Below are 53,193 nucleotides of genomic sequence, written 5' to 3' on the forward strand. Positions count from 1 at the left end.
CCTCAAATATTATTCAAAAAAGATGACAGGCGGACTAACGGACTTTTTCATTTTTGGTCACTTTATCCGTCAAAACATGGACAACTTATACCAGCTGTTTTTGGTCATTATGCGGTAGCATTAACAGGAAATTGAAAATGGAGAGCAAATAATTGGTTATCAATACTTACATGGAACATCTGATGATGTCGGCGGATTTGGAATTAGTGGAAATATTCAAAGGATGAATATGGTAATTCAACTATTAATTTTGCTTACCAGTGGAATGATGAAATAGACCCCAATTTTCAATACAGCACTGATGTAGCAAAGAGTGAATTTGCAGAAAAAATACCTTTTGCATCACCAACGGATTACGTTATAAGGATTTATTGGACAGATACCTCTACATTGAGTAGCGATGGGGTATATACATCAGGTTGGTTGTCAAATAGCCAAATGAATCCATATAATGATGAAAATAATAGGCGATAGAAAGTAGGTTTGATAATGAAATTAAAGATGATTTTACACGTGGTAATTGTAATCATATTAGCAACAATATACTTGTTATCTGGATGCACTGAAAAAGAGATTGATACTAATAGTGATATCGATTTGTCAGGATTAGCAACTGTGAATAAACCTGTTATATCACCCTCAGCTAAATATCAGTTGAATATTAAAGAAGAAACCATTGAAAGTAAGACACAACAGGTTTTATATAACAAATGTTTCAAATGGTGCTACTGAACCATTAGCTATCTATACGTCAGAGGACGCTTACCGTACAAGAGATGCCCTTTTCTTCTTATGGGATAAAGACGACAGGGTATGGGTATACAGTGGTGATGTTGGAACCTTCTTTTGGGAACGGATAAATGATAACTATTGGGAAAAACATGTACGTTCTGAAAATAAAGATGTAGCTGTGCCAGATTTATTGAAAAAGTTAAGACCTAAATTTTTTGATAAGTAGGCCGATTTGAAAAAGGTTGGTTTATTGAAATCAATGAGACAGGTAAACAATTATCTCCTGGTTCATGCTTTTTGAAAGACTGAGTAGACACCAAGAAACTGCTAATATAACCTATTATCATAATAAACATTGTCTTCCAGTTTTAATGGTACAATATAACCGTTTCCAATGTAGCCTTTTCAAATATAAACATGAGTTATGCTGTTATAGATAAATAACACCAATCCCACAGCCGTAAAAATGGATGCGGGGCCAAAATATTTCGATGAACCCTGAAAACCTATCGCCAGTATGTCAAAATAGACTTTGAATTGTTGCTCGTAACAGCAAATCCGATGACTGGCGTTGAATAAGTATCTAACCATTTCGTGGTGGGATAGGGCTTCTTAGGCACTTTATTTATTGCATTCCCATTTTGCGTAGCATAATAGGATTTCTACGGTAAAAAGCAGTTCCATGTGAATAGAACCCCTGGGCAGGACGACAAACTATAACTACGACGCCGAAAACAACCTGGTTGCCGTAACAGATGCAAACAACCACACAACCACATACAATTACGATTTTCCCAACCGGTTAATATCAACCACCGATCCCAGCGGCAGCACAGAAACCTACACACTCGACGGCAACGGCAACCAGATTGCCAAAACAGACCGGAATGGACACACCACCACCTATACCTATGACGCTTTGAATCGAATAACCAATGTAACAGATGCGCTTGGCAACACAGAAGTTATAGAATACGATCCACTCGGCAACAAAACCAGCATGACCGACCGGCGCGGCAACACGGACACATTTACCTACGACCAGTGCGCCAGGCTGCTCACGGCAACCGACCCGGCAAACCACACAACCGCTTACACATATGACCTGGCCGGCAATCGACTTAGCCTCACCGACCCCCGCGGCGCCAGTTGGACATACACATATGACGACAACAACAGGCTGGTTGCAGTGACCGACCCACTCGGTCATATCAGCACGACCGAGTATGACAGTGTCGGCAACGCCGTCTACAGCACCGACGCCAACGGTGGGACCACAACCTTCGGCTATGACCCGTTAAACAGACTGGCCTCCGTAACCGATGCCCTGGGGCATACCACAAGCTACACCTACGACAATAACAGCAACATGACAACAGTCAACAACGCTAAAAATCAGACTTTTACCGCCGCCTACGACGCGCTGAACCGACTGGTGCGGGAAACCGACCCACTGGGCAACACCAGCCATAGAACTTACGACCCTGCCGGTAACCTGTCATCCATGACTAAGCCGGACGGATCTGAAATAAACTATACCTACAACACCAACAACCGCCTGACGAACATTACCTACCCGAATAACACCGGAATAAGTTATACTTACGACGCAAACGGCAACCGCACAACCATGGTCGACCCTGCAGGCACCACCGGCTACAGCTACGACAGCTTAAACCGGCTCACATCGGTAGCAAGAGACGTATACTCCGTAGACTACGAATACGACCAGGCCGGAAATATAACAGCGTTAACCTACCCCGGCGGCCTGCGGGTAAGCTACACATATAACAGCCTGAACCTGCCCGTATCGGTATCCGACTCGGTCTATTCGGCAAGCATATCCTACGACGAAGCAGGCAACAGGCTTCAGGAAATCTGCCCAATGGCATAATGGTAAACTACGGTTACGACCTTAGCGGTCGCCTGACAGTGCTGGAGCACGTTTACGGTCAGAGCGCCATCGCCAGGGCGGCCTATACACTGGACAACGTGGGTAACAGGCTGAGCGTGACCGACGAACAAGGCAACACCACCCAATACACCTATGAAGATCTTTATCAACTAACCAGGGTAGAATATCCCGACGACCAGACAGTGAATTACACATACGATCCGGCAGGCAACAGAACAAGCGCGAACGGTGTTACCTATACCTATGATAACGCCAACCGCCTGATCCAAGCAGGTGCCAATACCTATGGTTACGACCTTAACGGCAACCTGACATCAGTCAGTGATGCCACCTACAACAATTGCAGTTATAATTACGACTACGAAAACCGGCTGATCAACTTCTCCGACGGAACCCGAACCATCCAGTACACCTACGACGGCGACGGTAACCGTCTCAGTCAGAGCGTATCAGGTTCAGTCTACGGCTCAGACGAATATAGTTATATTTACGATATCAACACAGGAATACCGCGCCTGCTCGTAGAAAAGGATGATACGGGAAATACAAATAATTATACCTACGCTGGCAGGCTTCTGAGCAGGATTGACCCCGCAGGTATCGCATATTACCACCAGGATGGGCTAGGCAGCATTTCGGTAATAACCGATGTTTACGGCAACCCCCTCAACCGTTACACATACGATGCTTTCGGTAGTCCGCGTTCGGTTTCGGAGAGTGTTTACAACCCGTTCCGTTTCGCCGGGGAGCCTTACGATGCAAACGGTCTGATTTACTTACGTGCAAGATACTATGACCCGATAACCGGCAGGTTCTTAAGTCAAGATACGTTCAACGGGAATCTTAACGACCCGCTGTCGCAGAATAGGTATGTTTACTGTGGGAATAACCCGGTGCTGTATGTTGATCCCTCAGGGCGAGTTGTCGTATGTGTTGGTTTAGTGGCAGCTCCAGAAGCAACTGCTGCTGCGGCAGCTGTTGGCGCAGCGGCTGTGGCAGCTACTGTGGAGCTTGCAAATGAAGCCAAGGAAGCTTGGGACCGCTATTGGGCTGAAGAGGAAGTATTTAGGAATAAACTCAAAGATATAGAGAATAACCCTGAAAACTGGGAAGAGACAGGATATTCCAGTGAACCTGCAACAGGGTTAAGAAATAGAGGTGGTGAAAGTATCGAAGAAGAATTCACCAATAAGTATACGGGGGAAAAAGTTTGAAACGAACACCTAACGGAAGCGGATAATGGGCGCAAAAAAGTGCCGTAATCCAATTACGGTACATTGAAAAAGAAAATATAATCGGACTAAGAAGCGATAACGCCATCGGAATCTACGACCAGAAAGCCGTGACGTCGAACAAAAGCGACGGCCTGCTCAACGGTAAAAGCCCGGGTAGCAGGAATGGACACCACCTTTCTATAGAGATTGGGGTTGTAGGCTTCGGAATTTTTGAGGATGGCGTAGATCGCGGTCAACAACATCCTGCAAATGGCAATGATGGCTTTCTTGTGCCCACGACGCTTTTTGAGCGCAAGATAACGACTTTTGATTTCAGGGTGCTTGTCTGAATTGCAGACGGTAAGAGCGCACTGAACCAAAAGCGGCTTGATGTAAGCTCCGGCACGGCTGATACGGGTAGTCTTTTTCTTGCCGGCACTCTCGTTGTTTTGCGGTGTAAGTCCCGCCCAAGAGCAAAGGTGCTTGGCCGTAGGGAACACGGACATATCCACGCCGATTTCCGAAATAATAGCGATGGAGGAAAACAGTTGGATACCCGGTACGGTCATGACCAGCTCAAATTGAGAACGAAACTGCTCGGCAAGGGAGAGGATGGCAGATTCAAGATTGGCCTTGCAGAGCTAAAGACTATCCATGTGGGAATGGATAATCTTTAGCTTTTCAGCCTGCTCGGAGCACATCAAGCCGTCAACAGCAGCTTGGACCTTGTCCGGTGATGCTTTGCAGCGACGATGAATAAACGGAGCAACGTCAAAGTCCCCATCGGGATGCGCAAGCAACTGTTCAGTAATAGCGGAAGCACTTTTACCAAAAACATCAGAAAAGACATCATCCAATTTGATATTGGAAACGGTAAGGCAATTTTGAGCGCGGTTCTTCTCTCCGACAGAGAAGCTAGTCAACTTGACACGGTAGCGCATGAAGTCGCGGAGTTGCCGGATGGCAAAGGGTGGGATAAAGCTGCCGGAGACCAAATCGTGCTTGAAGATATCGGCGATCCATTTGGCATCTTTGGTGTCGGTTTTCTTGCCGCGGATGGCTTTGACGTATTTGGGATGAGCGAGAACCACCTTACAGGTGGATTCGAGCATGTTGTAGACGGGTATCCAGTATTTGCCCGTAGACTCCATACAAACATCCCGGCATCCGTGCTCCGCAAGCCATTGGGCAAGCAGGCGGAGGTCACCGGTGAAAGTAGAGAACCGGCGCCGTTGGTAAGTCGTAACGCCCTTGTCGTCGGTTGCCGCGATACAAGCTACGACGAAGGACTTGTGGACGTCGATGCCACAGCAGACTGGATAAACGATTTTGAGTGCCATATTCGACCTCCTCGTAAAAGAATACGAGGATACCGACAGGGACTGACCGCTCACACAAAAAACGAGTAGCGTCTTTACAAAGATAAGTTTACGGGCTCAATGTCCCACTTATTTGTGCTTCACTGAGCGGCCGGCACACATAATTATTCGGTCAGCGAAACGCTGGGCCCACTCCCCTCCACGTGCTCTGTAGTGTGCCGGCATCCTCGCTGATATTGTACAACAAACTTCGCGTGAGGGCCGACGGTTTCATTCCGTTTTGTGCCTTTCGCAGAAAGGAATGGTCATAATTATGGAAACATACTTTGAAAAATCGTAATGGTGAGATTATTGATCAACACTATCGCCCTTATCCAAAACAGTAGTAATAAAGGGAGAATATTAATTGGAAAAACAAATGAATTTGCGTCAGAGTATACTTGATGCATTAGTTGATGATTCAGAAAGCATAGTTCAAATTAAGAATTACTTAAAATACTATAGAGTATCGCATACAGATGAAGCTTTAAGAGAAACAATACTTGAACTCCTAAATGAATCAGTAATTAAAATAAAATACCCTCCTAATAGTAGTATAATTGATATCGTCAATGCTGATAGCCTTATAATTAGAGATTACTGGTTTAAATTAACTGAAAAAGGTTACGAGGAATGGAATAATATTCAACTCTAATATGAAACACAGGCCTATAATGAGTAGTGTTTTACGGGTGTCGCGGGGACGGTTATATTGACAGATCCAGACCGGACGCTCCAAAAGTTTACCGTACTCCGATGGTAAAACAATCCAATACGATACACCTACGACAAGCTTAGGAGAAAACTAACACATACCCGGTTAGGAAATACTACCGATTATACCTATCATAGCATATATTTTTTTGAGGAGTATTCTGCTTGAGCAGGATATTTCGGCTTACTGTAAAAAACTGGTAATGGTAAAATTTAATTAGTTAATTGTAGAGACATTTAATTATTTTAAATCTTCCACATATTGGTTTATATCCTTTGATCATAATATTGTATATTCCGACATCTTGTTCCATTAATCCTGCTATCAGTTAAATATTTAGACAGGCTGCTAGGGAGCCTGATGATTATTTCGTACATTACAGTCCAAGTGTAAAAGTAAAAGTCGTGCATTCATTTTCCACACTTGTGACATTTATTTTGCCGCCCAATCTGTCTATAATTGTCTTTGCAATTGACAACCCTAAACCATAACCGCCGGTTTCCTGCGTTCTGGAGGGATCGGCCCGGTAGAACCTGTCAAAAACTTTTGGCAAATCTTGTTTTGCTATTCCTTTTCCACTGTTCTTTATAGAATATATAATTTTGTTTTTTGCTTTTTTTAGTAATATATCAATTTGTCCGTTATTATTTGTATATTTTACAGCGTTATCAAATAAAATCGTGACAACTTGTTTAACTCTTTCCGGATCGCCTTTTATAATTATGTCTGGCTCTATCGCATGACGGAGCTTAATGCCTTTTTCTATCACCAAAGCTTCCATCGACAATATCACATCATTAATAGCGTTGCTAATATTAAACGGCCTTTTTTGTGCTTTTAAATTTACATCCTCTATTTTAGCTAAAGATAAAAGGTCGTTAATAAGTTTTGCCATCCTGTCACTGCCGATTCTTATATAATCAAGCCACTTTATTTGACTTTTAATGCTTTCATTCTGATTTGCCAAAAGCGCATCATAGTTGGCGTTGATAATTGTAAGCGGTGTTTTCAATTCGTGAGATGCGTCAGCAACAAATTGTTTCTGTTTTTCCCATGTTTCTGCTATCGGTTTAATTGCCCGGTTGGCAAAGTAAAGGCTAATGATAAAAATAACAAAAAGCATTATTAAGCCCACTAAAAGTAAAGTGGTCAGCAGTGCCAGCAACGTATTTTTTGATTCCGTGACATCTAAAAATGTAATCTGATACTTGCCTTCGATGGAGGTATATGGTTGTCCGCTGATAATAACATGCATGAGTATTGGGGTTATAGTATACTGCCATTGTTTCCCTTCCAGTGTTATTGTGGAATTGTTTTTTTTGTCGCTCCAGGCAGTCTCGGCAGCTTTATAATAAGCTTCGTCAGGCAAAGCAATAAAAGAGTTGATTCCCCAAATTCTGCCATCCGCGTCTACTTCAATATTAAATGAAAGAGAATCACCTAAAGAAAAATTTGCGAGGGTGGAGAAGGTTTCTTTTTCCTTATCAGCAGGCAAGCCGACTCCTGTTATTGCTATCGGCTTATCAGATGGTGATGCGTCCAATTTATTTTGTTCTTCCGAATGTATGGTTATTTGCTTGCCGGATGACAGTGAATTCAGTTTTTTCAGATTCTCCGAGTGTATGTTGTTATAGGTAATGAAATAAATGATTGCAAACGCGGCAACCATCACAACCGAAGTAATTGACATATTCAGTATGAGAAATTTGTTGCGCAGTTTTGTGAACATTCTATTTCCTATCCTTTTAACGTTTGTAAGACATATCCTGCGCCCCGTATGGTGCGAATGAAAACATCAGATTCCAAGTGTGTTAATTTCTTTCTTAAAAGGGATATATATGTTTCCACATGGTTATCCTCGGCGCTGGTATCAAAACCCCAAAGTTTTTCAATAATAATCTCTTTGGAAATAATAGTGCTATTTCTTTTTATAAGCAATTCCAGTAATTGGGATTCTTTTAGAGTCAGTATAATCTCCTTGTTTCCACAGCCAAGCAGCAAGGTAAGCGGATTCAGCTCAATATCTCCGTATTTAAGCTTGCCGTCATTGATTAGTTCTGTTTTTCTGCGCCCCAATGCGCGCAAACGAGCTAACAGCTCGTCAGTGTGGAATGGTTTTGCCAAATAATCATCAGCGCCGCTGTCAAGGCCGCGTACCTTGTCCTCGGTTTCACCTCTTGCCGTCAACAGAATAACAGGTGTTTCAATGCCGTTTCGACGCAATTCTTTGAGTACGCTTATGCCGTCCATTTTGGGAAGCATGATATCAAGGATGATGATATCATAAATATTGGAATTCCCGCAATCCAATCCGTATTCTCCATCATAGGCCAAGTCAACGCTGTAATGATTCTTCTTTAAGACTTGAGCGATGGCCTCAGCCATATACTTCTCATCTTCCACCATTAAAATCCTCATTTCTATCCCTACTTCGTCATTAAATTAAAATATAAAAATAAGATGCATCCGCAACATAGGAACTGATAACGGCTCCTATGCTGTGGATGCTTTTCCGTTTATTCTATGCAAAGCGACAGCATCCGTCGTTTTGCGCTGATTAGTTCCCGTAAAATTACCGATCAGTTAGCATTTTCAGACGTAACAACCTTCATCATTCTGACTTTGCCGCCTTCGGTCACTGTTGCGCCTTCAGGCACCTCTTCACTCCAGGTCTTGCCGCCGTCCGTGGAGAAGCTTCTAACGCCGTTTTCCACTTTGCACAGCAAGCTTTTCCCCTCAGCATCTTTCGGCGAAAGAGTCGGGAGGCCGTTAAAAACAGTAAATTTACCGTCTTCGGATTCGCTGACCGTTACACCGTCGGGAGCTTTTTTACTCCAGGTTTTGCCGCCGTCCGTGGAGAAGCTTCTAAGGCCGTTTTCCACTTTGCACAGCAAGCTTTTCCCCTCAGCATCTTTCGGCGAAAGGGTTGGGAGGCCGTTAAAGACAGTAAATTTACTGTCTTCGGATTCGCTGACCGTTACACCGTCGGGAGCTTTTTCACTCCAGGTTTTCCCATCGTCCGTGGAGTAGCTTGCAATACCGCCTTGAATTTTATACAGCATGGAAGTGTCAGGGTTTGCCGCTAAAGCCGCCCCGGCGCCTGCTGTGGTAATAAGCGCTCCGCAAAGAAGAGCAACGGCCGCTTTCTTTTTTGTTGCCTCCATGATTGATAAAATTTTGCTTTTCATAACGTAATACCTCCAAGAATTTTTTGTAAGCAGCTGCCTTACATTTACCATCATAAACCCATAACCTTTAGCGAACCTTTAATAAAAATTAAATTGAAAATTTTTATATCCGTATACTTCGTTTTCGAGTAAAAGTAATATTTTGTGAGTTCAGTTTCTAATATCTGGAGTTTAGTTCTAATATCTGCAAAAAATGGCTTTATCACAGTCGTATAACTTTAAGACGGAGTATCATAATACAAAGTAACCTGCTAATAAAGCGTATTTGTAAAATAATTTGAAAGAAATGGGGGTAATGGTAATCTTGCGGAAAAAAGCCCTGATACTTTTAATGGTCTTTGTATTAATTGCCGGTCTGCCGGCTGGTCAAATTGAGGGAGCGGCTTCCGGAGCCGTTGGAGTAGAAAAAACAGAATTGGAGGCTGCCGCGCCTGCCGTTCCGGAAACGACTGCCGTGGCGGCGGTGCTTTTGGAGCCTACGAGTAATAAGATTATTTATGAAAAAGAGCTGAATAAGCAGTTGCCGATGGCCAGTGTCACGAAACTAATGACGCTGCTGCTGGCGGTGGAAGCAGTGGAGCAGGGCAAGTTCAAGCTCGACGATAAAGTTGTCACCAGTGAAAACGCGTGGGAAATGGGCGGTTCGCAGGTCTATCTGGAACCCGGTGAGGAAATGAGCCTCTGGGAAATGCTCATGGCAATAGGCTTGCAGTCGGCGAATGACAGCAGTGTGGCTGTCGCGGAGCATATAGCCGGCAGTGAAGAGGCTTTTGTGCAGGCCATGAACGACAAAGCAAAAGAGCTGGGCTTGGTGAACACCAATTTTGTCAACTGTCATGGCCTGACTGCTGACAACCATTACACCAGCGCCTATGATATGGCTGTCATATTGAAGGAAGGATTGAAGTACCCGTTATTCCGGAAGATAACTTCCATGAAAGAATCGGAATTAAGGGGCGGGGCGTTCAAGCTTTGGAATACGAACAAGCTCTTATGGTGGTACGATGGAGCGGACGCCGGCAAAACCGGCTGGACGGAAGCGGCAAAGTACTGCTTGGCCTCGTCGGCCGAAAGGGACGGTTTACGGATAATCTGCGTAGTATTGGGCACGTCTGAGCCGGGAAGTCATTTCCGGGAGTCGACAAAACTGCTGGATTACGGTTTCGCCAGGTATAAAGCGGTAAATTTTGCCGAACAGGGCGCCAGTGTGGGCGCTATAAAAGTAGGCAAGGGGCAAGTGGACCGGGTGGAGGCTCAAACTGCTGAAAAGGTTAGCGTAGTGGCTCTAAAGGGAGAGGAAAAGGGCTTTGAATCACGGGTTGAACTGGCGGACCACCTGGACGCTCCCGTGCAAAAGGGACAGGTAGTGGGAGCTTATGTTGTTACCAAAGGCGGCCAGGAGGTCAAGCGGGTTAATCTGGTGGCTGGCGACGATGTTCTGAAAACAACCGTGTTCGAACAGGTGAAACGTGTTATCGATCACGTATTCTGATATAAAAAAAATAAATAGCGGAAATAATATGCATCTATTTGGCGCGGATTGACTCCGGGCCTTTTTTATCTGTTGACACGCCTTGCCTTTTTAAAATATATTTGGTAAGATTTAGCAGTAAGGCATATATTAATTGGGGGCTTGCGTCAAGTCGTAAATTTATAGAAAAGGTGGTGCCTGTACGCTTGGAGCTTGAGCAAATACAAGATACATTGATTGCCCGGCTGAGCGGGGATCTTGACCTGGGTGTGGCCGATCATTTGCGGAACACTTTAGATGAAGCCCTTGACAATCAACCGGTTAGAAACATTATTCTAAATCTGGCGGGAGCGTCATTTATTGATAGTTCGGTCTTGGGGGTGCTGCTGGGAAGGTATAAGCGGGTTAGCAGAATAGGCGGCAGGGTTTGTATTGTTGAGCCTCAGCCGCAAGTGCGCAGGATCCTGGAACTATCGGGTTTGCTCCGGATTATGGACGAATTCCCCGGCGAAGCCGCCGCGTTGGAGAATATCGGTTAGGGGGTATTGTTTTGCGCTTGATTAATCAAATGAAATTGGAATTTCTAAGCATTCCCGCCAATGTGGCTTTTGCCCGCGTGTCTGTCGCCGCTTTTGCTTCGCAAATCGAATGTACTCTGTCCGACCTGGAAGAAATCAAGGTAGCGGTGTCCGAAGCGGTAGAGAATTCCATTATCCACGGTTATGAAAATGCCGCGGACCGCTTGGTGAGGATATACGCCGCGTTAACGGCGGACACCGTTGAGATCAGGGTTGAGGATGACGGCAAGGGCATTGAAGATATCGACGATGCTCTGCAGCCTACTTTTTCCACCGACGCTGAACGTTTGGGGCTGGGTTTCGTATTTATCAATTCGTTTATGGATAATTTCAAGGTGGAATCAACTCCTGGTCACGGTACTGTGGTAACAATGAACAAAAGAGTTGGTTCCGGAGTGGCTCGGATAAGCCCGGAGCAATAGGCAGGAGATGAAGAAATGAGTGGCAGGCTGGTTGAAATGAACCTGCCCCGCTTTCCGTTGCTGAAAGATCAGGAAATGAAAGAGTTGCTTGGCAAGGCAAAGGCGGGTGACGGTTACGCCAGGGACAGGCTGATCAATTGCAACCTAAAGCTGGTATTTAACCTGGTCAAGCGTTTTCAGAACCGTGGCTACGAGCTGGAGGACCTCTTTCAAATCGGTTGCATCGGGTTGATTAAAGCGATAGATAAATTTGACCCCAGTTATGAGGTTAAATTTTCAACATATGCCGTACCGATGATTATCGGTGAGATCAGAAGATTCTTAAGGGATGACAATCCGGTTAAAGTCAGCCGTTCGGTAAAGGAAATCGCTTACAAGATCCAGCAAGTCAGGGACATCCTCACCGCGAAGCTGAGCCGCGAGCCGTCAGTGGGAGAAATAGCCGCGGACATGGGGTTGTCCAGGGAAGAAGTCGTCAACGCGCTTGAAGCGGCTCAAGCCCCGACGTCAATTTATGAGACTCTGCACCAGGATGACGGCGATCCGATCTATCTGCTGGACCAGCTAAAAGGCAAGGAAGACGGAGAAACGCCCTGGCTGGAAAGAATATCCATGAAAGAACTTTTAAACAACCTTCCTGAACGGGACAGGCAGATTATCGCCTGGCGGTTTTTTGAGGATAAAACTCAGTCGGATATCGCGCAAAAACTGGGATTATCGCAAGTGCAGGTGTCGCGCCTGGAAAGACAGGCCTTAAAGAAACTTAAAGAATTGATGGAAAAGAGTGGCTGAGCAAACGTATAAAAAATAGTATTGCTGGTATAATACAATTGCTTTGAAAAATTAAAGGAGGGATGATGGTTGCACGTCAAAGTGTCTGAAATAGTGGGTGAATCTCCCGATAGCTGGAAGGGCGCCGTGCAGTCAGCCATTACGGAGGCCTCGCGGTACGGGAAGAACATCGTAGGCGTGGAAGTTGTCAATTTTACTGCCAATGTGGAAAACGGGCAGTTGGTGGAATACAAAGCCAACGTGAAAATTGCCCATACCGACTAAAACAGCGGGTATATCGCAGTATCTCCGGGCTGCTGACTAGAAAGTCAGCAGCTTTTTTGTATAAGGAAGATTTGAGTTGGTAAATATAAATTACGGGGTGACAAAAATGCCGGATAATTCAATGCCACTAATCAAACAAAAACAACGCTACATGGAAATGGTTAAAGAAAGCACGCCGAAGCCCAGGGTTCTAAGAAATGTTTTTTGGGCTTTTGTGGTAGGCGGTTTGATTTGTTTGGTAGGTCAGTTCATTCTCAGCTTTTTCCTGGCCAGGGGGTTGAGCTTTAATGAGGCGGGCGCGGCAACTTCCACCACGTTGGTCTTTCTGGCGGCGTTTCTTACCGGTATAGGTCTGTACGACGAAGTCAGCAGGTTTGGCGGGGCCGGCGGCATTGTCCCAATTACAGGCTTCGCCAATTCAATGGTGGCTCCGGCGTTGGAGTACCGGGCGGAGGGGCTGGTTTTCGGCGTCGGGGCACGGCTTTTCACTATTGCCGGGCCGGTGCTGGTGTGGGGCATAGTTACAGCCTGGATAGCAGGACTGCTATATTATTTTTTTAGGTAGTCAGGAGTCAGGAGATAGAAGTCAGGAGTCAGGAGTTGGAAGACGAAAGTTGGAAAACGGAGCCTGGGAGCAGGGAGGCCAAGAGTCAGAAGACTGGAGCCAGGAATCAAGAGACGGAATGAAAGCATGTAACATTGGTATTTCTTGAGAGGTGAGAATTTGGCAGCGCCTAAAAAAAATGGAATGCAAACCGTTTATTTCGAAAAACCGCCCGTCATTATCGCGTCTGCGTCAATTGTCGGATATCTGGAAGGCGAGGGACCGCTGGGGAAAACATTCGACCAGGTGGTTAATGATACTTACTACGGCGAAAAAACCTGGGAAAAGGCCGAGCAGCGGATGATGCTGGAGACTATGCAAAAAGCCCTGGAAAAGGCCGGCTTGCAGGTGAAAGATATTGATTATATGCTGGCCGGCGATTTGCTGAATCAAATTATCACGGCAAATTTCACCGCGAGAGTATTGGGCATACCTTTCTTGGGATTGTACGGCGCCTGCTCTACCATGTATGAAGGCATGGCGCTGGGAGCCATGCTGATAGAAGGCGGTTTTGCCGAAAAAGTGCTGGTCGGTTCTTCCAGCCATTACAGCACCGCCGAGAGGCAGTACCGCTATCCCACCGAAATGGGGAACCAGCGTCCCATGACCGCTCAATGGACAGTGACCGGAGCGGGCGCGGCCGTGCTGGCCCGGGAAGGAAGCGGGCCGGTGATTACCCACGCCACCATCGGCAAGGTTGTCGACCTGGGGCAGGGGGATGCGCAGAATATGGGCGCCGCCATGGCGCCGGCGGCGGCGGATACGATAACTTGCCATTTAAAGGATACCGCGCGGCAGCCTGATTATTACGATCTGATCATCACCGGCGACCTTGGCTCTTACGGCAAGAAGCTTGCTGAACAGCTGGTAACGCAGGACGGATATGATATTTCCGATCGGTATACTGACTGCGGCATTTTAATTTACAGCGCCGCGCAGGATGTCCACGCCGGGGGAAGCGGCTGCGGCTGTTCGGCGGTAGTCACCTGCGGCTATCTTATGGAAAGCCTCAAAACGGGGAAATATAAACGCCTGCTTGGCATCGGCACCGGCGCGCTGTTGAGTCCGTGCAGTGTTCAGCAAGGGGAAACTGTGCCGGGGATCGGGCATGCCGTTGTAATCGAAATGAGATAGGAGGCTTGCGAGATGCAATTTTTTTGGGCTTTTGTGATCGGGGGCGCGCTCTGCGTAATCGGACAGTTGCTGATGGATTTGACCAGCTATAAGTTCACGCCTGCCCATGTGCTGGTGACTTTTGTCAGCGCGGGCGCGATCATCAGCGCTATCGGCCTGTACCAGCCTTTAGTGAATCTGGCCGGGGCGGGGGCGACTGTTCCCTTGACCGGTTTTGGCCACCTGCTGGCCCAAGGAGCGTTGAACGGGGTTAAACAGCACGGGTTGCTGGGCGTATTCAGCGGCGGAGTGACCGCGGCGGCGGCGGGTATTACCGCGGCAGTGGTTTTTGGCTACCTGGCGGCGCTTACTTTCCGGCCGAGAGGGTAGCGCCCAGGTGAAAGGAGAGCGAAGGCAATTGAAGGTTGGTATTCCCAGAGCGCTTCTATACTACTATTATTACCCGATGTGGCGGACTTTCTTTGAAGAGTTGGGCGCCGAAGTGGTGCTTTCATCGCCGTCAACCAGGGTGACATTGGCCCAGGGGCTAAAACATGCCGTGGATGAGGTCTGCCTGCCGGTCAAGCTGTTCTTTGGCCATGTGCTGGACCTGGCCGGGAAGGTTGATTATATTTTTTTGCCCAGAATGGTGAGTGTGGAACACCATAAATATATCTGTCCAAAGTTTCTCGGCTTGCCCGACATGATTCGCCGGCTGGAAGGCCTGCCTGACTTGATTGGCGTTGACGTCAACCTGTACAGAAAAGACAGGGATTTATACACGGTGATAAACAATGTGGGCAGTCTCTTTACCGGCAATAAGTTAAAGATATTTAGAGCTTATCGCAGTTCAATCAAAACCCTGCAGAAATATTACCGCTTGCTGCACCTCGGACTGATGCCTGCCGAGGCCTTAGCTGTCCTGGATAACAAGGTTGGTGATAAACCGCTGAATTATCCGTTTGAATTAAATGTGGCCGTAATCGGCCACCCGTATAACATCTATGATTCTTATATCAGCATGAATCTGACCGGACGGCTGAAAGAGATGGGCGCCGCTGTTTTTACCGCTGAGCACGTGCCGGAAAAAACCTTGAGGAGCAACGCGGCCCGGTTGCCGAAAAAATTATTCTGGAGTCTCGGTCAGCGGATGATCGGAGCCGCTTTTCACTACCTTGACCGCCCGGATATAAGCGGTTTGGTGCATGTGGCTGCTTTTGGGTGCGGGCCTGATTCCATGACCGGCGAGTTGATCGAGCGGCATGCGCGCGCCTTGCGCGCGCCTTTCTTGAATCTCACTCTTGATGAACATACCGGGGAAGCCGGTATTGTCACCAGGCTGGAAGCTTTTTTAGACATGGTGCGGTGGAAGAAAGCCGAAGCTGCCGGGATATGAAACGGAGGTAAACAATGCGCGCAACTTTTCCGCATATGGGCAACCTGTATATTCCTTTAAGGGCGATGCTGCAGTATCTGGACGTGGACGTGGTGGTGCCGCCGCCTTCCAGCAAAAGGACTTTAAACCTGGGGGTCAAGCACGGACCTGAATTTGCCTGCATGCCTTTAAAATTAAATTTGGGTAATTTTATCGAAGCCCGCGAAATGGGCGCCGACACTATTATTATGGCCGGCGGGTGCGGTCCGTGCCGCTTCGGATATTACGCCCAGATTGAGCACGCCATCTTGAAGGATATCGGATGTGACATGCAGTTAATTGTACTCGAACCGCCTGAAAAAAATATATCTGAATTAATTATTAAAATCAAGAAAATAACCGGGCGCCGGTCGTGGTGGCAGGTGATCCAGGCTATCCGGTTTGGCTACCAGAAAGCGCTGGCAGTGGACGAGCTGGAAAGAAAGGTGTTTCAGGTCCGGCCCAGGGAGGCAAGGGCGGGTGCCAGCGAGCGAGCTTTTAGTGAGGCATTAAAACTGATAGACAACGCCGCGTCGCCGGGTGAAATGGCAGAGGCCAGGAAAAAAGCCGGCGCGATCATGGCCGGAGTGGCGTGTAAACCCAGCGGACCGCTGGTCAGAATCGCTGTTATCGGTGAAATCTATACTTTGTTGGAGCCTTTTGCAAACAACCGGCTGGAACGGCACCTGGGACTGCTCGGAGCCGAAGTCGACCGTTCGCTCTATTTGAGTGAGTGGGTGAACGACCATCTGTTGTTCGGGCTGGTTAAGGGGCTTCGTTCCAGCAAAGAGACCTGCGCTTCAGCCAGCCCTTATCTGTGTCACTTTGTGGGCGGCCATGGCCAGGAGACGGTAGGCAGTGCCGTGAACTATGCCCGGGCCGGATACGACGGGATAATCCAGGTGTACCCTTTCACCTGCATGCCGGAAATAGTGGCCCAAAGCATCCTGCCCGGCGTGGGTTCGGATTACGACATACCGATACTGACTTTGATTATGGACGAGCACACGGGGGAGGCCGGCTTGCAGACCAGGCTGGAAGCTTTTATTGATCTACTGGCAAGGAGAAAGGAAACCAGGGAGGTTATCTGTAAATGAAGGGATATCTTGGCATAGATGTTGGATCTGTCAGCACTAATCTGGTTTTTCTGAATGAAGGCGGTATAGTCCGTGAAGCAATCTATCTCAGAACACAGGGACAGCCAATCGCCACGGTGCAGAAAGGGTTAAAAGAATTAAACGGACGCCTGCCTGACGGCGTGAAGGTAAGGGGCGCGGGGGTAACAGGCAGCGGCAGGCATCTTACCGGGGTGCTTGTCGGCGCCGACACGGTGAAAAACGAGATAACCGCCCACGCCGTCGCGTCATTGTTGCTGGTGCCGGGAGTGCAGACAATTTTGGAAATAGGCGGGCAGGATTCAAAAATCATTATATTGCGCAACGGTGTGGTGACTGACTTTGCCATGAACACCGTTTGCGCCGCGGGTACAGGATCTTTCCTGGACCAGCAGGCTGCGCGGCTGAATATACCGATAGAGCAATTCGGGGAAATTGCTTTGCAGGCGGAGTCGCCGGTGCGGATTGCCGGGCGGTGCGCTGTCTTCGCGGAGTCGGATATGATTCACAAGCAGCAAATGGGATGCGGCCTGCCGGATATCCTGGCCGGCTTGTGCGAAGCGCTGGTGCGCAATTATCTGAACAATGTCGGCAAGGGCAAGGAAATCCTGGCCCCGGTGGTTTTTCAGGGCGGCGTGGCGGCCAACGTGGGGATGGCCAAAGCTTTTGAAAAAGCGCTGGAATTACCCGTTACAGTTCCTGCGCACTTTGACGTAATGGGAGCGGTGGGCGCCGCCCTGCTGGCCCGTGAAGCGGTGGCGCGGACCGGTGTGAGCAGGTTCAAAGGCTTCAGTGTGGCGGACTCGTTATTTAAGACAGGCAGTTTTGAATGTTCCGGATGCCCCAATATGTGTGAAGTGGTGGAAGTAGCTGAGCAGGGGAGCGTTATTGCCCGCTGGGGCGACCGCTGCGGCAAATGGAGCGAAGACGTCGGCAAAAAAGAAAAGATAAGCTAAAAATGACGAATAATCTTGCATGGCGAAAAACATTGAGCTAAAATATTTGTAACTAATCAGGAGTCAGAAATCAGGAGTCAGAATGAGAAAATGATTTGTCTCTAAATGTGATGAATTTTGACTAATGAATTCTAAACACCTGAATGGTTTAGTTTTTGCATGTGTTGATTCTTAATAAACCAGAGGAGAGAGGAGTTCTTTAGAGGAGATGAGTGAAACTAAAATTCTGCTCAGCGAAAAAGAAATGCCGACAAAGTGGTACAACATCCAGGCGGACATGCCTAATTTGCCAAAACCTGCTTTGAATCCTATGACCAAGCAGCCTGCCGGACCGGAAGACTTGTCCCCTATTTTCCCAATGGAGTTAATTAAGCAAGAAGTAAGTGGGGAGCGCTGGATTGAAATACCGGAAGAGGTGCGGGAAATCTACCGGCTCTGGCGGCCGTCTCCACTTTGCCGGGCGCGGCGGCTGGAAAAGGCTCTGGATACGCCGGCAAAGATTTATTATAAATACGAAGGCGTAAGTCCGGCCGGCAGCCATAAGCTCAACACTGCCGTTGCCCAGGCTTATTACAATAAGGCGGAAGGAATCAAACGGCTTTCCACTGAAACAGGGGCCGGCCAGTGGGGTATTGCCCTGTCCCAGGCCTGCAACTTCTTCGGCTTGGAATGTACTGTTTATATGGTGAAGGTTAGCTATCAGCAGAAGCCTTACCGCCGTTCCGTGATGGAGATTTTCGGCGCTAATTGCATTGCCAGCCCCAGCAATCAAACCAATTGCGGCAGGCAGATTTTAGAGAAAGATCCCGAATCCCTGGGCAGCCTGGGGATGGCTATCAGTGAGGCTGTGGAAGATGCGGCCGGCCGTAGCGATACAAATTACTCCCTGGGCAGTGTCTTAAACCACGTTTGCCTGCACCAGTCCATTATCGGCCTGGAGGCCAGGGAGCAACTCGCCAAGGCGGACGCTTATCCCGACGTGGTCATCGCCTGCTGTGGCGGTGGTAGCAACTTCGCGGGCATCGCTTTCCCGTTTGCCCACGATAAGATTGTCAATGGCGCCAAGGTACGGCTTGTGGCCGTTGAGCCGAGCGCCTGCCCCACTCTGACACGCGGACACTATGGCTATGATTTTGGAGACGTGGCCGGGTTTACCCCGCTTTTGTGGATGTATACGCTTGGCAAAGACTTCATGCCGCCGGGAATCCACTCGGGCGGCTTAAGGTACCATGGCGCATCAACGCTGGTCAGCCAGTGCATCCATGACGGAATAGCCGAGGCGTTTGCCTACGGACAAACGGATACATTTAAATCCGCCGTTCTCTTTGCCAAATGTGAAGGTGTCGTGCCGGCTCCTGAATCTTCCCACGCTATTCACCATGCCGTGGTGGAAGCTGTTGCTGCGAAGGAAGCAGGCGAAGCCAGGACGATACTATTTAACTTGAGCGGCCACGGACTGCTGGATTTGCCCTCTTACGACACATACCTGGCTGGAAAACTGGAAGACTACCCGTTACCGGAGGAAAGCCTGAAAAAAGCTTTGGAAAAGTTGCCAGAAGTATAAATATCAAGAGATGGTAATAATTTATTTTTGAAAAAAAGCGGCCTTCCCGTATTTAACCAGGGCCGCTTTTTCTTTTAATTACAGCCGTTTGCCGCGCGTTCGGCAAGGGGAGGCAAAGCCGTATTTTACTCCGGTGCGTCCGCTTTAATATTATCCGTCATCCGGCGTACCGGCCTTTCGCCGTATTTGACGAGCCAGTCCAGGATTTGGCTGATATTGCCTATCGCCACGGCGATTGAAGTGTCGGCGGCCCCGTAATACAGCCGGAGTTCGCCGGTTTTTTCGTTTAGCGTGTAACCGCACGGGAAAACCACGTTATTAACGTCACCAACCAATTCATAAGAAGCCTTTGGCCCAAAGATCCATTCCTTGCTGCGGGAGATAATCCGTTTCGGATTTTCCAGGTCCAATAGGGCGACTCCGATGCGGTAGATGCATCCTGCCGCTGTATTGCGCACACCGTGATAGAAGAGCAGCCAACCCTCTTTAGTTTCTATGGGAGGTGTCGAAAGGCCGATCTTATTGGCATCCCACCATGAGCCCATGCGTGCTTTGATTAATGGAGTAGTCGAGGTCCATGTTTTTAGATTGTTGGAATATGATAGCCAGATGTGAGAGCCGGCGTAGATATCGATGGCGTGGGCAGTTTCCGGACGATGCACCAATAACCAGTTTCCGCCAATTCTGCGGGGAAAAATACACGCGTCTTTATCGTGCGGGAGAGTGATGTTGCCGATTTTTTCGAACGTGACAAAGTCTTTTGTCATGGCCATCGATACAAGCGGCCCGCTGGTGGAAAACGCCGTGTAAGTAATAGCGTATTGCTCCAGCTCAGGCACGTAAATTATCCTCGGGTCCTCAATTCCCCACATTTCTTCCGGGAAAATATCCGGTTCGGGAACCAGGGCGGGATTTGGGTCAATATGCCAGCCGGTCAACCCGTCATCACTGCGGATAACGTTTAAAAAAGAAACCCCGCGCCGGCTTTCCACCCTGGCCAGTAAAACTGTTTCGCCGCTCGGCAATTTGACGGCGCCCGGATTAAAAACCGAGTTGACCGGATAAGGCCAGTCATCCGCTGTAACGATCGGATTGCCGCTATACCTGTGAAATAATTCGCCGTTAATGAATTGTTCTTGTCTAGCCGTGATGATCTCCACCGTTCCTGTCTAATTTTGATTTTTTATTATTCCCCGTTTTTCCTTGTTGCCGATAGCCTTGCGTATTTTTGTTTCTTTTAAGGCGGTAACCGCGAGGGCGAAACTAATAACAGATTCAGCCCCGCTGTTGCTATTGCTGCCTGAGGCGTGCAGACCGTCAAGAGGATAATCATAATTGGCATTATAAACCGGCACTCCCAGACGGTTATTGCCGAAAAACCAATTGAAAGCTTTTGTTGCCAGCGTACGGTATTCTTCTTTACGGGTCAGACGCAAAGCTTCGCAATATGCTTCCACCAGATAGCCAATCTCAATTGGCTGCTGATCGAAACAAGCTCTTTTAGCTCCTTTATACAGCCAGCCCTTGTTGCCTATTAAATCAAAGCAAGTACCGTCATACTGGATGTTTGTGAGGAAATCCAAGGATTCCAAAGCTGTATCCAGGTATCTTTTATCTTTAAAAACATTATATGCCAGCATCAAAGAATAGGGCACTTTGGCGTTACCATAAGTGACGGCATGCTCAAACCAGTGCCAGTTCGTGCTCTTGTTGGTTTCGTAGAGTTCTATCAGATAATCCGCTCCGGACCGGAGCAAGCCTGCTGCTTTTAACGACTCCGGATATTTATGAAGATAACCGTATAAACCGCAGATAGCGTAAGCCAGTGCTTTAGGGAAGTCTGACAGCGGCCGGTCCGGCGGCAGGCGGTCTATGGCCCGGTCAAATATGTCTCTGGCAAACAAGGTGATCGACTGGTCGCCGCTCCAGGCAATGGCGCTGCCCAAGCCCGCAAGAACCCGGCCGAAGGTGTCTTCGCTGCCGACTTCATCCAGATACCTCCGGTCATAGCTGACAAAGTTGTGAAACCTGCCGTCTTCTATCTGAACGTAGTGAAGAAAAGATAGATACTTTTGGGCCAAACGATATTCACCGGAGAAGTTATTGTCAATATGATTGACGGCGCGAGCCCACCTTATTATTACTTCCAGCGCCCGGCCGGCGTCGTCGGCGGAATAACCGTGCTTTAAGTCCGGTATTCCATGCAAGGTAAATTGAAACATGCCGGTGTCGTCGGTGATGCGCTCAAACATATTCAGTATTTTATGGTTACCCAGGTTGTCCAGGCTGCCTTTGCGAATCGCGCTTACTCTTTTTATCACTTTCAGTGAATGTTCCTTGCACACTTCTCTGAATAAGGCGTGGTACTTTTCCGACACCCTGGACCAAATCATTTCACGTCCGTAAGCGTATGACGAAGAGCTCATTTCATTCAGGTATTCTCTTTTGGAGAGCAGCTCGTTCAGGGTATCGGCCAGGGCTTTAGGATTGCTGAAAGGCACCAGGCGGCCGCGCCCGTCCGCCAGCAGTTCTCTGGCATACCAATAAGGGGTTGAGACAACAACTTTGCCGAGTCCAACCGCGTAAGCCAGGGTGCCGCTGGTAATTTGCTCCGGTGAAAGATATGGGGTTATATAGATATTTGCGCCGCTGATATACCTGAACAGTTCTTCATTGGAAAAAAACTTGTCAATGAACATCACATTATTTTCCAGTGAATGGTCGCGAACAATTTTCTGCAGGCTTTCCCGGTAGCTTTCCCCGTGGATCCTGGCAACTTCCGGGTGGGTTTTGCCAAGAATAATGTATATTACTTCGGGATGCTCCCGCACCACGCCGGGCAGGGCTTCCAGCACCATTTCGACGCCTTTGCCGGGGCTGAGCAAACCAAAAGTGAGGAGCACAAACCTGCCTTCAACACCCATCTCCGCTTTAAAATTATCCGGGTCCGAAAAAGGCAGATCCGGCACGCCATGCGGAATCATCACTATCTTTTCAGGAGGTACGTAATATACTTCCTGGAGAATTTCTATAGCCTTGTGGCTCATTACCACCAGGCGGTCGGAATGCTGAATGACCTCCATGAGTGACGTATAATAGCCCAGGTTGGGATCTTGCAGCACTGTGTGAACGGTGGTTACCACCGGTTTTTTTAACTTCTCCAGCAGCTTGGTGATCAAACGTCCTTCCGGACCGCCGAACAAGCCGAATTCATGCTGCAGGTTGACCACGTGCAAATCCGAAGAGTTGATATGTTCCGCCGCCCTGGCATAATCGGAAGCTTTGTTTCTGTCAAAAACAAAATCGACTTCAGAGGGAAAATTACGGTTCAACTGGTCGTCTACGGCAATGACTCGTCCCTTATTGGCAAATGAGTTTTGATAAGAATGAAATAGATTTTGTGTGAATGTGGCGATTCCGCATTTTTTGGGAACATAGGAACTGATAAAACATGGGTTGATATCCCTTTTCATTAATTATTCACCCCGCTTCTCATCATTATGTTCCAATAGTTCCATAAAGACCAACGCAGTTAATTTTACCTCTTTATAATTTATTTAGTATCTATATAAATTATATAATAATTCAGTCAATAATACAACGAGTTGATAATAAGAGTATCGTTTGCAATAAGTTCTTACATAGCGGATATAGTAGTTGCGTGGCGCTTTTTTTGAATCAGAGGGTATGATATAATATTGTTCATGTTATTTAACCTGGGAGTAGTATATTATGGCGGAGGGCAGCAGTGGAGATAATCACCACCCATGTAAATACTGACCTGGACGCGTTAGCGTCAATGGTTGCCGCCCGGAAGCTTTACCCAGACGCTGTAATGGTCTTTCCCGGCAATCTGTCCAGGAGTGTGGAAGCTTTCATGGCTTTACACAGGGACGCTCTTGACATAAAATCTGCCAGGGATATTAAGCCGGATCCGGTTGAACGGGTGATCTTGGTGGATACCAAATCTCCCGGAAGACTGGCCAATCTGGCAGTTCTTCTTGAGAGGCCGGGAGTGGAAATACATATATACGACCACCACCCCAGAGAAACCGGTGATATATCGGGCACGGTCGAGGTGGTGGAAATGATCGGGGCCGCCACCACCTTGCTGGTGGAAAAGATCAGGGAGCGTGGACTGAAGGTCACCCCGCTGGAAGCGACCATTCTAGCCCTGGGTATTTACCAGGACACCGGTTCGCTTGTTTTTTCCAGCACAACGGCCAGAGATGTGGACGCAGTATCCTATTTGCTCACTAATGGAGCGAATCTGGCTGTTGTGGCTGATTTCCTCGACCGGCCGTTTACCGCGGACCAGCGCGTACTGCTAAGGGACCTGCTTTCTTCAGCGGAACATATTCAGGTCAACGGGGTAAAATTATTAATCGCCAAGGGGAATGTCGATGAATTTGTCGGCGGTCTTGCCGTCTTAACACATAAGCTTGCTGATTTTGAACGGCCGGACGCTGTTTTTACCGTGGTGGAGATGGATGACCGGGTTCATGTAGTCGCCCGGAGCAGTGTGCCGGAAGTGAATGTTAGAGAAATACTGGCTGTTCTCGGCGGGCGTGGCCATAACGCCGCGGCCTCGGTCTCAATAAAAAAAGCCGGTGTGGAGGAAGTAACCGGCCGGCTAATGGATGCTATCCGGGCAAGAGTAAAACCGCCGGTGACAGCGGCAGCCATAATGAACAGCCCGGTGAAGACAATTACTCCGGAAACAGTGGTAAATGAAGCGGAAAAAGTCATGCTGCGTTACGGCCATACCGGCTTGCCGGTGGTAAGAGACGATCGGCTGGTAGGAATAGTCTCGCGCCGTGATGTGGAAAAAGCGGCTCATCACGGCCTCGGACACGCCCCTGTTAAGGCTTTTATGACCACCAGTCTGGTGTCTGTCGGTCCCGAAACGCCGGCTTCGGTGGTGCGTGATTTGATGATCGAACATGATATTGGAAGGCTTCCGGTAATCGAAAATGGAAGGCTGGTAGGGATCGTCACCCGCACGGATGTTTTGCGCACCCTGCACGGCGGCGGTGAGCCGGGCCGTAACCAGACAGTCAAAACAGGCCGGACCCGGGCAATGTCCCCCGTGAACATAAGGGAATTGATGTACAGCAGCCTGCCGGCTGGGTACGTGGAGATATTAAAGTGGGCGAGTGAAACAGCCTCGGCTATGGGAGCCAGGGTGTACGCCGCCGGCGGCATAGTCCGCGACCTGCTCCTGGGCATGGAATGCCTGGATATTGATCTGGTGGTGGAAGGGGACGGCATTGAGCTGGCGCGAACCCTCAGCAGGGAGCGTCAGGGGCGGTTGCGTGAACATCCTCAGTTCGGCACGGCGAAAATATTGTTTCCAAACGGCAAACAGGTAGATGTCACCACGTCAAGGGTGGAGTTTTATCAATACCCGGCGGCCATGCCCCAGGTAGAGGCGTCATCACTGCACCAGGATCTTTACCGCCGCGACTTTACCATCAACGCAATGGCGGTTTCGCTTAATAAAGAAAGCTTTGGCGACGTGGTCGACTTCTTCGGCGGCCGGGAAGACTTGGAACGCGGTCTTATCCGGGTGCTGCACAATTTGAGCTTCATCGAAGATCCCGTGCGTATTCTGAGGGCGGTGAGATTTGAAAAGCGCTATTATATGAATGTGGAATCCCATACTCTCAAATTGGCGAAGGAAGCAATCAGCAATAAAATGCCGGCCAGGGTGTCCGCGGAACGAATTTGGGAGGAACTGCGTCATGTCTTTCTGGAACCGAGGCCGGGCCCGGTGCTGGCCCGTTATATAGAGCTGCGGTTATGGCGCTTTTTGTTTCCGGGCGTTGAGCCTCAGCGGGTGCGTCCGGTCCTCGGGGAAATCGCGCGGTCGGTGAGAACATTGCGCTCCTGGGATGTAGCGGAGCCCGGCGATATATGGATGGTCTATTTTTTAGCGGTGCTTCATATTTCCGACTGGACCGTTGCGGCAGCGGTTTGCGGACGCTACCATTTAAGCAAACGACAGACGAATAAAGTGGCGGCGGCGCTGGGCGGCTGGCGCAATTTGTCGAAAAACCTGCAAGAACCTTTTGAAATTACTCTGAGTGAACTGGCCAGACAGGTGAAGTCATTGCCTGTGGAAATTTATCCGCTGATTTTGTGCTATCTCACCAAAAACTCTGCCAGAAAACGCTTCCAGCATGTGCTTGCCGCCATATGCAGCAATAAGCTTTCCATTAACGGCAAGGACCTGCGGCTGCTCGGATATAAGCCCGGGCCGCAATTCAATAAGGCTATGGAAGCGCTGTGGCAGGCCCGCCTGGACGGAGCGATACGCACCAGGCAGGAAGAATTGAATTACGTTAAGGAGTATCTTGCGGAATCCGGAGGAGAGATGGAAATTGTTTAATTTGCCTAGTTTGCATACTGTTGCCTTAATGCTGCCGGCCATCGTCCTGGGCTTGACTCTCCACGAGTTTGCCCATGGCTGGATGGCTGACCGGCTAGGTGACCGGACCGCCCGTCACATGGGGCGCCTCACGGTTAACCCGGCGGCTCATATTGATCCAATCGGTCTGCTTCTTTTGTTTTTCATGGGTTTCGGCTGGGCTAAACCGGTACCCGTCAACCCATATAATTTGAAGCTTGATCCAAGACAGGGCATGCTGCTGGTGGCCCTGGCCGGCCCGGCGACGAACATGTTGCTGGCCGTTATTTCCGCAATTGCCTCCGGCGCTCTGGCCGGTCTGAATTTGCCTTATTTCGGGGGAATCATGCTGTATATGATCCATATCAACGTGGTTTTGGCAGTATTTAATTTAATCCCGATCCCGCCGCTGGACGGCTCGAAGATCCTGGCCGGCATTCTGCCGGGACGGCAGGGCTGGTTGGACCAATTTGAGCAATACGGGACAATAATATTGATAGTACTTGTTTTTACCGGGTTGATTGGGGTTGTTTTCAATGTTGTAATCGAACCGATTGATAGGGTGTTGTTTGCTCTAGGAGGGTTATCCACAAGGTAATATTGTAAGAGGGAAAGGGAGATGTGAAGAATGTCAAAAGGAATAATTGTCAGCGGCATGCGCCCAACGGGCAAGCTCCACCTTGGCCACCTGTATGTTTTGGAAAACTGGGTCAGGCTGCAGAAAGAGTATGACTGCCATTATTTTGTCGCTGACTGGCATGCTCTCAGCACGTCATTTGAAGATAACTCTTCTATGCGTGATAATACAAGGGAAATGGTGACGGACTGGCTGGCGGCGGGAATGGATCCGGAAAAAAGCGTGATTTTTGTCCAGTCGGATATAATGGAGCACGCTGAACTGCACTTGATTTTTTCCATGATCACGCCCTTGTCGTGGCTGGAGCGGGTGCCGACCTTCAAAGACCAGGTGCAGCAGTTGAAAGAACAAGGGAAAGACATTAATACCTATGGCTTTCTCGGTTATCCTCTGCTCCAGGCGGCGGATATTCTCCTGTATAAGGCGGACGCGGTGCCGGTAGGGGAGGATCAGCTTCCACACCTGGAATTGTGCCGGGAAGTGGCCCGCCGGTTTAATTACCTGTATCGCCCGGTATTTCCCGAGCCGCAGGGCCTCGTGGCCAGGGTGCCTTTGCTGCCAGGTATCGACGGGCGCAAGATGAGCAAAAGTTACCATAACGATATAGTGATAGGCGCGGAGCCGGACGTGCTAAAAGAAAGGGTTAACGCCATGATTACCGATCCCGCCCGCATCCGCAAAACTGACCCCGGTCATCCGGAAGTCTGCATTGTTCACGAATATCACAACATTTACGCGTCAGACAAGCTGGCCGGGTTGGAAGAAGAATGCCGCGGCGGCAAGATTGGCTGCGTTGCCTGCAAGAAGATGCTCGCCGCGAGCATAGAGGAGGTCATGGCTCCCGTCAGGGAGCGCCGGGCGGACATATTGAAGCGGCCGGGTTATATCGATGATATTCTCGCGGAAGGCGCCCGGAAGGCCAAAGCCAAGTCGGCGGAGACCATGAAAGAAGTAAGGGAGGTCGTGTCCGGCATTAAGAACAACTCTCACAATTAGCAATTGTGCATAGTCCCGGGAAGTCGTGGAAAAATAATGCAGAGGTGGGGTCGGGTGGGCAAGGTGTTCCTTGTTTTCTTGATGTTTTTAATCCTTCTTCTGCTTTTTCTTTCCCTGACCGTTGTGCGGGTGCAGGTGAATTATGCCAGGCGGGGAAAGGATGATCAGTTTACCGTGAAGTTTTCCACATGGCGTGGGCTGGTTCATTATAGCTTTGAGCTTCCCAGGATAAAAGTCAAAAAGGAAAAAGCAATATCACCGCCGAAGTGGTTAGGCATCGCATCCAGATTTTTTAAGCCTTTGCGTATAAACAGCGCCATTATTTTCTATCTGCTGGAGAAAGTCCGTTTGCGGCGGTTAACCTGGCGCACGGAGATTGGGACAGGCGATCCCGCGCAGACCGGGCTTCTGGCTGGCGTGATATGGGGGTTGAAAGGGTTGATATTCGCCGCCTGCAACCGTTTGCTTGCCCCCGGCGGCGCCGGGCCGGTGGTGGAGATTCGGCCAAGTTTTGATAGAGCTTGCTTTAATATGGCATTTAACTGCGTTTTAGATGTGCGGCTCGGTCATATTTTTATTACCGGTTTAAAGTATCTAAAAATAAAGCGCAAGTAATCAGGTGTTATGCTTTGCCTGAATACTTATCCCGCCGAAAATCCTTGTCTTGCCTGGGAGGAAATGTTTCTTTCTTGCAGAATTTTTACTAAAATTAAACATTATGTCGAGGTGAAATAATTGTGAGGTTATTGACTCGCTCAGATTTCGACGGGTTGGCATGCGCGGTTCTTTTAAAAGATGCGGGTATAATCGACGACAGGGCATTCGTCCACCCAAAAGATATACAAGACGGCATGATCAAAGTGACGGAAAACGATGTGCTGGCCAATGTGCCTTTCGATGCAGGCTGCGGCTTGTGGTTTGACCATCACTCCAGCGAGGAAGAGAGACTGGCATTAAAAAACAAGTACAAGGGAGACAGCCGCCCGGCGCCCAGCGCGGCAAGAGTAATATATGATTATTACGGCGGCAAAGAGAAGTTCGGGCACTTGGAAGAAATGATGTCTGCCGTTGACAAGTCGGATTCCGGCCAGTTTACCGCTGATGAGATATTAAATCCAAAAGGCTGGGTGCTGCTCTCTTTTATCATGGACCCGCGCACCGGCCTTGGTCGTTTCAGGGATTGCCGGATCAGCAATTACCAGCTTATGGACGACATGATCGACTACTGCCGGAAAATGTCAATAGATGAGATCCTGAAAGTGCCTGACGTACTGGAAAGAATTAAACAGTTTGAAGAACAGAGCGGGAAGTTCAAGGATATGCTGAAAAAGTATACAAATACAGACGGCAAGGTAATTATTACGGATCTCCGGGGTGTTGCCCCGATATACAGCGGCAACAGGTTTTTGATTTATGTTCTTTATCCGGAGCAAAACATTTCAATTTGGGTCGTTGACGGAAAGAATAAACAAAATTGTGTCTTTGCCGTTGGTCGCAGCATTATCAACAGAAGTTCCAAAACAGACGTTGGTTCGCTTATGTTAAAGTACGGCGGAGGCGGCCACAAGACGGTGGGAACTTGCCAGGTACCTTATCAAGAGGCCGGTAAAGTACTGGGAGAGCTGGTTGCTAGCATGAAAAAAGACGGTTAACTAACGGATTGGTTTACCGGATGCAGAGAAAGTTTTGGAGCACATGACCAATTAAGAAGAAAAGCGGAGGTCGCCACCGTACGGTGGAACCTCCGTTTAACATATAATCAAGCAGTTACGCGCATGCTTGATTCTTTATTGTTAGTCATCCAGTGTGGACAAATCTCCGACCGGTAAACCCATTTCCTGAGCTTTTAGAACCCGGCGCATGATTTTCCCGCTGCGGGTTTTCGGCAGCTTGTCCCGCACTTCGATTTCTTTTGGCGCGGCGTGAGCGGCCAGACCTAATTTGACGAATTGCTTGAGTTCTTTATCAAGCTCATCACTCCAGGTATAACCAGGCGCCAATGCGATAAACGCCTTGATGATGTTACCGCGCACCTCATCCGGCTTGCCGATAACGCCGGCCTCGGCCACTGCCGGGTGTTCAACCAATTTGCTTTCCACTTCGAAGGGGCCGACCCTTTCCCCGGCGGTTTTAATCACGTCGTCGTTCCTGCCCTGGAACCAGATATAACCGTCTTCGTCCATAAAAGCCTGGTCTCCTGAAACATACCAGGGATCGTTTTGGAAATACTCGTTATACTTTTCAGGGTTTTTCCAAATCTCCACCATCATGCCCGGCCAGCCTTTTTTCAAGGACAGGTTGCCCATTTGCATCGGGGGCAGGATATTCCCCTCGTCATCGGTAATGGCGGCTTCCACGCCGGGAATCGGTTTGCACATCGAGCCGACCCGGATTGGTTCGCACGCATAGCAGCAGACCATATTTACGCCGGTTTCAGTCATGAACCAGGTTTCGTGAATACGCACGTCGAAAACCCTCTTGGCCCAAATGATCACTTCCGGGTTTAAGGGTTCGCCCACGCTGGTGATATGCCTGAGGCTGGACAGATTGTATTTTTTAACAACTTCGTCCCCGGCTGCCGCCAGCATTCTGAAGGCGGTAGGAGCGCTGTACCATACTGTCACACCGTATTTTTCCAGAGTGGCATACCAGTCTTCGGCACTAAAGCGGCCGCCTCTGATGATCGTAGCTTTGCCTACCAGCCAGGGTCCCCATACTGAATAGGAAACACCCGTGACCCAGCCCGGGTCGGCGGTGCACCAGAAAACATCGTTTTCCTGCACGTCATGGGCGATTCTCATGGTAAAGTACTGGCCGACCATAATATTGTGGGTATGCAATACCCCCTTGGGTTTCCCGGTAGAGCCCGAGGTGTAAAGCAGGAACATCGGGTCTTCTCTGGTCAGCCAAACCGGTGTAAAATCTGCGGAAGCCTCAGCCATTTCCTTTTCGTAAGAAACTTCAAGAGACTCCAAGTTGTTCTCATCGGCTCCAATGACGATCACGTGCTTCAAGTTGGGCAATTCATCTTTTTTAATTCTGCTTTTTTGTCCGACAGTAGTGACAATGGCCACAGCCTCGCTGTCCAGCATGCGGTCTTTGACGGCTTCTTCCATGAAAGCTTCAAAGAGCGGTCCGGCGATAGCGCCCGTTTTTACGATACCGGCGAAAGCTATTAACATCTCCGGGCTCCTGGGGATAAAAAGAAACACCCGGTCACCCTTTTTGATTCCCAGCTTGGTCAGGACGTTGGCAAACTTGTTGGTCTGCTCTTTTAGTTGGGCAAAGGTAACTGTTACTTCTTTCTCAGTGTCACTATAAAGTATCGCAGCGTCATTGCCTTTATTCTTTTCGTCTACCCACCGGTCAATGGCTTCGTAGGCGATGTTTACTTTGCCGGTAGTATACCAGCTGAATTCTTTTTCAACGTTTTCCCAGGAGAAATTCTTGCAAAACTCCTCATAGTTCTCCATATTGTGTTTGCCTGGCGACGGCGGTAGTACTTCATAATCCATTTATTTCCCCTCCAATTGTTAAGATGTTGTATTGTAAAAAGGCCGTAAAAGTTCACCTCCTGGCGGCCTTAAGCTTTTTTTCGTAGTATTGGTACGGACACTTTAACCCAGTCTTTTCCTGGCCCGCGGCCGGAAACGGAACGGCACGGTGATTGTGTGCACCAGATTTATGGCCATTTCCCGGAAAATATCTTCCATTGTTTTAAGTGAGTATGTCTGATTAAGCCGGTATGGATGGTAGAGGATGTTGATTCCTGATTTGCTTACCACCGGGTCCAGAGAGAAAAAATCAAGCGCAATGGGAATGCAGCCTTGTTTAAGAAAGAATGATTTTCTTTTTTGGTAATTTTCTTTTTGACGGCATATTTCAAGAACGTGGCCGGCGCATTGCGGGTAATGTTTCTTTAATAAATCCATCATGTGACCGTATAGCTGAGTGCCGACACCTTGGTTGCGATAGCCCTCCAGCACAACCAAAGCCTCAATAAATCCAACCTGGTTCTTGGGGAAATAATAGAATATGGCAAAACCGAGCAGCTCTCCTAAACAATCAGCGTAGATAATGTGGGCTCTGACCTGATCGTTTTCATTGGCCTGCAGCTTGCTGATCAGAGAATTTATTTCTTTGATTGAATAGTTAAAGGTTTCCCTGCAACATTCGATAACCTTACTGAAATAAATAGAATCAAGGTTGTGCAATTCAAGGAACTTGTACATGTTCGTCCCCCTCCCTGGTTCCTTATGTCCCCATGTCCCTTGTGTTATTAATGCAATTACTGTGCCACTAATAACAGTGAAGAAAAAGCCCCGTATTTAAGGGATCTGTGTTTATGATTATCTCAGTGGGAGGTAGGAAAATGAAAAAAACTGCCTGCAATAATTGCAGGCAGTTGCAAATTAATTAGTCATGCATGAGTATTTTTCAGCAATTTGGAGTGGCGCTTGTTTAAGGAAGTGATGATTTAAGCCAACCCGTGTTTTTCCATTTTGTAATACAAACTCCTGACGGCAATACCGAGCAGGTTGGCGGCTTTTGTTTTATTGCCGTTAGTCCTTTGCAGGGTTTCCAGCAAAATATTTTTTTCGGTCATATCCAGCATGTTGCCGAGGCTTCCTTCCCAATGGATCTCTGTTGCCGGTTTGGGAAAACGGTTGTCTGCTGTTGAACGCTGCATAGACGTTCTTTTGATAATGAATTCCGGAACATGTCTCGATAAAATAATTTCTTCGTTTTTATCCATTTTGATGATTGTTCTTCCCACCATATTTTCGAGTTCTCTAATATTGCCCGGCCAATCGTAATTCATCAGTATTTTGAAAACAGCCGGGGATATTTTAGAGATTTTTCGTTTATACTCATGTTCAAGTTTTTTAACCAGGTGGGTTGTCAATAAGGGTATATCATCTTTGCGGACCCTGAGCGGCGGCACGAAAATCGGCACAACATTCAGCCGGTAATACAAATCTTCACGAAAAGTACCTTCGCTGATCCTCTGTTCCAGATTAGCGTTGGTAGCGGCGATTATCCGTACGTTTACAGGTATCGGCCTGGTGCCGCCCACCCTGATGATCTCTTTTTCCTGCAGCACTCTGAGAATTTTTGCCTGCAAAGCGAGGTTCATATCACCGATTTCATCAAGAAAAATCGTGCCGTCGCTTGCATCCTCAAAGTAACCCTTTTTACCGCCCCGGATAGCCCCGGTGAAAGCCCCTTCTTCGTATCCGAACAACTCGCTTTCCAACAATGACTCGGCAATTGCCACGCAGTTGACCCTGACAAAAGGTCCCTTGCTTCTGCCGCTGACATTGTGAATGGCATGGGCGAATAACTCTTTGCCGGTGCCGCTCTCTCCCCGCAAAAGCACGGTGGCGGGAGTGTCGGAAGCGTGTCTGGCCTGGGCTATGGCCGCCTGAATCGGCTCACTATTGCCAATAATGTCGTCAAAAGTATATTTGGCCTGCAAGCGCCGGATTAATTTTTTGACATTAGCCAATTCTTCCGACAAGTGCATTATTTCCGTAATATCATGTATTACCCCGACACTTCCCCGCAGTATGCCGTCCATAATTATTGGAGCTACGTTTACCACGACTTCTTTTTTCATCGGCCCCATTTTAAGCCTGACCCCGCGCACCAGCTGCCTGGTTTGCAGCACCTTCAGGTGCATGCTTTCCCCTTCGGTCACCGCTACCGAAGCAGGTTTGTTGATCACGTCCGCCTCCGTGAGACCGGTAATTTTCGTGTAGGCGGGGTTGATTAAAATACCGTTTCCTTTTTCGTTGACCACTGTTATAGCGTCTTCAGTCGCGTAAAGAATGGCTTCCAGCAGGGACCTTGTTTCTTTTAATTCTGCAACCTGCCTCTCCAGGCTTCTTAATGAAGTGATATCGCCCATGATTGCTGCCGCGCCGGTTATTTTTCCTTGCCTGTCTTTCAGTGGGATAAAGCTTGCAACAATGGTGAGATCTCCGCTCCGCAATTGGTGGTTAAGCTCGGCAGTGCCTGTTTGCAGCACGGTCTGCAGCATTTGTGGCAGGGCGGGAACCGGAAAATCGTCTGCCAACGGTTTGCCCAGCACGTCGGCCGCCTTTAAGCCGGTGGTTTTCTCAGCCGCCTGATTGAATAAAGTAACCATGCAGGTTTTGTTTACCGCAACTAGAGCATCGTTAGAAGCGTCAAGAATTGCTTCATATGTCGCATGAGTGTTTTTACTTTGCATGGGATCACCTCGCAGATATTTATTCTACAATTGTGTGAAAGATCCTGCATGGTTTTCTGTTAAATGATGATATTACTCCACATAAGTGCACCAATCCCGGGCCAGGCTATTCACGAGATTCTTTCATGACTGTCCTGAACAAATATATTGCAACGGATTCAATTGAACTGAGTTAGAATATGAGATTTCACTCCGTGGCACAAATTCGGCAATTATGGGTTATAATGAATATATCATTAAATATCATTTATTATTTAGGAGATTTCTTGTGAATACTGTTTACGTTTTTGGAGCGGGAGCGTCGGCCGCGGAGGGCGCGCCGGTGCTGCACGATTTTCTCAAAATAGCCTTTAAGTTTTTTAAGGAAGAGCATTATAGTACTGAGCTGGATGTTGTTTGGGAGTTTCTTGAGCATTTTAATGGTTCCGGGGAGGTACTAAGCCATTCCGGTGAACTTGAAGATTTTCCCGGCTTGGAAGAAATATTCAATATTGTTGACTGGTCCCTGCTGCAAAACCAGGCGTTTTCAATCAGGTTTCCGAGAGCGCGGTTGCATGAACTGAAAACGGCTTTGGTAAAATTAATCAGCATGACTCTTGACAAGTCACTTCCCTCATACAACGGCATGCATCAGTCTTTTGTGGCTGAGGTAATCAGGGGTGGGGAAGAGATCCCGACTTTCATCTCTCTTAATTACGATATTGTTCTTGACAATGCCATCCGAGCCACCGGTTATGAACCGGAATACGGTTTCTATGGCAACCATCTGAATCACATGGATCATTGCCGGAAAATACCTCTCTACAAGCTGCACGGTTCCTTGAACTGGTCATTTTGTCCCCTTTGCGGAGAAATTTCCGAACATAATGAAAAAGTTGCGCACCTCCTCTTCAAAGACAAGTATTCAATTGCCTGCCTGAACTGCGGGAGTGATAGTTCTCAGGCAATAATTATTGCTCCGACTCTTTATAAATCTTATAATATCAGCAGATTGCAGAATGTTTGGGATTGCGCGGTAAAGTCCATAAGCCTGTCCGACCGGTTGGTTTTTGTCGGTTATTCGCTTGCTCCGGCTGATACTTCAATAATAACGACGATAAAAAGGGCGCTTAACATAATAAATAAAGAGCGTGAGATAGTGGTAATCAACCCGAATGAACAGGCATGCCGCAGGTATAAGCAGATCTTTGGAAAGAACTGCCGGGTGCTGTGCCATAAATTTACCGGGGAGCATATATAAAATATGAAAGGAAATAAAAGACCTTGAATAATGAATTTAATAAAAAGATTATTGTGCGTGTGGATAAGGACCTTGCTGAAATTATTCCAGTTTTTCTGGAGAACAGGCAGAAAGACTGCAAATCTATAAAGGAGGCTTTAGAAAAGGGGGATTATGAGACCATCCGGATTTTAGGCCACAGTATGAAAGGAGTTGGCGGCGGCTATGGCTTTGACGCCGTCACTGATTTAGGAGCCTCCATAGAACAAGCCGCAAAGAATAAGGATGCGGCGGAAATAAACAATCTGATTGATGAATTGATGACATACCTTGACCGGGTTGAGGTTGTTTTCGTAGATTAGTAGATTAAATATTATTATGGTTATGGATGGGTTTAATTAGGGATTTCTAGTATTCCCTGTCAAATCGAGGCGCAGGATGCGTATGTATACCGCGCCTTTTTTATTTTGGCATTTGTCGTCAAAATAATCTAAGGAAGGAATTGCTGGAGTTTAAGGGTGGAAGAATATGATTACCTGATTGATTCGGACATCTAATAATAGGGTGGTAAATGTGTATGAATCCATATGTGCTTGATTTTCAGGAGATCGATAAAACAAAGCTCATAGTGGCCGGAGGTAAAGGCGCCAATCTGGGGGAACTATCCAGGATTGAGGGAATAAGGGTGCCGGAAGGCTTTTGTGTCACCACCGAAGCGTATAAAAGAATAATTGGGCATAACGAGGAGTTTCATGCACTGCTGGAGCAACTGTCGTTAATAAAGTTGGAAGATCGGGAAAGAATTACTGAAATCAGCGGAAAGATTCGCGGGGTTATCGAAAGGATATCCATTGCAAAGGATATAGAAGAAGAGGTCGCGCGCCATCTCTTAAAGCTTGGGGGAAAAAACGCCTATGCCGTACGTTCCAGCGCCACGGCCGAGGACCTGCCCCTGGCCTCCTTTGCCGGGCAGCAGGACACCTATTTAAATATCAAAGGAAAAGATGCCATCCTGCAGCATATCAGCAAGTGCTGGGCCTCGCTGTTTACCGACCGGGCAGTGATCTACCGCATGCAAAACGGCTTCGAGCACCGCAAGGTCTATCTGGCTGTGGTCATCCAGCGCATGGTTTTCCCAGAGGCGGCGGGGATTATGTTTACCGCCGATCCTGTCACATCAAACAGGAAGGTGCTGTCCATCGACGCCAGCTTCGGGCTTGGCGAGGCGCTGGTCTCCGGCTTGGTGAATGCCGATATCTACAAAGTGCGGGAAGGCAGGATCGTGAATAAGAAAATATCCAGCAAGAAACTGGCCGTCTATGCGTTAAAAGAAGGCGGCATTGAGGAACGGGAGATCGACGCCGAACAGCAGAACAGGCAGACGCTGACCGATGAGCAGATTTTGCAGCTTGAAGAGCTGGGCCGAAGGATCGAGGCCTATTTTGCCTGCCCGCAGGACATTGAATGGTGCATTAGCCGGGGACATTCCTCCGGCCCCGGAGCCAGTCTCCCAAATGAGGTCCGTCCCCTTTCATCCGGACATGAGTTCTATATTGTGCAGAGCCGCCCCATCACCACCTTATACCCCATACCGGAAGTGAACGATGAGAAAAACCATGTGTTTATGTCTCTGGGCCACCAGCAGATGATGACGGAAGCCATAAAACCATTAGGTATTTCTTTTTTTCAGTTATTGGGGTCTGATGAGGTCCCCCTGGGTCAGGCCGGCGGAAGGCTGTTCTTCGATCTGGCCCATGATTTGGCTTCTCCCCTGGGGCGAAAAATAGTGCTCAGCACTATGGGCAGAAACGACCCTCTTACGCATAACGCTATCTTGAGTCTAATGAAGCGGAAGGATTATATAAAATCATTGGCGCGCGGAAAGAGATACATCAGGATGGGTACAGAGTATTTCTCCTGGGCGCTACCCATTCAGGCTATAAAGATCTACCGCCAAAACGACCCGGCCGTAGTGCAAACGCTAATGTCTCGCCATGAGGCGTCTATCAGAGAGCTGCGGCGCAGGATCGCAGGCCTGTCTGGAGATGAACTGTTTGCCTTTATTATAGAGGATCACAAGGAACTAAAGAAAGTTATGTATAATGCACGAAGCCTGGCTGTAATTATGGTCGGGTTATATGCCGCAAACTGGATCAATAAGAAAATGGAAAAGTGGCTGGGTGAAAAAAGTGCAGCCGACACCCTTTCCCAATCGGTAGCCAACAATGTCACGTCCGAAATGGGGTTGGCCTTATTGGATGTAGCTGATGCAGTCCGGCAATATCCCGCAGTGATGGAATATTTTCATCATGCCCATGACAAGACCTTTTTTGAGGATTTGGCCTCACTGGAAGGCGGCGATGCTGTCAGTGGCTCCATGCGGGATTTTCTTGATAAATACGGCATGCGCTGTTCCGGAGAGATCGATATCACCAGGCCGCGCTGGAGTGAGCGGCCGACCGCGCTTGTGCCTATGATTCTCAGCAATATCAAAAACTTTGCGCCTGATGCTCATAGGGTTATTTTCGAGAAGGGACGGCTGGAAGCAGAGCTTAAGGAGCGGGACCTGTTAAGACGCCTGGAGCGGCTGCCCGGCGGCAGACAAAAGGTTAAAAAGTCAAAGCGGATGATTAGCATTTTGCGCAATCTCATCGGCTACCGGGAATATCCCAAATACACTTTCATTCAACGCTACCATATTTATAAACAGGCCCTGCTGAAGGAGGCTGATTTGCTGGTGCGAAAGAGTGTCATTAGAAAAGAGGAGGATATCTATTATCTTACCTATCAGGAACTCCGGGAAGTTGTCCGCACCAATAAGCTGGATTACCACATTATTAACAGCAGAAAAGAGGCGTACGAGACATATGAAAAACTGACCCCGCCCCGGATGATTACATCCGAGGGCGAAGTGATATCCGGTGAATATGACACCAGCAATATCCCCCAGGGTGCCTTGGCGGGCGTACCGGTTTCAACCGGTGTCATTGAAGGGTACGCGCGGGTCGTTTTAAAAATGGAAGACGCTCATATGGAAGAAAATGATATTCTGGTCACCGCGTTCACTGATCCCAGTTGGACCCCGCTGTTTGTATCCATCAAAGGTTTGGTAACCGAAGTTGGGGGACTGATGACCCATGGCGCCGTTATTGCGCGGGAATACGGCATTCCGGCAGTTGTGGGCGTGGAAAACGCCACGAAGCTAATCAAAAACGGACAGAAAATCCGGGTGAACGGTACGGAAGGGTATGTGGCAACACTGTAACAAAATCAAAATGAATCTAGGTAAACGGCACGGAAGGGTATGGCGAATCCTATAACCTGTGCCGTTTACTTTTTATAATGAAGCAGCTTTGGGAAGCTCGTTTGTGTTGGTGTACCAGCTATAATCAAGGTCCGGGAAAATATTGTTTCTGTATTCCAGGTTGCCAAGGTATCCTTCGTCAATATAATTACCCTTAATTTCTTTTTGCAGCCGGAAAAAATTCAACAAGTGATTTTTGGTGCGTTTGACGGCATATTCAACCATGGTCCCGGTACTCATGATGAAGGCCCAATCGCTGCTTTGCGCCAGAAGAAGTTCGCGGGCCGCCTGATTTAACGCCCGCCGGTACAACCCTCCGGCATTGCTGTGTTGACTGGCGAGTGATATCATCATTTCGGACGCCATGTGCAAGTGCCGGTAGATCCAATCATTGGAACCGCACAGCCATACTTCGTGATAGCCTTTGTTGCCCCAGCTGGAAGAACAAGGTGTGGCCACCTGATTGCAGGGAAAATTCCGCAGGTAGTCGCTTGGCGTGGCCATTTCAACGACATCCTGATCGAAGGCTGTTTTACGGATGAGATAATCGAGCCATTTAGGCCCTTCAAACCACCAGTGCCCAAAAAGCTCGGCGTCGTAAGGCGCTACAATGATGGGCGGCCTGTCCATCAAATTGGATAGGTGGTATATTTGATGCTGACGGTTAAACATAAAGTTGCCCGCGTGTAAAGCTGCTTTTTCATCAGCCTGCCTGGGATTATAAGGCTGTTTTTGACTTAAATCCACCTTGCCGGTAATTTTGTAATATTTAATGCCGGTGTGAACCCTGATCCCGTCCGGGTGGATGTAAGGGCCAATATAATCAAGTCCGAGGTCGAAGCCAATGTCCCGGTAGAATTCGCGGTAGTCAAAGTCGCCGGGGTAGCCCTCCTGAGTGCTCCAGACTTGTTTGGATGATTCAATATCCCTGCCGAAGGCGGCAACTCCGGACGGACAATATATCGGCGCGAAAATACCAAAACGCGGTCTGTGTGAAGCGTAGAGCACCCCGTGCGAGTCGGTGAAGAAGAATTTTAAGCCGCATTCTTTTAATATTTCGTCAAGGCCGGGAGCAAAAGCGCATTCAGGCAGCCAGACTCCCGCCGGCGGCCGGCCCAAATGGCGGGTGTGCAAGTCAACGGCGGTTTTGATCTGGCCCCTGATCGCCTCCGGATAAATCATCATAAACGGCAAATAGCCGTGCGTGGCCGCGCAGGTGATGATTTCAATTCTTCCTTGGTCTTGGAAATTTTTAAAAGCAGTAACTAAATTGCGGTTATAGCGGTCACAAAAAGTAAACATAGCCTCGTGGAAGCGTTTTTTGTACATTAGCGCGGTCTCGTGGAAGGGGCCGCCGTATGTGCGGCCTTCCTCTTTATCCGCCAGTTCGATAAGTTTTTCTAAATGCCGAACATAACGCTCCTGGAGGAGCGGGTCTGTAAACATTGAGATTAGGGTTGGAGATAGAGTTAGGGTTACCCTGAACTTGACATTATCTTCAATAAGTCGTTCAAAAACTTGAATTAATGGAATATATGTTTCTGTGATAGCTTCGTAAAGCCATTTTTCCTCCAAGAAATTTTCATGTTCAGGGTGGCGTACAAAAGGCAGGTGCGCGTGCAATACTAAACAAAGATAACCTCTGGGCATTGATATGCTCCTTTCACATTTAACGATATTCGTACATGAAATAGTTTTTTTATTTTATTTTTCCTGTTTAAAACCCGGTGAGCTTATGCCAAGGGGTAAGCCAGCCGAGCGCATGGCCAGTTCTTCGACAATCATTGGTGAACCGACGCCAAATTGAAACTTGCCGATAGTACGGTACAGACCTTCAATCCACATCCATTCTTCGTCCAGGCGATCGGAAAGAGAAGCCCGCGGAGTGGTGACAGCGTTGGATCTCAATAAAGTAATAAAACGGCCGTCCGGAAACATTCTGCCCAGGTCCACGCAGAATGAACGGTCTGGTTCCCCCACCTGAACGTACCAGTTATCTGTGCTTTCACTAATATGGATGTCTGTATAGCCGAGCGCGTTTTTACCGTTGAAGTCGATACCTGTTATATCATATACTCTTAAAACCGGGTGTGTTGTCGACCATGCCTCCAGCCCGTAATGATTAGCAAATTCATCTTGTTTGGTTGCGGTGAGCTCCCAATAAGCAAAAAGCCAGTGCGGATCGCGTGCGAGAAGAACCATCCTGTCTATACCGTAATAATGAGGCAGTTCAGGCTCCGGTAGACACTGGAGTTGCTGCGCGGATAAATCAGCCGGTGGTAGACTCAACCCTTCGGCAAACTCCTCATTAAACAAAGGAGGCGACGGGTTTTCATATTCATTTTTTTTGACGCTGCGGCTGCGTCTTAATGGCCATAAAAAAATAACTGCCGCTGCCAGTATTACAACTAAAAAAAGCAATGGAAACAAAACATTCATTGATTTTTGTCCCCCCATTAAAAATAATAAGCCTTGCAAAAGCTTTGTAACATTATAAAATTAATCTGAAAGCTTTTTTTATTATTACCCGGATGAAAAAGGTTTATTTACGATCTTTAAAGCTTAAAATAATTTTTAAATTACAATTTAGCATAAGCAATGGCAATTGTTGCAGAGCTTGTGCCAAAGTCTTGGCGACATTAAAAATCAAGGGGGGGGCTGTTTTTTGCCTTTCAACTCAATTGAAAAAGAAATTAAAGAACTGTTAAAGAATAGCCGCTGTATTGCTGTAGTTGGCTTATCCGATAAACCGGAGCGGGACAGTTACAAAGTAGCTAAATACTTGCAGGAGCACGGCTACCGGATCATTCCTGTCAACCCTTCTTTAAAGAATGATGTGCTTGGTGAAAAACCATATCCTTCTCTAAAGGATGTGCCTGGAAATGTGGAAATTGTGAATATCTTCAGGCGCAGCGAAGATGTGCCCGCGATTGTGCAGGAAGCGCTTTTATTAAAACCGAAGGCTATTTGGATGCAGTTGGGCGTGTCCAATATAGATGCGGCTGAACAGGCGAATAAAGAAAATGTGTTAGTAGTGATGAATAGATGCATTAAAATCGCTCACGGGCTTTTATTGGGGAAAAATCAGCAGCAGTGACATTAAGCAGGGTGGAATTTTAGCAAAAGCTTACTGGAAAAGGTTTGCGCGATGAAAAAAAAAGATAAAATTAATAAGATCTTGGATATCCTGGCAGAAGTTTATCCTGACGCGGGTACCGCTTTGGTTTATAAAACACCTTTTGAGTTAATGGTAGCTGTTATCCTATCCGCTCAATGTACTGACAAGCAGGTAAACCGGGTTACCGCCAGGCTGTTCAGTAAATATAACACGCCGCAGGAATTCGCGGCGTTGTCTCCCGGAGAACTCGCGGAGGAAATCAAAGGATGCGGACTATACCGCCATAAAAGCAGGTATATTATAGAAGCTTCCCGTGAACTGGTAAAACGTTATGGCGGCTCAGTACCGCGGAGCAGAAGTGAACTAGAGTCGCTCCCTGGAGTGGGGAGTAAAACCGCTGGAGTAATATCAGGGGTGATTTACGGGGGGAGCGCGCTGCCGGTGGACACTCATGTCCACCGTATCGCCCGTCGCCTGGGTTTGTCAAGAGCAGGCAATCCCGCCAAGGTGGAGGAAGAACTGGCCGTTCATATTCCGCCTCGGCAGCGTATGGCGGCACACCATCGCTTGATCGCCCACGGCCGGAAAGTTTGTACGGCAAGGAAGCCGTCTTGCGGCAACTGCTGTTTGGCGGAATTCTGTCAGTATCAGCCAAAGGAGGAACGCTCTTGCATATAGTGCTGGTGGAGCCGGAAATACCGGCCAACACGGGCAATATAGCCCGGACCTGCGCCGCGACGGGGACTGCTTTACATCTTGTCCGTCCGCTGGGGTTTTCGACAGAAGACAAGTACTTGAAACGTGCCGGTCTGGATTACTGGCATCTGGTGGATATCTTTTATTACGACAGCTTTGAGGAGTTTACCGCAAACTGCCGCGACCGGAGGTTTTACCTGTCTACCACGAAGGCGCCGCGTTATTATACCGAAGTTTCTTATGAGCCGGATTCCGCGTTGGTCTTTGGCAAGGAAACAAAGGGGCTTTCGGCGGAAATCCTCAACGCATATCCGGAAAGTCAAATTCGCATCCCCATGATCGGTGAAGCCAGATCTCTCAATCTTGGCAACTCGGTCGCGGTAGTATTGTACGAGGCACTAAGACAGCAAGGTTTTAAAGGGTTAAAGTAATAGCCGGAGACAGGAGTCAGAATAAGGAATGGTGTTTGTCCCGAAATATTTTGAATCCCAGATACTTGGGAAAGTAAATAAAAAAATTCGACTGTAAAGAAAGAGATGACGGTGAAATTTGTTTATCCATTTGCATCTTCATTCGGAATATAGTCTATTAGACGGTGCGGCCCGGATCAAGGGGGCTGTGGCGAAGGCCAAGGAGATGGGCATGCCCGCCCTGGCTATTACCGATCACGGGGTGATGTACGGGGTGATAGATTTTTACAAAGCGTGCCAGAAGGCTGAAATTAAGCCCATCCTGGGCTGCGAGGTCTATGTCGCGCCGCGTACCATGAACGACCGCACTCCGCGCGTTGATGACAGCTACAACCATTTAGTCCTTCTCGCTGAAAACCAAGAGGGCTATCATAACTTATTGAATCTAGTTTCCTTGGGTTTTACCAAAGGGTTTTATTATAAGCCGAGAGTGGACAAGGAATCACTGGCCCGCTACAGTAAGGGGCTCATCGCTTTGAGCGGTTGTATCGCCGGAGAGGTGGCCGCTAAAATCCTGGCCGGGGAGAATGAAAAGGCCAGGCAGGCGGCCGGTTATTACCGGGAAATCTTCGGCCCCCAAAATTTTTACCTGGAGCTTCAGGACCATGGGTTCGAAGAGCAGAGGACTGCCAACAAGGAACTGCTGCGTATCCACAAAGAAATGGATATCCCCCTGGTAGCTACCAACGATGTGCATTACATCAGGCGTGAAGACGCCGAGAGCCAGGATGTGCTGATGGCCATTCAAACCGGTAAAAGTATCGACGATCCCGGCCGGATGAAGTTCCAGTCGGAAGAGCTTTACCTAAAAAGCCCTGAAGAAATGAACCTTCTTTTTGGTGAAATTCCCCAGGCTTTGCGGAATACGCTGGAAATTGCCGGTCGCTGCAATATTGAGATGGATTTCGGCAAATATTTTTTGCCGCATTACGCGGTGCCTGAGGGGTACACTGCCGACACTTACCTGGAGGAGCTTTGTTACCGTGGCGTCCGCAGAATTTTCGGTGACATAAGCGAAGCAATTAAAAAGCGTCTGGAATTTGAGCTCGGTGTAATCAAACAGATGGGCTATTCGGCTTATTTCCTGATTGTTTGGGATTTTATCCATTTTGCCAGGCAAAAAGGGATCCCGGTCGGACCCGGCCGCGGCTCCGCCGCCGGCAGCCTGGTGGCGTACAGTCTGGGCATAACCAATATTGACCCGTTAAAATACGGGCTGCTTTTTGAGCGCTTTCTTAATCCTGAACGAGTATCCATGCCTGATATTGATATTGACTTTTGTTACGAGCGGCGGGGCGAGGTGATCAATTATGTGGTGCAGAAATACGGCGCTGATAGAGTAGCGCAGATTATTACTTTCGGCACTATGGCCGCGCGGATGGCAGTCAGAGATGTGGGACGGGCGTTAAGCATGCCCTATGGAGATGTGGATAGGGTGGCCAAATTGGTTCCTGCTGAACTGCATGTCACCATTGAAAAGGCGCTTAACGACGTATCTGAATTAAAAGAGCTGTATGATCAGAAACCGGAGGTAAAAAAGCTGATTGATATGGCCGCGGCTTTGGAGGGGATGCCGAGGCACGCGTCCACTCACGCGGCAGGCGTGGTGATCACCCAAGATCCGCTTACTCATTATCTCCCTTTGTACAAGACGTCCGACGGTCCGGTAACGACTCAGTTTGCCAAAGAAACGGTTGAAGAACTCGGCCTGTTAAAAATGGACCTGCTGGGGCTGAGGACCTTGACGGTAATTGGCGACGCGGTGCGCCTGATTTTTGAGAGCACCGGAATTAATATTGATGTTGATTTAATTCCGCTTGATGATCAGGCTACTTATGAAATGCTTTGCAAAGGTGAGGCAGTCGGCGTTTTCCAGCTTGAAAGCAGCGGCATGCGCGCCATACTTAGAGACTTGAAGCCGGAAGTGTTTGAGGATATTGTAGCGATTAACGCGTTATATCGTCCCGGCCCGCTGGGCAGCGGCATGGTGGACGATTTTATAAAAAACAAGCATGGCTTGACAAAAGTTAAATATCTTCACCCAAAACTTGTACCCATTCTTAAAGACACATACGGCGTGATTCTTTACCAGGAGCAGGTCATGCGCATAGCAAGCGATTTGGCCGGCTTTAGTCTTGGTGAGGCGGATCTTTTACGCCGGGCGATGGGTAAGAAAAAGCCGGAGATTATTGCCGGTCTGCGTTCCCAGTTTATTCAAGGAGCTGAGAACAACGATGTCGAAAAGAACATAGCAGGCCAGGTTTTCGACTTGATGGAATATTTCGCGGGGTATGGCTTTAATAAATCACACAGCGCGGCATACGCTCTGGTTACTTACCAAACCGCCTATTTGAAGGCTAATTATCCGGTTCAATACATGGCGGCATTGATCACCTCGGTGAAAGATAACACGGACAAGGTGGCGGCATATATTGAAGAATCCCGCCGGCTGGGGATTGAAGTGCTGCCCCCTGATGTTAATGAAAGCAGGGAGAGCTTTACACCCGTCGGAAAGAAGATACGTTTCGGGCTGGCAGCGCTAAAAAACGTTGGCCCGGGCGCAGTGGAGGCGATTATCCGGGACCGGGAACAGGAAGGACCTTTCAGCGGATACGCAAATTTCTGCCAGAGGTTAGATACAAAAGTTATTAACAAAAGGGTGCTTGAAAGCCTGATCAAATGCGGCGCCTTTGATTCTCTCGGCCACCGCCGGGCTCAGCTGATGGCGGCGGTGGACGCGGGGCTGGGCTTGGCGCAGCAGTCTCAACGCGACCGGGAAAACGGGCAGCTTTCCCTCTTGGATCTATTCGGCGACGGCACTAAAGATTCAGTTAGTATTGATCTTCCTGCGATACCGGAATTCCCAAAAGGCCAGCTGCTAATGCTGGAAAAGGAAACCCTGGGCCTTTATATCAGCGGCCACCCGTTATCACAATACCGCGAAGTACTAAACCGGCTGACTACGTCCACCGCGGCGGAAATAAACGATTTGCCTGATGATTGCCAGGTGGTTCTGGGAGGTATAATCGCGGGGCTTAAAAAAATAAATACCCGCAAAGGGGACACGATGGCTTTTTTAACCCTGGAGGATCTGACCGGAACGGTCGAGGTGCTGGTTTTCCCGCGGCCGTACAACTCAAACAAGCTGATTATTAAAGTGGACGAGGCGGTGTTGGTTAAAGGGAAGGTCAGCGGGAACGGAGAAGAAGTTAAAGTGATCTGTGAAGAGATCTCGACCGTTGACAGCCATCTGGCTGGTGAAGTGCATATAATAATTGACGGCGCCTCCTCCTCTTTGCTGGACCAGGTGCAGATGATTCTGAGTAATTATCAGGGAAAATCACCGGTGTTTTTTCATCTCGAAAGAGAAAAGAAAGTGTATAAAGCAGGGGAAGAATACTGGGTTGACTTATCGAAGCCGGTTGTGAATAAACTGGTGGATTTGCTGGGTCAGTCCGGTGTTGAAGTCAGAAGAATAATTGACGGTCTTGAATTGACGGATAATGAACAAGCGACGGCGAGAAAAAAAGGAAAATTCCCCAGTCTGCTTGAATTATAATGTCATACCGCACCAGTAGATGCAAGAGGAGGATTTTATTGCTTTTTAAGCATACTTGCCAAGCTTAAAGACGTATGCTATGATTGCTTTGCAAATAAAGGAAACTCAGGGAGTGGTTATTTTGCAGGATGCGTGGGATGCTGTTACCGGTGAATATGTCGTAATTAAAGCCCTTGATAACGGGGTAACGATTATCGGTTTGACCAGGGGTAGGGATACCAAATTTCATCATTCGGAAAAACTTGACGAGGGTGAAATTATGATCGCGCAGTTTACCGAGCATACTTCAGCAATAAAAATTAGAGGCCGGGTGGAATTGCTGACCAGGCATGGACGAATCCGCTCGGGTGATTAAATGAGCGAGTTATATCCAGGGTGTAGACTCTGGGTATACTTTTTTAAAGAAAAAGAGGAATACTGACCGGCTGAGTAGAAAAAACTAACCATACGACGGCCAAAATGTGAGGAGGCTTTAATGTGTGGACAGTGGTATACATCGCTCCCAATAAGAGAGAAGCTGACAAGTTAGAGAAGCGTTTAACGGTAGAGGGTTTTTTAGTAAAGCTGAGGGCTATAGGACCGCAGCAAGCCGGCAATACTTGTTCAATAGAAATCCTTGTGCCCGAATCTGAAGTTGATGAGGCGTTGGAGATTATTAACTCCATTTAAATATAAATTTAAATATAAATTGTGTTATGTAGTTATGTGCTATCCGTAATATATTCATTTATGTGGAGGTATAGTCCGAATGCAGAGAATCGCCTTGTTGACAAGCGGTGGTGATGCTCCGGGAATGAATGCCTGCATCAGGGCGGTGGTACGCAAAGCTGTTTACCATGGCCTCGAAGTTATTGGAATAAAGCGTGGTTTTAACGGTTTTATTGATGCCGATATGGAGCCGATGAATCTCGGTTCGGTAGCCGACATCGTGCAAAGAGGCGGAACGATTTTACGTACAGCCCGCTCTGACCAGTTTTTTACTCCGGAAGGCCGGACTAAAGCATATAACAATATTAAGCGCTTTGGCATTCAAGGACTAATAGTTATTGGAGGCGACGGGTCTTTCCGGGGCGCCGGGTCTTTTCATCTGGAGCACAGCTTGCCGGTCGTCGGTGTTCCCGCGACGATTGACAACGATATTCCCGGCACAGAGCAGGCTATCGGGTTTGATACCGCGGTAAATACTGCCATTGAGGCGATAAACAAGATCAGGGACACCGCTACTTCCCACGAACGTGCCTTCATAGTTGAAGTAATGGGACGCCAGAGCGGTTTTATTGCCCTTGCGGCGGGATTGGCCGGAGGCGCCGAATCAATTTTGATTCCGGAGTTGCCTTTTAGTTACGATGAAATTTGTGAAAAACTCATGCGCGGATTTCGCAGGGGGAAATTGCATAGCATTATCGTTGTGGCTGAAGGTGCTTCCGGTGGTTTGGATGTCGGGCGAAAAATAAAAGAACGTACAGGAATAGATACAAAAGTAACCATTTTAGGGCATCTTCAGCGGGGCGGCTCGCCGTCCGCCGCGGATAGAATACTGGCCAGCAGGCTTGGAGCAAAGGCGGTGGAACTGTTGATGAACGGAGCGACCAAAATGATGGTTGGTGTAAGCAAAGGGGAAATTGACGCCGTTAATCTGGATGATGCCTTGATCCAAACCAGAACAATTGATGTGGAAATGTATCACTTAGCCAATATTTTGTCTCTTTGAAATGCTCGATAGCCGGTTTAATCGTCAGTTTGCGAAAGAAAGTCCTTTTTCCGGGCATCCTAAGTATGTGTTGGAGGAGGGATATTTTTGTTGGATTTGATTTTTAATTATCTGTCCGCGCTTGGTTTGGGAGGTTTGCTGGCCGGAGTCATAATTGAAGCTATGGGCATACCTTTTCCTGGAGGTATAATGGTTGTTCTGGCAGGTTTCATGGTCAACCAGGGCCGTATGAATTTTCTTAGCGCTCTGTTAACGCTGCTGTCTGGTTATACTGCCGGTTCATTAACGGCTTATTTGATCGGCAGAAAGCTAGGACAGCCTTTTTTTATGCGCGGCGGCCGGTTTCTTCGGATTTCTCCTGAAAAATTTGAACAAGCCCGGGGCTGGTTGGACCGTTCCGCGCCTGCGTTTATTATTTTTGGCAGGTTCCTGCCTGGACTAAGCAACCTTACTCCTTATATGGCGGGTATCAGTCGAATTAATATAGGGTATTTTCTCTTCTATAATTCGCTCTTTGCGCTCGGCTGGGGATTCTTATATTTAATGCTCGGCATGTTTTTTGGACATAATTATCAAACTATTGCCGGATATTTGAATAATAAGCTAACCCTAATTGGCCTTGTAATATTGGGTTTATATTTACTTTATCCATTCATTAAAAAAAACTACAGACGTATATAAAGAGCATTTTCGTTTTCATCAAAAGTTGTGCAGTACTTGCCTTTACATTGAATTTTAAAATGCTTTAAAAAACCTCTGGCGCCTATTTTGTTTTTGTTGACAGTTAACCCCTTGTCATTAACAGTAGGTTTTATTCTGATGGTTTTTGTTAACTGATCATATGCCAACTCGACATGACTCATATTCAGCTTTGAAGCAAGCTTTTTGTTTAGTGTCAAGTGATTTTTTGAAATAGATATAGTTAAATCTTGCTCAGTCTTAGGTTTATATACTTCATAAGTCATTAATTCCAACTCCACTCCTACTTAATCTATACTTTCCATTTTATACTAGATCTTATTGCCAGTCAAATAATTGTATTGTTTTTATATTTTGTTTAAATGCAATTTTATATTTCAATATTATGATATTCTCTCTAATCTCCATAATATATATCTTCCCCATTTAGTACTATGCTGTCGTCACGCATCCCCAAGGCGCTGTTTAACCGCGGATAAAATAATCCATAAGCTCGGGTCCTGTGGCCAAAAATAAGTCACTTTTTATCGCGGCTTCTTCATTGTAGGCTGTGATTTTGCTGTTAGTATTAACTCCATTTGCATATATCACAAAGGGGACCGGATTGCTGGAATGAGTGCGTATGCTTATCGGAGTATGGTGGTCGGGCAGGAGCATAATTTTATAATCTTTAAATTGGTTAAGCCCTTTTAACAACTCGGCCAGCATCTTATCCACTTCTTCAATGGCTTTGACCTTATTTGCCAGTTCCCCCCGGTGTCCGGCTTCGTCGGGCGCTTCAACATGAATATAAACAAAATCTTTTCCTTCCCTCAATTCTTCCAAAGCTGCCATGACCTTGCCCCGGAAGTTGGTATGAATGTCGCCGGTGGCACCTTCTACTTCGACCGCTTCCAGACCGGCGCAAATACCAATTCCTTTAATCACATCAACGGCGGAAATCACTGATCCGGTGAGTCTGTATTTATCGGTAAATTTAGGCAATGCCGGCTTTTTTCCTTGCCCCCATAACCAAATAGATGTAGCGGGCCGGAGGCCTTTCCTTATTCTTTTTAAATTAACCGGATGGACCGGCAAAAACTTGTTGCTCTCTTTCATCAAGCAGATTAATGTTTCATATCCTTCGCCTTTGGGAAGGTATTCCGCGATAAGCCGGCCTGATATGTCGTGTGGAGCCGTAAGGTCACTCCGCTCAGGTCCGCCTCTCCAGACTAAAAGATGTCTGTAACTGACGCCGGGGTAAAAGTGAATAATGTCGTTGCTCAGGCGTTGCTCTGTTTCTTCCATCAGCTCTTTTGCTTCCGGTGTGGAGATCTCGGTGCCATAATCTATCATTACTTTTTCTTCATATTTAATATTATCGGATAAAGTAACCAGATTACAGCGAAAAGCCACATCGTTTTCACCCAGGTTGACACCCATGCTGACGGCTTCCAGCGGCGAGCGTCCGGTGTAGTATTGCCGGGGGTCGTAACCCATTACGGAAAGGTTGGCGACATCACTGCCGGGCGGCAGTCCCTCCGGGATCGTTCTGGCCGTACCGATCACACCGTTGGCTGCCAGGTAATCCATATTTGGCGTGACGGCAGCTTGCAGAGGTGTCATTCCGCCCAGTTCGCTTATCTGTTCATCAGCCATGCCATCGCCTAACAAAATAATATATTTCATGGTAATCTCCTTAAAACAGCGGTATAATTAGTTGTGGTGAAAATATTCTCCAGATATCGGGTAAATCCTTTAATTGATCATGATATATCTGCGGAATATGTTGTGAGGAGGGGGTACTTGTTTTTGCTGTATACACCAAAATATGAGCTTGACCGGCGTATTAAGAACTTCCAGGATATTTTAAAGCGGCAGGGTATTGACGGAGCAATGATCATCCAAAATGTTGATGTTTTTTATTTTGCCGGTACTATGCAGCGTGCACACCTTTTTATTCCGGCTGACGGTCAACCGGTTCTGATGGTAAAACGAAGTTTTATACGAGCCAAAGAAGAATCGGCATTGGAGAACATTGTCCACCTTGACAGCCCTAAAGAAATGACAGCGGTGTTAAAATCCTGCGGGTATGGCCCGTTTGACACTATAGGCTTTGAACTGGACGTGCTGCCTGTCGCTCAATACGAGCGCTATCGCAAGCTATTTAAAGAAACGAAAATCATAGATGTGAGTCCTTATATTCGTTCTTTACGTATGGTCAAATCACCGTACGAATTGGAAATAATCAATGAATCCGCGGCGCTGAATCAGGAAATATATGAATTTATCAGGGAAAATATGCGGGAAGGTATTACTGAGCTGGAGCTGGCAGGGAATGTTGAAGCGGCTTGCCGGAAAAGGGGACATATTGGTATGCACAGGTTGCGGGGGTTTAACCAGGAACTTGGCTACGGCCATTTGATGTCAGGCTCGAACCTTGCCGTATCAAGTTACTTCGACGGGCCAACCGGCGGCATGGGGCCGGATCCTTCCTTTCCTCAAAGCGCCGGTTATAAGCTAATTGGTAAAAACGAACCTGTGCTGGTGGATTACGGGTTTGTTCATAACGGATATATTGTTGACCAAACCAGGATATTCTGTATTGGAAAACTGTCCGACCACTTAATTCACGCCTATGCAGCCGCACGGAAAATCCAGGAGAGCATAAAGATGTCGGCTAAGCCGGGGGTGACCTGCGCGGAGCTATATGGTTTGGCGCTGGAAACAGCGGAAGCAAGCGGTTATGGCGAACATTTCATGGGTTATCCCGAACGGGTATCGTTTATTGGCCACGGTGTGGGCTTAGAACTGGATGAACTGCCTGTGATAGCGGCAGGAGTTAAAACTGTGCTGGAAGAAGGAATGGTGTTGGCCGTCGAACCTAAATTTGTTTTCCAAGACGGGGCGGTGGGAATTGAAAATACTTTTGTAGTGACTGCGGACGGGCTAAAAACCTTAACCATATTTGATGAGGATATAATTTACATCTGACAAAAATAAAGCAGCTGCTGGCGGCACCGGTTAATGCAGCTTACAATCGCAAATTTTTGCAAACGGACAGTTAATCGCCGCCTTGGTGCAATTGTCAATCTCACCGGTACAATATATAAAATCATATTCCGGCGTGATGTTGTCACTGTGAATACTCGGGTTGAACTTTAACAGACCAATCACTTCCTGCTTTGTGTGGGGACAGTAAACCTGTACAGTTTCCCGCAAAGTATTTCACTCCTTTACGCACGATGGGTTTATTGTCAGAAACAAATTTATCGTTTGTAAACGTGAAGTATTCTTTTTGCCTGCTGATGTATTTATATTATGTATGCCTGCTAAAGTAAATAGTTCCATCATACATTTTTTATAGGACTATTGTCCCGTTAGGTAAAATAGTATAAGAAAGAGGCGGGAAGAATGATATCTCCCGCCTCTCTAAACAAGAATGTCAGGTTCCTGTTCGTATTCATTGATGAGTTTATTAAAAATCGTCTGCACTGGTAAAATGTTTTTTATTTGATAAACATTTTTTCCGACAAAGACTACTCCATCATCAACTTGACCGATGCGGGAGTTCTCCAGGGCTTGTACTATACAATATTCCTGTGAGCAATTTTTTAGACAACCATCGCATGCATGCGGCTCCGGCGCGTTGCCTTTGAGAATCTTGTCCGCAAAAGCGTTGCGCAAGGCCCGACCGGGCATACCTACGGGGCTGGATATGATTACCACGTCTTCTGCCGTGGCTTTTAGATACATTTGCTTGAAAGCCTCAGCTACCGCGCATTCAACACTGAGGACAAAGCGGGTGGCCATTTGAACTCCACTGGCTCCCATTCTAATCACTTTGGCGATACCTTTACCGTCCACAATGCCGCCTGCGGCGATTACAGGTATCTTGACTGCGGAAACAATTTCGGGGAGTATTTCATCAATTGAACGGGTTGTACCAAGATGTCCTCCCGCTTCGGCACCTTCAGCAACAACCGCCGCCGCGCCTTGTTTTTCCGCGATTCTGGCCAGTTTTGGGGAAGACACGATCGGGACGACCGGGACGCCCGATTCTTGGCTCCAGCGGAAAATATCCCGTGAATATCCCGCTCCGGTTAAGATTAGGTCAATTTTTTCTTCAATTGCTGATTGTACCAGCGCCGCAAACTGGCGAACGGCGAACATAATATTGACACCAATAATTCCCTTGGTGTTTTTTCGGGCTGTTCTTATTTCGTTTTTTAATTCATTTATAGACATGGCGGAAGCACCAATTACCCCAATTCCGCCGGCATTAGCCACCGCGGCGGCAAGTGGGGCGGTTGATACCCGCAAAGCCATACCTCCTTGTATAATTGGATACTTTGGCATCAAATGACCGATTTTTAATTCCGGAAATTTCATTAACATATATTCTCCCTCATAGCAATATTTACCTATATTATTTCAGCCAATCAGTAAATTTATATCACCCTTTAGCTTATTAACTATTCTTGCCCCTTTTACTCATATTCGGTGTAACAAGAAATAATCCTGTATACCAAAATAAATAATATTTTATCACAAAAAAAACTTTTGCAAAACTTTTGTTGATAAGGATATAATTTTTTTGTATTATTTTTTCTATTATAATAGGCTCTCGGCATTAGATGGGAGGAATCATTAAATCTGGAATAAAGTAACTGGAAATTCTGGCATGCCAGGCTAAAAAGACTGTCCTTTTCACGACATTCCTAAAAATGGGCATGGCAAAGAAGC

The 53,193-nt window shown here is 47.6% G+C and carries 47 protein-coding genes and 1 pseudogene; 33 read left to right on the forward strand and 15 right to left on the reverse strand.

The window, feature by feature from the left end; all coding sequences use genetic code 11:
• Positions 1-676: 676 nt before the first annotated feature.
• The 3 genes from L9W92_RS12340 to L9W92_RS12350 all read left to right on the forward strand — a co-directional run bounded on the left by L9W92_RS12340 (position 677) and on the right by L9W92_RS12350 (position 3,861).
• A complete protein-coding gene (locus L9W92_RS12340; RefSeq protein WP_240084059.1) occupies positions 677-958 on the forward strand; it encodes a hypothetical protein in 282 nt (93 codons plus the stop codon).
• Between the two features lie 693 nt (positions 959-1,651).
• Positions 1,652-2,626: an RHS repeat domain-containing protein gene (locus L9W92_RS12345; RefSeq protein ID WP_240084060.1), complete on the forward strand. Its 975-nt coding sequence runs from the start codon at positions 1,652-1,654 to the stop codon at positions 2,624-2,626.
• Positions 2,626-3,861, forward strand: coding sequence for an RHS repeat-associated core domain-containing protein (locus L9W92_RS12350; protein ID WP_240084061.1), 1,236 nt, complete (start codon positions 2,626-2,628; stop codon positions 3,859-3,861). The genes L9W92_RS12345 and L9W92_RS12350 overlap by 1 nt, the downstream gene beginning before the upstream one ends.
• Positions 3,862-3,947: 86 nt before the next feature.
• Here L9W92_RS12350 and L9W92_RS12355 read toward each other — a convergent pair.
• Positions 3,948-5,201 (reverse strand): annotated as a pseudogene (locus L9W92_RS12355) (IS110 family RNA-guided transposase).
• Positions 5,202-5,586: 385 nt separating this feature from the next.
• On the opposite strand from L9W92_RS12355, the gene L9W92_RS12360 reads away from it, so the two are divergent.
• Positions 5,587-5,874, forward strand: coding sequence for a hypothetical protein (locus tag L9W92_RS12360; RefSeq protein WP_240084062.1), 288 nt, complete (start codon positions 5,587-5,589; stop codon positions 5,872-5,874).
• A gap of 436 nt (positions 5,875-6,310) precedes the next feature.
• Here the strand turns inward: L9W92_RS12360 and L9W92_RS12365 are convergent, their stop codons facing one another.
• The 3 genes from L9W92_RS12365 to L9W92_RS12375 all read right to left on the reverse strand — a co-directional run bounded on the left by L9W92_RS12365 (position 6,311) and on the right by L9W92_RS12375 (position 9,122).
• A complete protein-coding gene (locus L9W92_RS12365) occupies positions 6,311-7,477 on the reverse strand; it encodes a sensor histidine kinase (protein WP_240084063.1) in 1,167 nt (388 codons plus the stop codon).
• A gap of 194 nt (positions 7,478-7,671) precedes the next feature.
• On the reverse strand, positions 7,672-8,352 hold the full coding sequence (locus tag L9W92_RS12370) for a response regulator transcription factor (RefSeq protein WP_240084064.1): 681 nt from the start codon (positions 8,350-8,352) through the stop codon (positions 7,672-7,674).
• Between the two features lie 161 nt (positions 8,353-8,513).
• The gene (locus L9W92_RS12375) at positions 8,514-9,122 is read right to left on the reverse strand and encodes a sialidase family protein (protein ID WP_240084065.1); all 609 of its coding nucleotides are present in this window, start codon (positions 9,120-9,122) and stop codon (positions 8,514-8,516) included.
• Between the two features lie 286 nt (positions 9,123-9,408).
• Here L9W92_RS12375 and L9W92_RS12380 point away from each other — a divergent pair, with 286 nt between their 5' ends.
• The 12 genes from L9W92_RS12380 to L9W92_RS12435 all read left to right on the forward strand — a co-directional run bounded on the left by L9W92_RS12380 (position 9,409) and on the right by L9W92_RS12435 (position 19,415).
• A complete protein-coding gene (locus L9W92_RS12380) occupies positions 9,409-10,614 on the forward strand; it encodes a D-alanyl-D-alanine carboxypeptidase family protein (protein ID WP_240084102.1) in 1,206 nt (401 codons plus the stop codon).
• Between the two features lie 185 nt (positions 10,615-10,799).
• Positions 10,800-11,132, forward strand: coding sequence for an anti-sigma F factor antagonist (gene spoIIAA / locus L9W92_RS12385; RefSeq protein ID WP_240084066.1), 333 nt, complete (start codon positions 10,800-10,802; stop codon positions 11,130-11,132).
• Positions 11,133-11,143: 11 nt separating this feature from the next.
• Positions 11,144-11,593 carry an anti-sigma F factor gene (gene spoIIAB, locus L9W92_RS12390; RefSeq protein WP_240084067.1) on the forward strand — a complete coding sequence of 150 codons (450 nt, stop codon included), beginning with the start codon at positions 11,144-11,146 and terminating at the stop codon, positions 11,591-11,593.
• 15 nt (positions 11,594-11,608) lie between these two features.
• Positions 11,609-12,385 carry an RNA polymerase sporulation sigma factor SigF gene (gene sigF, locus L9W92_RS12395; protein WP_240084068.1) on the forward strand — a complete coding sequence of 259 codons (777 nt, stop codon included), beginning with the start codon at positions 11,609-11,611 and terminating at the stop codon, positions 12,383-12,385.
• Positions 12,386-12,454: 69 nt separating this feature from the next.
• Positions 12,455-12,649, forward strand: coding sequence for a dodecin family protein (locus L9W92_RS12400; RefSeq protein ID WP_240084069.1), 195 nt, complete (start codon positions 12,455-12,457; stop codon positions 12,647-12,649).
• 106 nt (positions 12,650-12,755) lie between these two features.
• Positions 12,756-13,214 (forward strand): stage V sporulation protein AC, encoded by a 459-nt coding sequence (spoVAC, locus tag L9W92_RS12405; protein ID WP_240084070.1) that lies wholly within the window; start codon positions 12,756-12,758, stop codon positions 13,212-13,214.
• A 183-nt stretch (positions 13,215-13,397) separates the two neighbouring features.
• Positions 13,398-14,387, forward strand: a complete 990-nt coding sequence (gene spoVAD / locus L9W92_RS12410) for a stage V sporulation protein AD (protein WP_240084071.1) — start codon at positions 13,398-13,400, stop codon at positions 14,385-14,387.
• A 12-nt stretch (positions 14,388-14,399) separates the two neighbouring features.
• On the forward strand, positions 14,400-14,756 hold the full coding sequence (gene spoVAE, locus L9W92_RS12415; protein WP_240084072.1) for a stage V sporulation protein AE: 357 nt from the start codon (positions 14,400-14,402) through the stop codon (positions 14,754-14,756).
• A 7-nt stretch (positions 14,757-14,763) separates the two neighbouring features.
• Positions 14,764-15,762 carry an acyl-CoA dehydratase activase-related protein gene (locus tag L9W92_RS12420; RefSeq protein ID WP_312038100.1) on the forward strand — a complete coding sequence of 333 codons (999 nt, stop codon included), beginning with the start codon at positions 14,764-14,766 and terminating at the stop codon, positions 15,760-15,762.
• A gap of 14 nt (positions 15,763-15,776) precedes the next feature.
• Positions 15,777-16,877, forward strand: a complete 1,101-nt coding sequence (locus L9W92_RS12425) for an acyl-CoA dehydratase activase-related protein (protein WP_240084073.1) — start codon at positions 15,777-15,779, stop codon at positions 16,875-16,877.
• Complete coding sequence (locus L9W92_RS12430; RefSeq protein ID WP_240084074.1) at positions 16,874-17,851, forward strand: acyl-CoA dehydratase activase; 978 nt, start codon at positions 16,874-16,876, stop codon at positions 17,849-17,851. Before L9W92_RS12425 ends, L9W92_RS12430 begins: the two co-directional genes overlap by 4 nt.
• Positions 17,852-18,059: 208 nt before the next feature.
• Positions 18,060-19,415, forward strand: coding sequence for a TrpB-like pyridoxal phosphate-dependent enzyme (locus L9W92_RS12435; RefSeq protein ID WP_240084075.1), 1,356 nt, complete (start codon positions 18,060-18,062; stop codon positions 19,413-19,415).
• 125 nt (positions 19,416-19,540) lie between these two features.
• On the opposite strand, the gene L9W92_RS12440 is transcribed toward L9W92_RS12435, so the two are convergent.
• Together L9W92_RS12440 and L9W92_RS12445 are read right to left on the reverse strand one after the other, a co-directional pair.
• Positions 19,541-20,575, reverse strand: coding sequence for a glycoside hydrolase family 130 protein (locus L9W92_RS12440; protein WP_240084076.1), 1,035 nt, complete (start codon positions 20,573-20,575; stop codon positions 19,541-19,543).
• Positions 20,576-20,584: 9 nt separating this feature from the next.
• A complete protein-coding gene (locus L9W92_RS12445; RefSeq protein ID WP_240084077.1) occupies positions 20,585-22,888 on the reverse strand; it encodes a glycosyltransferase in 2,304 nt (767 codons plus the stop codon).
• Positions 22,889-23,163: 275 nt separating this feature from the next.
• Here L9W92_RS12445 and L9W92_RS12450 point away from each other — a divergent pair, with 275 nt between their 5' ends.
• The 5 genes from L9W92_RS12450 to L9W92_RS12470 all read left to right on the forward strand — a co-directional run bounded on the left by L9W92_RS12450 (position 23,164) and on the right by L9W92_RS12470 (position 29,109).
• The gene (locus L9W92_RS12450; protein ID WP_240084078.1) at positions 23,164-25,806 is read left to right on the forward strand and encodes a CBS domain-containing protein; all 2,643 of its coding nucleotides are present in this window, start codon (positions 23,164-23,166) and stop codon (positions 25,804-25,806) included.
• The gene (locus tag L9W92_RS12455) at positions 25,799-26,422 is read left to right on the forward strand and encodes a site-2 protease family protein (protein WP_240084079.1); all 624 of its coding nucleotides are present in this window, start codon (positions 25,799-25,801) and stop codon (positions 26,420-26,422) included. The genes L9W92_RS12450 and L9W92_RS12455 overlap by 8 nt, the downstream gene beginning before the upstream one ends.
• A 30-nt stretch (positions 26,423-26,452) precedes the next feature.
• Positions 26,453-27,457 (forward strand): tryptophan--tRNA ligase, encoded by a 1,005-nt coding sequence (gene trpS / locus L9W92_RS12460; RefSeq protein ID WP_240084080.1) that lies wholly within the window; start codon positions 26,453-26,455, stop codon positions 27,455-27,457.
• Positions 27,458-27,493: 36 nt separating this feature from the next.
• Entirely contained in the window at positions 27,494-28,072 is a 579-nt protein-coding gene (locus tag L9W92_RS12465; protein ID WP_240084081.1) for a DUF2953 domain-containing protein, read from the forward strand.
• Between the two features lie 122 nt (positions 28,073-28,194).
• Positions 28,195-29,109 (forward strand): DHH family phosphoesterase, encoded by a 915-nt coding sequence (locus L9W92_RS12470; protein ID WP_240084082.1) that lies wholly within the window; start codon positions 28,195-28,197, stop codon positions 29,107-29,109.
• 141 nt (positions 29,110-29,250) lie between these two features.
• On the opposite strand, the gene acsA is transcribed toward L9W92_RS12470, so the two are convergent.
• From acsA to L9W92_RS12485, 3 genes are all read right to left on the reverse strand, one after another.
• Complete coding sequence (gene acsA, locus L9W92_RS12475) at positions 29,251-30,972, reverse strand: acetate--CoA ligase (protein WP_240084083.1); 1,722 nt, start codon at positions 30,970-30,972, stop codon at positions 29,251-29,253.
• 102 nt (positions 30,973-31,074) lie between these two features.
• Positions 31,075-31,689 (reverse strand): GNAT family N-acetyltransferase, encoded by a 615-nt coding sequence (locus L9W92_RS12480; RefSeq protein ID WP_240084084.1) that lies wholly within the window; start codon positions 31,687-31,689, stop codon positions 31,075-31,077.
• A 245-nt stretch (positions 31,690-31,934) separates the two neighbouring features.
• Positions 31,935-33,692 carry a sigma-54 interaction domain-containing protein gene (locus L9W92_RS12485; RefSeq protein WP_240084085.1) on the reverse strand — a complete coding sequence of 586 codons (1,758 nt, stop codon included), beginning with the start codon at positions 33,690-33,692 and terminating at the stop codon, positions 31,935-31,937.
• A 268-nt stretch (positions 33,693-33,960) separates the two neighbouring features.
• Here L9W92_RS12485 and L9W92_RS19185 point away from each other — a divergent pair, with 268 nt between their 5' ends.
• The 3 genes from L9W92_RS19185 (at position 33,961) to ppsA (ending at position 38,176) form a co-directional block, all read left to right on the forward strand.
• Positions 33,961-34,932, forward strand: coding sequence for an SIR2 family protein (locus tag L9W92_RS19185; RefSeq protein ID WP_240084086.1), 972 nt, complete (start codon positions 33,961-33,963; stop codon positions 34,930-34,932).
• A 23-nt stretch (positions 34,933-34,955) separates the two neighbouring features.
• Positions 34,956-35,273, forward strand: coding sequence for an Hpt domain-containing protein (locus L9W92_RS12495; RefSeq protein WP_240084087.1), 318 nt, complete (start codon positions 34,956-34,958; stop codon positions 35,271-35,273).
• Positions 35,274-35,488: 215 nt separating this feature from the next.
• The gene (gene ppsA / locus L9W92_RS12500; RefSeq protein WP_240084088.1) at positions 35,489-38,176 is read left to right on the forward strand and encodes a phosphoenolpyruvate synthase; all 2,688 of its coding nucleotides are present in this window, start codon (positions 35,489-35,491) and stop codon (positions 38,174-38,176) included.
• A gap of 72 nt (positions 38,177-38,248) precedes the next feature.
• Here the strand turns inward: ppsA and L9W92_RS12505 are convergent, their stop codons facing one another.
• Together L9W92_RS12505 and L9W92_RS12510 are read right to left on the reverse strand one after the other, a co-directional pair.
• On the reverse strand, positions 38,249-39,865 hold the full coding sequence (locus tag L9W92_RS12505; protein WP_240084089.1) for a glycoside hydrolase family 57 protein: 1,617 nt from the start codon (positions 39,863-39,865) through the stop codon (positions 38,249-38,251).
• Between the two features lie 54 nt (positions 39,866-39,919).
• The gene (locus L9W92_RS12510) at positions 39,920-40,654 is read right to left on the reverse strand and encodes a DUF4912 domain-containing protein (protein WP_240084090.1); all 735 of its coding nucleotides are present in this window, start codon (positions 40,652-40,654) and stop codon (positions 39,920-39,922) included.
• 226 nt (positions 40,655-40,880) lie between these two features.
• Between L9W92_RS12510 and L9W92_RS12515 the strand changes: the two genes are divergently transcribed.
• The 8 genes from L9W92_RS12515 to L9W92_RS12550 all read left to right on the forward strand — a co-directional run bounded on the left by L9W92_RS12515 (position 40,881) and on the right by L9W92_RS12550 (position 48,450).
• Positions 40,881-41,312, forward strand: coding sequence for a CoA-binding protein (locus tag L9W92_RS12515; RefSeq protein ID WP_240084091.1), 432 nt, complete (start codon positions 40,881-40,883; stop codon positions 41,310-41,312).
• A gap of 51 nt (positions 41,313-41,363) precedes the next feature.
• Complete coding sequence (gene nth, locus L9W92_RS12520) at positions 41,364-42,011, forward strand: endonuclease III (protein ID WP_240084092.1); 648 nt, start codon at positions 41,364-41,366, stop codon at positions 42,009-42,011.
• Positions 42,002-42,460: a tRNA (uridine(34)/cytosine(34)/5-carboxymethylaminomethyluridine(34)-2'-O)-methyltransferase TrmL gene (trmL, locus tag L9W92_RS12525; RefSeq protein WP_240084093.1), complete on the forward strand. Its 459-nt coding sequence runs from the start codon at positions 42,002-42,004 to the stop codon at positions 42,458-42,460. Before nth ends, trmL begins: the two co-directional genes overlap by 10 nt.
• Positions 42,461-42,578: 118 nt before the next feature.
• The gene (locus L9W92_RS12530) at positions 42,579-46,058 is read left to right on the forward strand and encodes a DNA polymerase III subunit alpha (RefSeq protein WP_240084094.1); all 3,480 of its coding nucleotides are present in this window, start codon (positions 42,579-42,581) and stop codon (positions 46,056-46,058) included.
• Positions 46,059-46,137: 79 nt separating this feature from the next.
• Positions 46,138-46,413, forward strand: coding sequence for a trp RNA-binding attenuation protein MtrB (mtrB, locus tag L9W92_RS12535; protein WP_376741810.1), 276 nt, complete (start codon positions 46,138-46,140; stop codon positions 46,411-46,413).
• Positions 46,414-46,535: 122 nt separating this feature from the next.
• The gene (locus tag L9W92_RS12540) at positions 46,536-46,727 is read left to right on the forward strand and encodes a glutamate decarboxylase (protein ID WP_240084095.1); all 192 of its coding nucleotides are present in this window, start codon (positions 46,536-46,538) and stop codon (positions 46,725-46,727) included.
• A gap of 79 nt (positions 46,728-46,806) precedes the next feature.
• Complete coding sequence (pfkA, locus tag L9W92_RS12545) at positions 46,807-47,769, forward strand: 6-phosphofructokinase (protein WP_240084096.1); 963 nt, start codon at positions 46,807-46,809, stop codon at positions 47,767-47,769.
• Between the two features lie 87 nt (positions 47,770-47,856).
• The gene (locus tag L9W92_RS12550) at positions 47,857-48,450 is read left to right on the forward strand and encodes a DedA family protein (RefSeq protein WP_240084097.1); all 594 of its coding nucleotides are present in this window, start codon (positions 47,857-47,859) and stop codon (positions 48,448-48,450) included.
• Here the strand turns inward: L9W92_RS12550 and L9W92_RS12555 are convergent.
• Both L9W92_RS12555 and L9W92_RS12560 read right to left on the reverse strand, forming a co-directional pair.
• Entirely contained in the window at positions 48,435-48,734 is a 300-nt protein-coding gene (locus L9W92_RS12555; protein ID WP_240084098.1) for a hypothetical protein, read from the reverse strand. The genes L9W92_RS12550 and L9W92_RS12555 overlap by 16 nt on opposite strands.
• Positions 48,735-48,933: 199 nt before the next feature.
• Positions 48,934-50,136, reverse strand: a complete 1,203-nt coding sequence (locus tag L9W92_RS12560) for a cofactor-independent phosphoglycerate mutase (RefSeq protein WP_240084099.1) — start codon at positions 50,134-50,136, stop codon at positions 48,934-48,936.
• A gap of 123 nt (positions 50,137-50,259) precedes the next feature.
• On the opposite strand from L9W92_RS12560, the gene L9W92_RS12565 reads away from it, so the two are divergent.
• Positions 50,260-51,441 carry a M24 family metallopeptidase gene (locus tag L9W92_RS12565; protein WP_240084100.1) on the forward strand — a complete coding sequence of 394 codons (1,182 nt, stop codon included), beginning with the start codon at positions 50,260-50,262 and terminating at the stop codon, positions 51,439-51,441.
• A 30-nt stretch (positions 51,442-51,471) separates the two neighbouring features.
• On the opposite strand, the gene L9W92_RS12570 is transcribed toward L9W92_RS12565, so the two are convergent.
• A complete protein-coding gene (locus tag L9W92_RS12570) occupies positions 51,472-51,669 on the reverse strand; it encodes a hypothetical protein (RefSeq protein ID WP_240084101.1) in 198 nt (65 codons plus the stop codon).
• Positions 51,670-51,879: 210 nt separating this feature from the next.
• A complete protein-coding gene (locus tag L9W92_RS12575) occupies positions 51,880-52,839 on the reverse strand; it encodes an NAD(P)H-dependent flavin oxidoreductase (protein ID WP_240084105.1) in 960 nt (319 codons plus the stop codon).
• Between the last annotated feature and the right edge of the window lie 354 nt (positions 52,840-53,193).

Source organism: Pelotomaculum terephthalicicum JT (assembly GCF_022410535.1).
GTDB classification, from domain to species: domain Bacteria; phylum Bacillota; class Desulfotomaculia; order Desulfotomaculales; family Pelotomaculaceae; genus Pelotomaculum_D; species Pelotomaculum_D terephthalicicum.

Excerpts from the sequence above, each read along its gene's own strand:
- L9W92_RS12375 (WP_240084065.1), bottom strand. The coding sequence starts at position 9,122 with ATGAAAAGCAAAATTTTATCAATCATGGAGGCAACAAAAAAGAAAGCG.
- L9W92_RS12480 (WP_240084084.1), bottom strand. The coding sequence starts at position 31,689 with ATGTACAAGTTCCTTGAATTGCACAACCTTGATTCTATTTATTTCAGT.
- sigF (WP_240084068.1), top strand. The coding sequence starts at position 11,609 with ATGAGTGGCAGGCTGGTTGAAATGAACCTGCCCCGCTTTCCGTTGCTG.
- L9W92_RS12575 (WP_240084105.1), bottom strand. The coding sequence starts at position 52,839 with ATGAAATTTCCGGAATTAAAAATCGGTCATTTGATGCCAAAGTATCCA.
- L9W92_RS12350 (WP_240084061.1), top strand. The coding sequence starts at position 2,626 with ATGGTAAACTACGGTTACGACCTTAGCGGTCGCCTGACAGTGCTGGAG.
- L9W92_RS12555 (WP_240084098.1), bottom strand. The coding sequence starts at position 48,734 with ATGACTTATGAAGTATATAAACCTAAGACTGAGCAAGATTTAACTATA.
- mtrB (WP_376741810.1), top strand. The coding sequence starts at position 46,138 with ATGATTGCTTTGCAAATAAAGGAAACTCAGGGAGTGGTTATTTTGCAG.
- L9W92_RS12485 (WP_240084085.1), bottom strand. The coding sequence starts at position 33,692 with ATGCAAAGTAAAAACACTCATGCGACATATGAAGCAATTCTTGACGCT.
- L9W92_RS12465 (WP_240084081.1), top strand. The coding sequence starts at position 27,494 with ATGCAGAGGTGGGGTCGGGTGGGCAAGGTGTTCCTTGTTTTCTTGATG.
- acsA (WP_240084083.1), bottom strand. The coding sequence starts at position 30,972 with ATGGATTATGAAGTACTACCGCCGTCGCCAGGCAAACACAATATGGAG.
- L9W92_RS12370 (WP_240084064.1), bottom strand. The coding sequence starts at position 8,352 with ATGAGGATTTTAATGGTGGAAGATGAGAAGTATATGGCTGAGGCCATC.
- L9W92_RS12510 (WP_240084090.1), bottom strand. The coding sequence starts at position 40,654 with ATGAATGTTTTGTTTCCATTGCTTTTTTTAGTTGTAATACTGGCAGCG.
- spoVAC (WP_240084070.1), top strand. The coding sequence starts at position 12,756 with ATGCCGGATAATTCAATGCCACTAATCAAACAAAAACAACGCTACATG.
- nth (WP_240084092.1), top strand. The coding sequence starts at position 41,364 with ATGAAAAAAAAAGATAAAATTAATAAGATCTTGGATATCCTGGCAGAA.
- L9W92_RS12560 (WP_240084099.1), bottom strand. The coding sequence starts at position 50,136 with ATGAAATATATTATTTTGTTAGGCGATGGCATGGCTGATGAACAGATA.
- L9W92_RS12380 (WP_240084102.1), top strand. The coding sequence starts at position 9,409 with ATGGGGGTAATGGTAATCTTGCGGAAAAAAGCCCTGATACTTTTAATG.
- L9W92_RS12425 (WP_240084073.1), top strand. The coding sequence starts at position 15,777 with ATGCGCGCAACTTTTCCGCATATGGGCAACCTGTATATTCCTTTAAGG.
- ppsA (WP_240084088.1), top strand. The coding sequence starts at position 35,489 with ATGAATCCATATGTGCTTGATTTTCAGGAGATCGATAAAACAAAGCTC.
- trpS (WP_240084080.1), top strand. The coding sequence starts at position 26,453 with ATGTCAAAAGGAATAATTGTCAGCGGCATGCGCCCAACGGGCAAGCTC.
- spoVAE (WP_240084072.1), top strand. The coding sequence starts at position 14,400 with ATGCAATTTTTTTGGGCTTTTGTGATCGGGGGCGCGCTCTGCGTAATC.
- spoVAD (WP_240084071.1), top strand. The coding sequence starts at position 13,398 with ATGCAAACCGTTTATTTCGAAAAACCGCCCGTCATTATCGCGTCTGCG.
- pfkA (WP_240084096.1), top strand. The coding sequence starts at position 46,807 with ATGCAGAGAATCGCCTTGTTGACAAGCGGTGGTGATGCTCCGGGAATG.
- L9W92_RS12445 (WP_240084077.1), bottom strand. The coding sequence starts at position 22,888 with ATGAAAAGGGATATCAACCCATGTTTTATCAGTTCCTATGTTCCCAAA.
- L9W92_RS12505 (WP_240084089.1), bottom strand. The coding sequence starts at position 39,865 with ATGCCCAGAGGTTATCTTTGTTTAGTATTGCACGCGCACCTGCCTTTT.
- L9W92_RS12435 (WP_240084075.1), top strand. The coding sequence starts at position 18,060 with ATGAGTGAAACTAAAATTCTGCTCAGCGAAAAAGAAATGCCGACAAAG.
- L9W92_RS12430 (WP_240084074.1), top strand. The coding sequence starts at position 16,874 with ATGAAGGGATATCTTGGCATAGATGTTGGATCTGTCAGCACTAATCTG.